A 55,486-nucleotide genomic window follows, 5' to 3' on the forward strand; every position below is an offset into this window, starting at 1 on the left:
CACACCACCGGCGAACGCGAGACCAGCAACAGACAACACACTCTTACGCATGATCGTGTTCATGGGGGTAGCTCCTTCGGGGGTAGGAACACCCAGCCACTGACCGGGGGGTCGGCGGCACGGGTGTGAGCACCTCGTCCGGCGCTGCACAAACAAGAAAGTCTTGGGGGTGGGCAACCGACAAGCCGCGGGGCTCGTGGTGCCGGGTCCAGATGTAACGACCGGGGGGCCGGGGTCATTCCGGGGGGCGGCCCATCCATCGGCACCTCGTGGAGTACCGGGCGGTCGTTCGTGGGGACTGTAACGACCGGACCGCGGCCCGCATTCCAACCCGGTAGGGCGGGGCGGCGAGCCGGTGGTACTGCGATCGTCAGGGTATGTAACGACCCCGGCCCGACCATCATTCCGGGCCACGAGTGCACCCGGTCACAGGCCCAGACCGCCCATCAGCGGACATTCACCCCAGGTGCGCTGGCCGTACCGGCTCCGAACCGCCCAGCGACCCGTGATCGACTCGGGATCAGCGAAACCGGGCTATCGGGGCAACGATCGCGGACCCGTGTCAGCACGTTGCCCCGGCCGCCGGGCGGGGGGCATCAGCTGCCCAGGTAGCGCAGCACCGCGAGGATCCGACGGCTGTAACCGGTGGTCTCTCCGAGATCGAGCTTGTCGAAGATGGCGTTGACGTGCTTCTCCACCGCGCTCTGCGACACGTGCAGCCGATGCGCGACGGCGCTGTTCGTGTGACCTTGGGCCATCTCATGCAGGACGTCCCGTTCGCGCGGTGTGAGCCGCCCGAACGGGTCAGGCCGTTCCGAGCCGGCCAGGACCTGACGAACCACCTCCGGGTCGAGCGCGGTGCCCCCGGCGGCCACCCGGTCCAGTGCGTCGAGGAAGTCGTCGACCTGGGCGACCCGGTCCTTGAGCAGATAGCCGACCCCCTCGGGACGGTCCGCGAGCAAACGGCCAGCGAAGCGCCGCTCCACGTACTGGGAGAGCACCAGGACACCGGTGGTGGGCCAACGTCGACGGATCTCCAGGGCGGCACGCAGCCCGTCGTCGGTGTGGGTGGGCGGCATCCGGACGTCGGTGACGACCACCTCCGGACGGGTTCGTCCGACCGCCTCGACCAGTTCGTCGGCGGTGCCGACCGCGGCGACCACCTCGTGCTCCTCCTCGGCGAGCAGGCGCGTCAGGCCCTCCCGGAGCAGGGTCGAGTCTTCGGCGAGGACTAGCCGCACGGCAGTTCCGCCAGCACTGTGGTCGGGCCGCCGGCCGGGCTGGTCACCCGCAGCCGGCCGTCCAGTGCGGCGATCCGTCGGGCCAGGCCGGCCAAGCCTCGCCCGGTGGGGTCCGCGCCGCCGACGCCATCATCGTGTACGCGCATCCGGACCCACCCTTCCCGTACCCCGATCTCGACCGCGACCAGCGTAGCGGCGGCGTGCTTCGCGGCGTTGGTGAGCGCTTCGCAGGCCACGAAGTACAGCACCGTCTCGATCTGCCGATCGGGGCGGATCGGCAGATCGCAGCGGATCCGCACCGGCACCTCGGAACGACGGGCGACCATGGTGAGCACCGCACCGAGGTCGCTGCCGTCCAGCGCCGACGGGTAGACCCGCCACGCAACCTCGCGCAGTTCCTCGACGGCCCGCTGCACGTCCTCGTGTGCCTGGGCGAGCAGCGCGGCGGTGCGGTCGGCGTCGCGGGCACGCCGAGCCCGGCCGAGCAGCATGCCGAGGGCGACCAGGCGCTGCTGGAGGCCGTCGTGCAGGTCGCGTTCGATGCGCTGCCGTTCGGCGTCGACCGCCGCGATGACCCCGGCCCGGCTGCTTGTCAACTCGTCGACCCGCCGCGCCAGCTCGGCCCGACTCCCCGGGCCGAGCAGCCGCCGCGCCAACCGGACGTCCAGCGCGGCGACGCTGGCGAGAGCTTGGACGTTGAGCAGCAGGAGCACCACCCCAACGGCGGCCTGTGCCAGGGTGTCGAGGAGGGACAGCTCGCCGCGTACCGCCGCGCGGAGCACGATCCCGGCCAACACCAGGCCGATGCCGAGCATCGCGTACGCCAGAAGGCCGAGCGCTCCGGGCAGCAGCCGGGCCGCCAGGTAGCCGACCTGCCGCCGGGTCGCCACCGCGTGGACCGGGAGTAGGTCGCCCTCGGGGAGCAGCAGCCGACGGAGTCGGTCACGTTCCAGGCGGACGAGCCATCCGGCGTACCGCTGGGTGAGCCTGGCGACCCCGCGAGCGGCCGGCGGCACGGGCGCGGACAGGGCGAACGCGACGGCCGCGACGACCAGGACGGCAAGCTCGACAACGCTTGTCGCGCTGCCGGCGCCGACGCCGACCGGCAGCCGGAGACGAGCCCACCACCTGTCGATCCGACGCTCCCCGCTCACCTGACCTCCCCCGTCCGCGGCTCGTCGGTCGTCATCGGCCCTGCTGGCGACAGGTGGAGCAGAGCCAGCGAGCGCACGCCGGGCTAGCGCTCGTCGGAGGTCCACGAACCACTTCGGTAGAGAGTGCCGCGCCCACCCGGATCGGGCACACCGAGCGCCGGTTCGCCGCGCCCGGGGTCACCGGGATCGGCCAGCTCGGGGTTGCGGGCGGCACGACGGGCGCGCAGCACGCGGGACCCGACGAACCAGGCGACCGCCGCCGCGCAGACCACGATCACGACTTTCTGGAGCGTGCTCGCGTACCCCTCGACGAGGTGCCAGTTGTCGCCGAGCAGGTAGCCGGCGAGGACGAAGGTGGTGTTCCAGATCAGGCTGCCCAGCGTGGTGTAGAGCAGGAACGTGCCCACCGGCATGCGCTCCACCCCGGCCGGGATGGAGATCAGGCTCCGGAAGATCGGGATCATCCGGCCGAAGAAGACGGCCTTCACACCGTGCCGGAGGAACCACGCCTCGGTCCGGTCCACGTCGCTGAGCTTCACCAGCGGCAGCCGGGCCACGATGGCCCGCATCCGGTCCCGACCCAGCGACGCGCCGACCAGGTAGAGCGCCAGCGCGCCCACCGCCGAGCCCAGCGTGGTCCAGAAGATCGCACCGACCAGACTCATCCGGCCCTGCGCCGCGACGAACCCGGCCAGCGGCAGGATCACCTCGCTGGGGATCGGCGGGAACAGGTTCTCCAGCGCCACGGCCAGACCGGCGCCCGGCCCGCCGAGTCGTTCCACCAGGTCACTGACGTAACCGACGAGGCCACCCTGCGGTGGTTCCGCCGCGGCGGTGGGGGTTCCGGTGGCGAGCACGGCGTGGGACGTTCGAATCATGCACCCACCGTACGAAGTGATCCTGGGAGTCGACCATGCGGTTGACCGCCCGGCCGCGCGACTCGACCACACCGCTGGGGGTGTGGAAAACCGCACCCCACTGCGGCTCGCGGTCGCGCAGCCGCGGTGCGTACCCCGGGATGTCGCGGAGAACGCGCGGGCGCACGCCGCCGCGGTCCACGCGGCGGGTGCCCGGGTGGTGGTCTTTCCCGAACTGTCCCTGACGGGGTACGAGTTGGACGCGCCGGTCGTGTCGGTCGACGACCCGCGGTTGGTGCCGCTGATCGAGGCGTGCGCCGAGACCGGCACGTTGGCCCTTGCCGGCGCACCGGTCGCCGGCGACCACATCGGGGTGCTGGCGGTGACCGGCTCCGGGGTGACGCTGGCGTACCGCAAGATGTGGCTGGGTGCCGCCGAGGCCCGCCGGTTCCGGCCGGGTGACGCGCCGGTCGTGCTCGCTGTGGACGGCTGGCGGGTGGGGTTGGCGGTCTGCAAGGACACCGGCGTCGCCGCGCACGCGGAGCGGACCGCGGCGCTCGGGATCGACGTCTACGCGGCGGGTGTCGTGGAGTCCGCGCGCGACGCCGCCGTGACGGACCAGCGGGCGCACCGGATCGCGACCGCCCAGCGGGTCTGGGTGGCGGTGGCGAGTTTCGCCGGCTCGACCGGCGGCGGCTTCACCGAGACGGCAGGGCGGTCGGGAGTCTGGACGCCGGCGGGCGAGGTGGTCGCGCGTGCGGGCACCGAGCCGGGTGAGTCGGTCGGCGTCACCCTCGGTTGAGCGGGCTCAACCTGTCGTACGCCTCGGGCAGGATCGGCTCATGAGCACTGTCCCCTCCCGCCTGTCCGTGGTCACGCTGGGAGCACGTGACATCGGCGCGCTGCGGTCCTTCTACCGGCCGCTGGGGTGGCCCGAGCTGCCGGCCAGCGACGACGGCTGGTCGGCCTTCCTGCTCGGTGGCGTCCTGTTCGCGCTCTTCCCGCTGCCGGAGCTGGCCGCCGAGGCGGCCCCGGGCGTGCCCGATCCGGCCGGAGGCTGGTCCGGCGTCACCCTGGCGTGCAATGTCGACGGTCGCGAGGAGGTCGACAGGGCTTTCGCCGCAGCGGTCGCTGCGGGCGCGACGGTGGTGGCGGAGCCGACCGACCGGCCCTGGGGTGGGCGCTCCGGCTACATCGCCGACCCGGAGGGCAACCGGTGGGAGATCGCCTGGGCCGGCACGGCTGTCTTCGACGAGCGGGGTGCTCTCGTCTCGTTCGGCTGAGTGGTTGGTGTTTGCGCCTCGACCATGACCTCGGAATGCTTCGCGGGTGACTTCTTTTCCGGGGACCTTCGCCGACGATGTCATCGGCCAGCCGCCTCAGGCGCAGTTCGAGACGTTCGTCGACGAGCATCGCCGAGCACTCAACGGCTGTCTGGACGGGCTGACCGAGGAGCAGGCGCGCCGTTCGTTGGTGCCGTCCCGGACCACGCTGCTGGGTCTGGTGAAGCACGCCGCGTTCGTGGAGAAGGTCTGGTTCGACGAGGCCGTCACCTGCCGGTCCCGCTCCGAGATCGGCATTCCCGCGACGCCGGACGAGTCGTTCGTCCTGGACGACGACGACACGATCGCCAGCGTCCAGCGAGCACACCGCGAGGCCTGCGAAGCCTCCCGCCGCGCGACATCCTCGCTGGGCCTGGACGACATCCTGCGCGGCAACCGGCGGGGCCCCCTGCCGCTGCGCTGGGTGTACCTGCACGTGCTGCGCGAGCTGGCCCAGCACTGCGGGCACGCCGAAATCCTGCGTGAGCAACTCCTGGCCGAGTAGCGGGGGCGGTCAGCCGGCGTCCAACACCTCCCGCAACCGTGCCGCGAACTCCTCGGGCTTGCCCGCGTAGCCGAACTCGCCACCGAGGAAGCCGCCGTGGTGACTCGGGAACACCACGGTCTCCTGGCCGAGCAGGGCCGCCAGGCCGAGGGCCGTGCGCGCGGTGTACGTCCCGGCCGACTCCTCGCCGACGGCCACCACGATCCGGGTCGGCGCCGCGGTGAGCCGGCTCGCGTCGGGACGGTAGTCGCTGATCGCCCACGAAAGGTCCGACAGCAGCGGGTCGTCGCGACTGCCATCGTCCTCGGTGGACAGTCCGAACGTCGCCGGGTCGGGCGTGGGCTGGGCGAAGTAGGCGTCGGTGAACTCGCCCTGCCACGAGGTCATCGCGATGAACGCGGCCATGCCCGCGCCGGCGCCCTTCGTCTGGTACGCCTGGTAGAAGTCGGCACGGGCGCGTTCGGCAGCCCCGGCGTCGGGAAGCACCGCGTTGATCGGCGGCTCGTGCGCCACCAACGTGACGACGTCGCCCGGGTAGGCGGCGACAAGTTCGAGCGCCGTGACCGCACCGCCGCTGCTGGCGAACAGGTCGACCGGCCCCGTGCCGAGCGCCTCGATCAGGTGGTGCAGGTCGGCCGCCTGCTGCTGCGGCGTGTGGTCGCTGCGGCCGTCCGTGCGGACGCTTCGGCCGAGACCGCGCGGGTCGTAGGTGACCACGGTGCGGTCCGTGAAGTGCGGGGCGAGCGCGGTGAAGCCCTCCGCCGTCATCGGTTGACCGATCATGAGCAGGACGGGGCGCCCGCCGGACGGGGGCAGCGGACCGCGGACGTCGTAGACCAGGTCGACGCCGGGCACGGCGAGGGTGTGCGTCTGCGTTGTCGTCATGTCGGTGAGACTACGGCCGGCGGAAACCGATGGACGGCTACGCCGTGCCGGCGACATCCGTCGCTGCCGCCCGGCGGTACTGGATCACGCTCCGGCCCCGCCGCCGGTGTCGGCGAAGCGCCGGAGCGTCCACCGGGCCGGCGGCCAACCGCCGGGGTCGTGGTCGGTGGTCCATTCGGTGATCGACGCCGGAGCGACGTCCAGGTCGAACGCTCGGAATATCGGCTGCGCGGCGAGCGCGTGGAACGCGCCCTCGACGGTCTCGCTGTGGCCGACCAGGACCACTGTGGCGCCCCGATGTCGATGCGCGATCTCCATGATCGCGCGGCTGACCCGGACCACCAGCTCGGCCCAGCTCTCGTTGCCATCCTCGAACGGCCGGAACACACCCCCGCCGGCCACCGCGTGTTCGGTGCGGAAGCGGGCGGTTGGCAGGCCGTCGGCGTACGGGGGTGTGTGCCAGGTGCACAGACCGCAGTCGGCCACCGGTCGGACGCCGAGCGCCGCGCCGATCGGTTGCGCGGTCTCGACGGCTCGGCGCAGGACGGACGAGTAGACCGCCACCGGTCCGTCGGCAGCAACGTCACGGGTGAGCCGGTTGGCCAGATCGTGTGCCTGCTCGTGGCCGAGGGAGGTGAGGCCTCGACAACCACGTGGCCCGCCCACGATTCCTTCGACCTGATGAAGCGACTCGCCGTGCCGCACGAAGATCAGACGTGTCCGCATCGGGACATCATGCCAGCGGAATCGGCAGCGGTATCAGTCGTCCGTCCGGCCCGTGGAGAAGCTGCCGGCCTGGGTCAGCAGAGCGTCCAGTTGGGCACCCGTCTGCGCTGGCAGCCTGTCGCGTTCCACCAACTCGGCGATGTGTTCGCGCAGGTCGGCGGCGCGCTTGGCCCGGTCCCTGGTGTGTCGGTTCAGGTCGGCGAGGTCGTCGCGCAGATCTTCGGCGGTCTTGCGGTCGACGTCCCCGTGGGCGACCGCCCCGGCGAGGACGGCGGCGAACTCGCTTGTCACCTCCCGGAGGCTGACCGGCACCTGCTGCCCGGCGGTCGGGGGCGCGGTGCTGGCGCTGGGTCGGGGCGAGGAGGGTGCCGCCGGCGTCGGCGAGTGCGTCGTGGGCGCGGGGTTCGGGGCGGAGGTCGACGACGGGGCGGCCACCTGCGGCGAGGTGGGCGCGCTCGGTGTGCCGAAGGGACCCTCGGCGAGCAGGGCGCCGATGCCGACCAGCACGGCGAGGCCGGCCGCGACCAGCACGGCGAGGGGCCGGCGCGACCGGCGGCGGGTCGGCTCGGCGGCGGCCGGGGCGGGACGGGCCGCCGAACGGTCGATCAGGGTGGGCGGGTGCGCCGCCGGCAGGATCCGCAGCAGCTCGGTGGACTGGTGCGCCGCCGGCGGGATCCGCAGCAGCTCGGTGGGCGGCTCGACCGGCTGGCCGGCGCCGAAGCGGCGGGCCAGATGGGCGGCGCTCGGCCGGTCGGCCGGGTTGGCGGCCAGGCAGGCGAGGGTCAGCTCGGCGATGTCGGCGGGGAGGCCGGACACCCGTAGCGGCGGCACCGGAGTGCCGCGCCGATGCACGTCGAGGGCGTCCTCCCAGCTCTGCACCGGCAGCGGCGCCTGCCCGGTGAGGGTGCGGTAGAGCAGCGCGCCGAGGGCGTACACGTCGCTGGCCGGATCGGGCGGGCCGGCGGTCAGCCGCTCCGGGGCGAAGTAGGCGGGGGTGCCCATCAGCGGCTCGCCGGACTGGCCGTCGAGCCCACCGAGCGCGGCGATGCCGAAGTCGAGCACTTTGGCCCCGGTGTCGGTGAGCATGACGTTGCCCGGCTTGACGTCGCGGTGCACCACGCCGATGCGGTGCGCGGCGGCGAGCGCGGCGGCGATCTGTCCGGCCACCCGGACCGCTTCCGGCCAGGGCAGCGGCCCGGTCCGCAGGCGGTCGGCCAGGTTGTGGCCATCGACGAGCTCCATCACCAGGTACGGGACCACGACGCCGCCGGCCAGGGTCGCCTCGGCGTAGTCGTACACCTGGGTCACGTGTGGGTGGGTCAGCCGGGCGGCCGCGCGGGCCTCGCGTTGGATGGTGGCCCGCAGTTGCGGGTCGGCGGCGAGCTGCCCGGCGAGGACCTTGATCGCGACCGGTCGGCCGAGCACGTCGTCGTCGGCCCGCCACACCTCGGACATGCCACCGAGGCCGATCCGCTCGTGCAGTACGTAGCGGTCGTGGAGACGGAGGGTGGGCGTGAAGGGCGACATGGCCTCACCAGTCTGCCTGGCCGCGCCCTACTCGACCACCCTCCGTGCCCGGACCCACACTGTTCGTCCCGTGCGTACCGGAATGAGTTTCGATCGGGTCAGGAGCAGCGCGGCGAGGCGGGCATCGGTCGCGGCTGGATGCGGTCGGCGAGCCGGCGCAGGGCGACGGCGGCGGCCTGCCGGGTCGGGGCGAGCAGGGCCGGGCGGACGCGTTCGACCTGGACCGGGGCGTCCGGTCGGGCCGAGTTGACGTGCCGGTTCATGGCGTCGAGCGCGGTGACGTAGCCGGTGGGAAGTTCCATGGTCAACTCCTCGGGACAGGTCCGGTGGAGTCCCGGACGACGAGTGCGGTGGGCAACAACACATGGCCGGCCGCGGCGTCCGCGGGCGGGTCGAGCAGGAGTTCGGCGGCGATCCGGCCCTTTTCTTCGGCTGGTTGCCGGACCGTGGTGAGGCCGGCCGCGGCGGCCTCGGGGACATCGTCGAAACCGGTCACCGAGACCGGCGGGCGGGTGCCGCCCGGCCGCTGCGCCAGCGCGTCCAGCACACCGAGGGCAAGCACGTCGGAGGCGGCCAGCACGGCGGTCGGCGCCGTCGGCCCGTCGAACAGGCCGGCGACTGCGGCGGCGGCCGCCGGACGGCTGTTACCCGGGGCGTTGAGCACTGTCAGCTCCGCCCACTCGACGCCGACCTCGGCGAACGCGTCGGCGAATCCGGCGAGCCGGCCCCGGGTCGTGGGGTGCCCCGCCTCGTGTACGCCGGACAGCCGGAGCGGGCCGGCGGGGGCGCCGGGGACCACGGAATCGGCGAGCAGGGCCACCCGGCGATGACCGAGGCCGGCCACATGCGCGGCGACGCCACGCGCCGCGGCGCGCTCGTCGATGCCGACGAACCGCTCGTCGGGGCCGGCATCGTCGCGGGCGGCGGTGCTGACGAACGGCAGCCCGCGGGCGCGGATCACGTCCAACGCCCATTCCTCGTCGGCGACGCAGTAGACGCAGAACCCGTCGACTGCGGCGTTCTCCACCGCCCGCCGGGCGTCGGTCACGGCCGGCGGCAGCGGCACCAGCAGCATGCTGGTGCCGTGCCGCTCGGCGGCCCCGCCGACCCCGGCGAGGAAGCGGACCGCGAACGGGTCGGTGAAGGCGTACGACAGGTGCGAGGTGAACAGCACCCCGATCGACCCGACGAAGCCCCGGCGCAGGGAACGTGCGGTGGGGTTGGGGCCGGGGTAGCCGAGTTGCCGGGCGGCGTCCAGGATCTGCTCGCGCAGGGTGGCGGAGAGCTGGTCAGGGCGGCTGTAGGCGTTGGACACGGTGCTGCGCGAGACGCCGACGGCGTCGGCCACGGCTTGCAGTGTTGGCTTCACCGGCACCTCTCTGTATCGATCCAGTCTGTATCGATACAGAGACTAGCTCGACCAGTCGGCGTCGGTCAATACGTGGATCCGATCGGGGCAACGGCGACGCCTCGGGGCTCCAGCACCAGACGCCCCCGCAACCCCCGGCGGCCAGCCACGACGGCACGGCGGAGTGGCCCGGGCACGTCAGAAGACCCCGGCGAGCTGAACGCTCCCAGTCGGGACCGTCGCGCGGCCGGGTCAGGGCAGGCGGCCGACCCCGCCGTACATGCCCACCTCGGCGGTCGAGGGACGCGGCTGCGCCTCACTCTCCGCCCGCCACTCGGCGACCGAGGTGATGCCCGGCTCGACCAGGTCGAGATCGACGAAGAAGCGGGCGAACTCGGCACGGGCACGCAGGTTGATCAACCCGTGCGGGCCGCCGCCTCGGGCCTTCGCCCTGAAGTCAGCGGCGACCGCCGGTGGAAGGTGGTCGTCGGTGCCGTGCGAGGCGACCAGGTAGCTGCCGGCCGGCAGCGCGTCGAGCAACTGCCGCACCAGCGCGTACGGGTTGTCGTCGTCGTGCAGGAAGTGCAGGACCGCGACCAGCATGAGCGCGACCGGCTGCGACAGGTCGATGGCGCGACTCAACTCCGGGTGCGCGAGGATCCGCTGCGGGTCGCGCAGGTCGGCGTCGATGTAGGCGGTGGCACCCGCCGCCGAACTGGTCAGCAGCGCACGGGCGTGGGCCAGCACGATCGGGTCGTTGTCCACGTAGACCACCCGGGTTTCCGGCGCGATGGCCTGGGCGACCTCGTGGGTGTTGTTGGCGGTCGGGATGCCGGTGCCGATGTCGAGGAACTGCCGGATGCCGGCCTCGCGGGCCAGGTATCCCACCGTCCGCTGCAGGAAGCGGCGGTTTTCCAGGGCGGCGGTGCGGACGCTCGGGAAGGCGGCCGTTATCGCGTCGCCGGACTCCCGATCGGCCTGGAAGTTGTCCTTGCCGCCCAGCCAGTAGTTGTAGCGGCGGGCGGGGTGCGCCACCGAGGTGTCGATCCGGTCGCTCGGTGAGCTGGCCGTCGCGCCCGCAGCATCGGTGGTCAAGGCAGCCCCCGCAATGACATCTGTCCACTGTCGCCGTTCGCTGACCATGCTAGTGCCAGGGCGGGTGGGGCCGTGGCCCCACCCGACGATCACGCGGGATAGAGGTCGTCCAGCAGCCGGCCGAGAATCTCCGCCGTACGCTCGGGTGGCTCGGCCTCGACACAGAGCCGTTCCATGGCCACCGCGTAGTAGTCCAGGTCGTCGCGCTTGTCGAGGTAGATCGCACTGGTGAGTTGTTCGATGTAGACGATGTCGGGCAACTCCTGGTCACCGAAACGCAGGATGGTGAAGGCGCCCCCGGCGGCGGCGTGACCCCCGGCGGCGAACGGAATGACCTGGAGCCGGATGTTCGGTGACTTGGTCGCCTCGATGAGTGCGGTGAGCTGGCCACGCATGACCTCGCGGCCACCGATCGGTCGACACAACGCCGCCTCGTCCACCACCGCCCAGAGCTGCGGCGGGCTCTCCCGGTGCAGCAACTGCTGACGCTGCATCCGCAGGGCGACCCGTCGATCGATCTCGCCGGGATCGGCCGTGCCGTGCCCGAGCAGCACGACCGCCCTGGCGTACTCCCGGGTCTGCAGCAGGCCGGGCACGAACTGCACCTCGTAGCTGCGGATCAGCGCGGCCGCGGCCTCCAGGCCGAGGTACGACTGGAACCAGGTCGGCAACACGTCACCGTAGCGGTGCCACCAGCCGGGACTGTTGGCGTCCCGCGCGAGCTTGAGCAGCGCGTCACGCTCGTGTTCCTCCGTGACGCCGTAGAGGGTCAGCAGGTCGGAAACGTCGCGCTCCTTGAAACCGACCCGGCCCAGCTCCATCCGGCTGATCTTGGATTCGGAGGAGCGGATCTCCCAGCCGGCGCCCTCCCGGGTCACCCCGCTGGACTCCCGCAGACGGCGCAACTGGGCACCGAGCAGCATCCGCAGCACTGTCGGCCCGGTTGTCGGGCCACCCTCGGCAGGAACCATCGTCACGTGCGGACCTCCGGACACCGACCCGTGATGGCCGGGCACCCCAGCCCGACCGACGTGTAAGCATGCCATGGACCGACAGTGAGGTGAACTCCTCCGGACCGGCCGATTCGGTCCCGTCGCCGGGACGATCCCGCTGACGAACGGTCAGTTGATGAGGTGGTCGAAGTCGCCGTCGCGTGCGCCGAGCACGAAGGCGGTGATCTCGTCCACCGTGTAGATCAGGGCCGGCCCCTCCGGATGTCGCGAGTTGCGGACCGCGATGCCGGCTCCTTCGGGCAGTTCGGCGAGTTCGACACAGTTGCCGCTGGGGTTGCTTCGGCGGCTCTTCTGCCAGCTCAACGGAGGCAACTGGTGGATCGGTACGCCATTGGGTGGCTGCTGCATGGAGGCGTCTTTCTGCTCACGAGCCCGCCGGTGGCCGTGGGAGGAGCGGTGACGGCGAGGGGGGTGCCATATCGACATTGGACGGTCATGCACGTGCATCTGCTATTGCATCTGCACCGGACGGCGAGCATGATAACGCACGTGATCGGTGGCCATCCGTTCACTTTGAGTTACCCCTACAGGGGCAACCATCAGGTAAAACGTGGCCCCGACGCGGCACGCCGCGTCGACCGAGGCTGGAGGCGGTCGAGGCGATGGGAGGGTTCGTGCCCGATCCGATGAGTGTCGCCTCCGGCATCTGCGCCGCCGGCGCCGTGCTCTCCTCCTGGCAACTGCGCCGACGGGCGCTGCGCGCCGAGGCCGAGATCGGGCACCTGCACGCCGAGTTGGCCGCCGAACGGCACGCCGCGAGTCACGACCCACTCACCGGGCTGCCCAATCGCCGCGCCTTCTACCGCCTCGCGGCCACCCTGCTCACCGACGCGGCCGGCGAGCCGTTGATCGCCGTCGTGCTCGACCTGGACGACTTCAAACAGATCAACGACCAGTACGGGCACGCCGCCGGAGACCAGGTGTTGATCAGTGTGGCCGAGCGGCTCGCCGGCTTCGCCGGGGACAACCTCGTCGCCCGCCTCGGCGGGGACGAGTTCGCCGGGCTGCTCTCCACCCCCACCGTCGACCGGCGCTGGATCGAGCACGCCACCCGCCGTCTCAGTGAGACCGTCGCCGCGCCGATCCGGCTGAGCGGATGCAGCGTCCGGGTCACCGCGTCCGTCGGGCTCGCCCCGGTAAGCGGTCCGGCCCAGCTCACCGACGCGCTCAGCCGCGCCGACGCGGCGATGTACCAGGCGAAGAGCCTCGGCGGCGCACGGTCGCCCCGGCAACTGGTCGACAGCGCCCGCCTGGCCGAGCGCTGACCACGCACCCACCTGGCCGATGACACGGGGTCACCCCGACATCGATCAAGAGTTACCCTCATCTTCGGTTGAGACATGTCACGGGGGTGATATGGAATTCCGTGTGTTGGGTCCGGTGGAGGCGTTACGGGACGGCCGGCCCGTACCGCTCGGCGGGCAGAAACCGCGCACCCTGCTCGCGGCGTTGTTGATCGACCACGGCCGGGTCGTGCCGGTCGACCGCCTCATCGACGTCGTCTGGGACACCAGGCCACCGGGCAGCGCCCGTGCCGTGCTTCAGACCTACGTCTCGGCCCTGCGGCAGGTCATCATGCGGGTGGACCCCACAGCGGAGATCGTCACCCGACCACCGGGTTACCTGCTCCGGATCGGCCCCGACTCGCTGGACCGCGACGTGTTCGAGCGGTTGCTCGACGAGGGGCGCGCCGCCGCCCAGGAGGACCGGTCCGAGGACGTGGTCGAGCTGCTCCGACTCGCCGCAGGTCTCTGGCAGGGGACCGCGTTGGACGGGGTCCCCAGCGAACTGCTCTCCGGTGAACGGCTCCGACTCGACGAACTGCGCCTGGTCGCCGCCGAGGAACGGGTGGCCGCCGAACTCACCCTCGGCCGGGCCGCCGCCGTGAGTGCCGAGCTGACCGACCTCGTCCGGCGACACCCGTTCCGGGAACAACTTCGCGGCCAACTCATGGTCGCCCTCACCGCGCTGGGCCGCCGCTCGGAAGCGCTCGCCGTGTACCGCGACGGACGCGCCGCGCTCGTGGCGGAAATGGGTATCGAGCCCGGTCCGGCGCTGCGCGCGCTCCACGATCGGCTGCTGCGCGAGGACGAACGGAGCGACACGTCGAGCGACGCGGCGCAACGCCGACCGCGCGCCGGGGCGTCCGATCCGGACGAACGAGCGACGACCGACGCCGGCGAGCCGGCCGGCCACGACGCCACCGGTGGCTCGGCGCCGGGCCGCGCCCGCCCCGCCCAACTTCCACCCGCGCCCGCCGACTTCACCGGGCGTCGCGACGAGATCCGACAGCTGGTCGACGCGCTGTCCGCGGCGCCAGTGGTCGGCTCCGCACGGGTACACGCCATTGTCGGCAAGGGTGGCATCGGCAAGTCGACAATCGCGCTGCGCGTGGCGCACGAGGTGGCCGGCCGATATCCGGACGGTCAGCTCTACGCCGACCTGCGCGGCGTCAACGACTCCCCCCGGGGCCCGGACGAGGTGCTCAGTCGTTTCCTCCAGGCGTTGGGGATGGCCGCCGTCGCCCTGCCCAGCACGCTGGAGGAACGCACGCAGCAGTTCCGGACGCTGACCGCCGGCATGCGGCTGCTGCTGATCCTCGACGACGCGTGCTCTGAGGGGCAGGTCCGTCCGCTGCTCCCGGCCGCCCCCGGGTGCGCCGTGCTGATCACCTCGCGGATGCGGCTGGGTGGCATCGCGGGCGTCGGCCTGACCGAGCTCGACATGATGGACCCGCAGGACTCGGTGGACCTGCTGGACCGGGTGGTGGGTGGCGGTCGTACCGCGGAGGAGCTGAGCGCGGCACGGCAGATCGTGCAGCACTGCGGCGGGCTGCCGCTGGCGATCCGGGTCGCCGGCGCCCGCCTCGCCGGCCGGCAGCGGTGGCCGTTGCACCTGCTCGCGGCACGGCTCGCGGACGAGCGGCGACGCCTGGACGAGCTGACCGTCGGTGACCAGGAGGTGCGGGCCAGCATCGCGCTGAGCTACCGCACCCTTGATCCCGAGGCGCAGAAGGTGCTACGCATCCTCGGCGTGCTCGGCCTACCCGACTTCCCGTCCTGGGTGGTGTCCGCGGCGCTCGGCGTCACCGAGTCCGTCGGTGAGCACCTGATCGAGCGGTTGGTCGACGCGCAGCTGGTCGACGTCGTGCGGGTCAGCGACATCCAGCAGCTCCGCTACCGGCTGCACGACCTGGTCCGACTCTTCGCCCGCGAGCTGGCCGAGGCCGACGACCCGATCGAGACCCGCCGCCGCCGGGTCAGTGACCTGGGCGCCGCGCTGATCTGGCTGGTGGACGCCGCGGCTGCGGTCAGCCCGTCCGGCGAGTTCGTCGCCCAGCAGCGCCCGGTCATCGCCCAACCGGCCCTTCCCCTGGCGATCGAGCAGGCACTGGCCGAACCGGCGGCGTGGTTCTCCGGCGAGCACGAGGTGCTCGCCGCGATGGTGGCCGTCGCCGCCGGCCTCGACCTCGACCAACTCGCGTGCGACCTCGCGGCGCTGCTGATGGTGCCCGCCTTCCCCACCGAGAAGCGCTTCGCCGTCTGGACGGCGGCGCACGACGTCGCGCTCCGCGCCGCGCAACGCGCCGACAACCGCTACGGAGAGGCAATCCTTCTCTATGGACTCGGCGCGCTGCGCAACCTTCAGGACCGCCACGACGAGGCCACCGAGTACCTGTGCCGCGCGCTGGAGTCATTCCGGCGCAGCAAGGACCGCCGGGGCGAGGCTGCCAGTCTGACCGCGCTGGGGTTGACCTGTCGCGAGCGGGGGCGCTTCGACGAGTCGCTGCACTTCCTGGACGCCGCCGCCGTCCTGCTGCCGGAGATCGCCGACGACATCGCAGTCGGGTACGTTCACCGCCACATCGGCTCCGTCCGCCTGAAGCAGGGTGACCATGCGCGTGCGTCGGATCATTTCCGGCAGGCGCTGGAGGCGTACGGTCGGGCCGGCAGTCGCCGAGGCCTGTCGCTTGTGCAACGCAACCTGTCGATGTGGCACCTGGCTCGGGGTGAGGCCGACGAGGCGCTGGAGACGGCCCGACAGGCGGCGGCCGGGGCGCAGGAGGTCGGCGACCAGTTGCTCACCGGATACTGCCTGCGCACGGTGGCCAAGGCGCTGGTCCGGTTGGGGCGCGGCGCGGCGGCGGAGGAGCCCCTGCGATCGGCACTGGGTGCCAGCATTCGCGCCGGGGACCGCTGGGGTAGGGCAGCGACCCTGGGTGCGCTCGGCGAACTGCACCGCTGCGAGGGCGACCTGGACGAGGCGGAGCGGCGGATCCGCGAGGCTGTGCGAATCTGGGAGGCGCTGAGCCTGCCGCTGGACCGGGCCCACGCCCTGCGCGACCTGGCGCTGGTCGAGCGCGCCCGGGGCCGGCACGAGGCCGCCGCCGCCCTGCGTACCGAGGTGCTGGCCGTCTTCCGCCAGTACGGGGCCTGGCAGCACGCCGAGCTGCTCGCCGAACACGGCGACGGCGCTCCAGAGATCCTCCAGGATTTACCGACGACCCCCTGAAGGGCGACTGCAGCCGTTCTGTAGCCGGTCACGGGACCTTCCTTGTGCGCAACCCGCGCTCCACGGAAGGACGATGAAATGACCAGGACGACACGGGGGAGACGGTCCGTCCGCCTCGTCGCCGGCGACTCCACCACCGACGCCGTCCTCAGGACCCGCACCCGCGTCGGCACCGGCTGGCAGTTCATGACCGCCATCAGCTGACGATCTGTGCCGTCCGGTGGTCGGACCAAACGCTGCTGGGCGGCACCCGACGGTGCCCATCCACTCCAGAACCCCGCACTGGCCGACGTCGATCGCCGCTGCCCTCTTACGACTCTCACCACGACTCCCCATGGAGGATCCGATGAAGATTTCGAACGCCCCGATCCGGTACGTGACCGCCCTCGCCGTCGGTGCCACCTTCCTGGCCACCGGCGCGGTGCCCGCGTCCGCCGCCGCGGAGCCGATCCCGACGATCCCGCCGGCGTTCGCGCCAGCCGCGGTGGCGTACCCGACCGCACCCTGCGACCCGAACGGCACCACCAGCACCGACAGCACGTTGGCCACCCAACTCAACGCCCAGCTCCGATCCGACATGCGCGGAAACATGAACGCCTACCGCACGTCCTGCGCCCGGATGGTGGTGAACGCGGTCAAGGCCCGAGGGCTCACCTCGCGGGCGGCGGTCATCGCGATCGCCACGGTCATCGTGGAGACGCACCTGCAGAACGTCGACGAAGAGCTGGACCACGACAGCCTCGGGCTGTTCCAGCAGCGGGCGTCCTGGGGCACCGTGGCCCAGCGACTCAACCCGACCTGGGCCACCAACGCGTTCCTGGGAAAGATGCTGCGGGAGTATCCGAACAACTCGTGGAAGACCGCGCCGATCGGCGAGGTGTGCCAGGCGGTCCAGGTCTCCGCGTATCCCGACCGCTACCAGACCCAGGCGGCCGACGCGCAGATCATCGTGGACGCCCTCTGGGCGCCGCCCGCACCCGAGGTTCCGGACATGTTCGGGGTGTCGGGTGACTTCAGCGGCGACGGCAAGGCCGACATCATCGCCCGCAGCGGCAGCGGCGACCTCTGGCTCTACAAGGGCACCGGCAACGCCACCACCGACGCTGTCGTCACCCTCCCCCGCATCCGCGTCGGCGTCGACTGGGACAACATGACCACCCTCATCAGCGGCGACTTCACAAACGACGGCAAAGCCGACCTCGTCGCCCGCGACACCGACGGCGAACTCTGGCTCTACCCCGGCACCGGCACCGCCACCACCGATGCCGTCGTCAAGCCCCGCACCCGCATCGGCACCGGCTGGAACACCCTGGCCACCATCACCGCCGGCGACTTCACAAACGACGGCAAGGCCGACCTCATCGCGCGCGACGCCAACGGCGACCTCTGGCTCTACAAGGGCACCGGTACCGCCACCAGCGACGCCGTCGTCACCCTCCCGCGCATCCGCGTCGGTACCGCCTGGCAGAACATGAACGGCCTCACCACCGGCGACTTCACAAACGACGGCAAGACCGACCTCGTCGCCCGCCACGCCACCGGCGAACTCTGGCTCTACCCCGGCACCGGCACCGCCACCACCGACGCCGTCCTCAAGACCCGCACCCGCATCGGCACCGGCTGGACCACCCTCACCGCCCTCACCGCCGGCGACTTCACAAACGACGGCAAGGCCGACATCGCCGCCCGCGACACCGACGGCGAACTCTGGCTCTACCCCGGCACCGGCAACACCACCACCGACGCCGTCGTCAAGACCCGCACCCGCATCGGCACCGACTGGCAGTTCATGACCGCCATCAGCTGACCACGAACACCGACGAACCGCTCCGGTGGGGCCCTGGGTACGGACCGGGCTCCGCCGGAGCGCTGGCGTGATTGCGAGACACACGTGTACGACACGAGCCGGGAGACCGTGACGCCCCTGCTCCGGCACTGGATGGTTGGCGCGGTGGAGTGCGGTGAACCGCTCATCGACCTGACTGCCGTGCCGGCGCTGCGACTCCGCCCGACGCGGCGCGCAGACCTGCCCGTCCGACTCCGTCTCGGCGTGGTCGACCGTATCGTTGCCGCCCAGAGCCTGCTGCCGGTACATCTCCGACTGCTGGTCGTGGACGGCTACCGGCCGGCAAGGGCGCAGGCCGGGCACCCCGAGAGCGCGATGCCCGGCAATCTGGGGCACCACACTGGCGGCGAGGCCGACCTGACGCTCTGCGATCCGCTCGGCCAGGAACTATGGCTGGGCTCCGCGGTGTACGACATCGACCCGCCGGGGACACCGCCGGAGCTGACCGTCGGGGTCCAGTGTCGACGCCTCCTGCTGCGCCGTGCGCTGTCGACAGTGGGGATGGTGGGCTCGCCGCGCACATGGTGGCACTGGTGCTACGGCAATCGGCAGTGGGCCGGCGTCGCCGGCGCCCGCACGGCGCCGTACCACGACGTCGGCACCGCCGAGCCGTGACGACGGCTCCCGGCTCGTCGCGGGCTCGACGACCGCCGGCGCGCCGGGGTGGACCGATCAGCGCAGCGTGGTCAGGTGCCGGTCCAGCGCGGCGTACGACTCGGCGGCGCCCTGCGTCATACCGGAGTCGACCACGCCGTCGCGCTCCTCCGTGGTGTCGTAGTGGGCGGTGACGGTGACGGTGGTGCGTCCCTCGCGCTCGGTGAAGACCAGCGTCTCCACCGCCACGTGGCCGGGCATGCCCTCGAACTCGAAGGTCTGCACGATTCGCTCCGGCACGACGATCTCCCGGAACTCACCGCGGAAGGCGTAGTCGTTGCCGTCCTTGGCGTGCTCGACGTAGCGGTAGTGGCCGCCCTTGCGGAAGTCGATCTCGACATCCAGCGGGTTACCCCGTCCCCACCAGTGCTTCAGGTGCTCAGCCTGGGTGTGCGCGGCGTAGACCACCTCGCGCGGGGCGTCGAAGGACCGGGTGAGGGTGATCTCCCGGTCGGACGGCAGGTCGACAGTCAGGTCAGGGAGTTTGCTCATTGTGGGTCTCCTCCAGGTCGCGTAGGTAGTTGTCCAGGGCGTCGTAACGGTCGTCCCAGAGCCGGCGGTACTTGTCGACCCACTCGGCGAGCGTCCGCAGCGGCGCCGGGTCCAGCCGGCAGCGACGCCACTGCGCCTCGCGGGTCCGCACGATCAGGCCCGCACGCTCCAACACGGCGAGGTGCTTGGAGACCGCCTGGACGCTGATCGGGAACGGTGCCGCCAGTTCGTTGACCGTCGCCGTACCGGTCGCCAGCCGGGCCAGGATGGCCCGGCGGGTCGGATCGGCGAGCGCTGTGAACACGGCGTCGAGAGGCTCTGCTATCATCTGTCGCTTTCAACCGTTGGGTTAATCAACCTTCGGGTTGAATATACAGCTCAACGCCATCCCGTCAACGGCTTCGCCGCACCGGATGGGCGAGGGTGTTCGGAGGTCACTGTCCGGGTATGGGACAACCGCAGCCCAGCCGACCACCGGGAGGAACCACAGTGGCGAGCATTCGCGCCCTCGTACTCAGCTGCACCCTCAAGCCGTCACCGGCCCCGTCCAGCTCCGAGCAACTCGGCCGGGAGGTGCTGGCCGAGCTGGCCGCACAGGGCGTCGAGGGCGAGTTGGTCCGGGTGGTCGACCACGACGTGCGCTTCGGCGTGTCGACGGACGAGGGCCACGGCGACGGCTGGCCGGCGATCCGCGCCAAGCTGCTGGCGGCCCAGGTGCTCATCATCGCCACGCCGATCTGGCTCGGTCAGCCGGCCAGCGTCTGCAAGATGGTCCTCGAACGACTGGACGCCGAGCTGTCCGAGACCGACGCCGCCGGTCGGTTGCGCACCTACGGCAAGGTGGCCGGCGTCGCCGTCGTCGGCAACGAGGACGGCGCGCACCACACCATCGGCGAGGTGCAGCAGGCACTCAACGAGGTCGGGTTCACCGTCCCCGCCGCCGCCGCGACCTACTGGGTCGGCGAGGCTCTGCACACTGTCGACTACCGCGACGCCGGTCCCAAGCCCGACACCACCGGCCGCACCACGAAGGCCCTGGCCCTCAACACCGCGCACCTGGCACGGCTGCTCGCCGACCAGCCGTACCCACCGCCCGACACGCAGGGCGCCGCAGTCGGCCCGAGCCACACATCGGCCTGATCATCACGGCCCTGCCGTCCGGCCAGGCCGACGGCCTGCTGCCACGCCCGGTCGGCCTACCGCCGCACTGTCAACGCCAGCCGTAGCCCGCGCGCAGCGCCTGCCCGACCCGGTCGAACCGGGGTCGATCCAACACGGCGCCCTCGCGGCGGATGCTGTCCTCCCGCATGGTGAGCACCCGGTCCAGCCGGACCCAGCTCGGCCGGTTGTCCCGGTCCCACTCACCCGGCCCGAGCGCGAACCAGTGCCGCTGCCCGTCCCGCTCGCTCTGACTGGACAGCATCAGCCCGAACAGCGTCCGGCTGTGCCGCCCGACCACCAGCACCGGCCGGTCCTTGCCCTGCCGGGGGTCGTCCTCGTACGGCACCCACGTCCAGACGATCTCGCCGGGGTCGGCCTGACCGTCGCGCTCCGGGGCGTAGGTCAGCTCCCGTCGTTGCAGGGCGCTCACCTGACGGCGGCGGGCCACCTGCGCGGGTGCCGGCCCGGTACGTCGGGGCGACGGGATCACCGCGCCCACCCGGGAGATACGAGCCGCGACATTCCTCAACAGACCAGCCACGGCGGGCAGCCTACCCGCCGCCCCGCCGGCCGGCGGCGTGGGAGTTGCTGCGGCAGACTGGGCCGATGACTGACCTACCCGACGACCTGCCGATCCTCGAACGGCGTGCGGTACGGGTGGTGGTCGTCGACCACAGCGATCGGGTGTTGCTGTTCCACACCCACGACCCGGACCATCCTCGGCTGGGCACCTGGTGGGAGCTGCCGGGCGGCGGCATGGACCCCGGAGAGACCTACCGCGACACCGCGGTGCGCGAGCTACGCGAGGAGACCGGCATCGTGGTCGCCGCCGACCAGGTGGGCGCGCCGACCTGGCGACGGCGGGCAAGCTTCCTGCACCGTCAGTTGCGGCACGTCCAGGACGAGGTCGTCGTCACCGTACGACTGGCGGGCCCCGGTCCGGACGTGGACGAGGCGCACCGCCTCGACTACGAACGGGAGGACTACTTCGGCTTCCGCTGGTGGCCGCTGCCGGAGGTGGTGGCCAGCCCGGACCGGTTCTACCCCGGGCAACTCCCCCAGCTGATCACGCCTTTCCTGGCTGGCGAGGAGATCGACGAACCGTTCGAGTTGTGGTCGTGAGCCGGCCCGGCGGGCAGAGTGGGGGCATGACGACCGATCTGCACGGGCCGCTCGCCGCGTACGCCGCGCGGTTGCACGCCACGATCGGCGACCGGCACCACGTCGCCTCCCCGCTCGGCGCCTGGCTGCTGCTCGCGGTCTGCGCCACCGCCGCCGACTCCGACCCGGCCGCCGAGGATCTGGCTCGCGCTCTGGGCACCGACCTGGCCAGCGCGGCAGAGGTCGCCCGAGCGCTACTGGACGCGCCGCATCCGCTCGTCGCGTCCGCCACCGCGCTGTGGCACCGGGCGGGCCAGGGCGGCGACGGGTCGACCGGTTGGCGGGCCGCGCTGCCCGCGACGACCGAGGTCGGCGCGCTGCCCGACCAGGCCGGGTTGGACGCCTGGGCGCGCCAGCACACCGACGGCCTGATCGACACGTTCCCGCTGAAGGTCAGCCCGGAGGTGGTCTTCGCCCTGGCCAGTGCGCTGGCCACCCGAATCTCCTGGGCCACCCCGTTCGACCCCGCCGACGCCCGCGCGCTCGGTGCCGGCAGCGCCTGGGCGCGCCGGCTACGCCAGGTGTTGCGCAGCCCGAGCCAGGGCCACCGGTGCGCCATCGTGTCCAGCACACGGATCGGTGACGTGATCGTGCACGCCGCGCCGGCCCAGAGCAGCGACGGCGCGGGGCTGGTCGTCCTCTCGGTGGCCGCCGCACCGCAGGTGTCGCCCGCCGAGGTGCTGGCCGTCGCGTACGACCTCAGCGCCGGCGCGGCCGACGGCACGCCACCGGCCGGCAGTCGATCACTGTTCGACCTGCCGCTCGGCGAGACTCCGCTGTGGACGCTGAGCGAGGAGCGGGTCCGGACCCGGGCCCGCGACGGCCGCGAGGAGCGGCACACCGCGGTGCTGCCCTGCTGGTCGGCCCGGAGCGAGCACGACCTGAGCGCTCCGGCGCTGGGCTTTCCGGCGGCCACTGCGGCGCTGGCGAGGGCGCTGGCCCAACCTGTGCGGGGCTTCGAGGCACGACAGACGGCGCTGGCCCGGTACGACAGGTACGGCTTCGAGGCAGCCGCGGTGACCGGGATGTTCGGGGTGGTCAGCCTGCCGCCGGAGGGCGTGGCACGCACCGCGGAACTGCGCTTTGGCCACCCGTACGCCGTGGTGGCCCTCGCCACCGACACCCGGCCGGACGGGGCCACCGGGCCGTGGCACGGGGTGCCGGTGTTCTCCGCCTGGATCACCGACCCGGAGGACCTGCCCGACTCCGCGACGTGATCCCCGTGCTCAGACGCGCGGTCCGAGGAACAGGCCGCCACTCGCGTCGATGACCTGGCCGGTGATCCAGCGCGCTCCGTCGGAGGCGAGGAACGCGACCACCTCGGCGACGTCGTCGGGCTCGCCCAGCCGGTCGAGTGCGGTCGTCGCACTGATCAGTTCGGTCAGGCCCGGCGCCTCGAAGACCGACCCGTTGGTCGCCGTTCGGGTGGCGCCGGGAGCAACCGCGTTCACCGTGATGCCTCGGACACCGACCTGGTTGGCCAGCGTCATACTCATCGTCTCGACCGCGCCCTTCGTCATGGCGAAGGACGTCTGGGTGGGGTTGGCCATCCGGGTCGCCACGGACGAGATCGTGATGATGCGACCACCGTCGCGCAGCAGTGACAGTGCCCGCTGGGTGATGAAGTACGGCGCGCGCACGTTCACCGCGAAGAGGTGGTCGAACTCCGCCCGCGTGGTGGCACCGAGCGGACCCGCCGGCGCGGTCGCCGCGTTGTTGACGAGGATGTCGAGTGGCCGCCCGGCCAGAGCGGCCTCGACCCCCGCGAAGAGCGTCTCGACGTCGTCGTCCACGCCCAACTCCGCGCGGACGGCGAGCGCGGTTCCGCCGGCACGTCCGATCGCGTCGACCGTCGCCGTCGCCCCGTCCTGGTCGGTGCCGAAGTGCACGAAGACCATCGCCCCCTGGGCCGCCAGCCGGGCCGCGATCGCTTGGCCGATGCCGCGCGATGCCCCGGTCACGAGAGCCGTCCGGCCGGTCAGATCACCCATGCCACCCACCTCATATCTGTTAGTCACCACCAACCTGGTAGTAACTATCACTGAGGTAGTGTCTATCACATGCCCGACCAGCGATCAACACTGCGAGCCCAACGACGAGCCGACACGCAGCGCACGATCCAGGCGCAGGCGGTACGGCTGTTCAGCGAACGTGGCTACGACGCCACGACCGTGCACCACGTCGCCGAGGCCGCAGGGGTGTCCCCGATGACCGTGTACCGGCACTTCCCCACCAAGGAGGACCTCGTCCTCCTCGATGAGCGCGGCCAACTCGTCGCCGAGCGGATCGCGGCGGCACCGGCCGCGCAGCCTCTGGTCCGGCGCATCGGCGGCGCGCTCATCGAATCGGCCGCCACGTTGACCGGTGGGAACCACCGGGAGTTCCTGCTGGCCCGCCTTCGCCTCATGATCTCGACCCCGGCCCTGCGGGCGAAACACCTGGACAACCAGTACGCCCTACAGCAGGTCATCGTCGCCGCCGTCGGGGACGACGCCACCGACCCCGACACGGCGTTCCGCGTCCAGGCGGCGGCGAGCGCCTGCCTCGCCGCCCTGCACACAGCGGTCGTGCGCTGGGCCGAGGACGACGGACGAGGCGAGCTGCCCGAGCTGATCGCGACGGCATTCAACGCCGCCTTCGGCGACGACTTCGGCAGTGCCCACCCGAAGGCGCGATGATCCATCGGATGGATCTCGCCCGGACCGGACGGCGCGGGGCGGGGTCAGGGCAGGTATCGCGGGGCTCCGCCGTCGCCGTCGCGCGGCAGTCGCGCCACCAGTTGCCGGAACTCCCGAACGGTCATCGCCGAACGCAACGTGCCGAAGACCGCGCCGGTTCCCGCTCGGGCGGTAGCCGGGTCCACTCCGGCGCGCTCGCCCACCCGGCGCAGGAACTCCGCCGGACCGGCGTCCGGCGGCGGAGGAACCGCGGCGGCGCCACCGATGTCCAGCCGCACCCCGGTGTCCAGCCCGTCCAGGCCGCCATCCGGTCCGCCGACCCCGGCCGGATCGGGGGCAGAACCGACCGCCCCGGCTCGGTCCGGGGCTGGGCCGGTCAGGTCCAGGGCTGGGCCGGTCAGGTCCGGGGCTGGGCCGGTCAGGTCCAGGGCTGGGCCGGTCAGGTCCGGGGCTGGGCCGGTCAGGTAGCCGTCGACCTCGTTCGGCAGGTGCCCGACGAGGTCGTCGGCCGCGCCGCCGGTCACCCGCTCGGCCAACGTCTGGAGTACGGCGCGGGCGAGCGCGGCGGCCTGCTCGGGCGGCAGGCCGGACCGGCGGGACACCGCGTCGATGAAGTACGGGAACCCGTCGCGGTCGGTCACGTCCGGGCGGTTACCCCCCGCCGGCCGGGACAAACTGGGCCGTCAGCGCAGGAGGTCCTCGGCCAGCAGGTGGTCGAAGATGAGGTGGTCGACCGGTGAGGTGCGGTGCCGGTCGGCATAGCCGAGCCAGGCCATCTCGGCGATCTCGCTGGCCGGCCGCAGCAGTCCCTGGTAACCGGCCCGGTAGCAGGTCATCCGCACTGTGACACCACCCGCGTGCCCGTGCGCCTGCGCGGTGAAGGTGCCCAGGTGCACCGCGTGGCGCACGTCCACCTCGACGCTCAACTCCTCGTCGATCTCCCGGCGCAGGGTCTCCAGGTCGGTTTCTCCGGGCTCGCGCTTGCCGCCCGGCAGGTACCAGACATCCTTGCCCGCCGACCGGGTGCTCAGCACCCGCCCGTCCTCGATGAGGATCCAGGCCACCTTGTCGATCTCGCGCACGCCGCCCCTTCCGGTCGAAGATCGGGCACGCTACCAGCCGGTGGCCGCCGCACGATCACTCGGCCAGCAGGTCGAGCAGCAGCGCGGCGGTCCAGCTGAACGCCGGCGAGCCCAACCCGGCGCCGGTGTCCGGGTGGAAGTACTCGTGGCAGCCGGCCCCGCCGACCAGGTCGATCATCGAGCGACGCAGCCCGGCAGCCAGCTCCGGGTGCCCGTGTGCGAGCAGCCCGCGCCGGACCAACCAGCCGATGTTCAGCCAACTCGGCCCACGCCAGTAGCGCAGGGGCTCGAAGTCGCGCGCGGTGCGGTCGTAGGTGGGCAACGGCCGGTCCATTCGCCGGGCCACCCCGAACCGCGCCGACCGGGCCTCGACGGCCAGCGCGTCGGCCTGCCGCGCGGGCAGGTCGGGCAGGATCAGCGGCGTCAACCCGAGCACGGTACGGGCGCTGACCAGCCGGCCGGTGCGCAGGTCACGGGGCTGGAACGTCCCGGTGCCGTTGTCGTAGAGCCGTCGTAGCAGCGCCTCGGTGATCTGGGCCCCGCGGGCCCGGTGCGGCCCCGGGTCGGCGCCGACCAGCACGGCGATCTCGGCGAGGGCGTGTTCGGCGGACCCGAACGCCGCGTTGAACAGCGGGCACTCCACCAGGAAGGGGTGACCGTCGGCCAGCCGACGGTCGGAGTAGCCGTGGTCCCGGTAGGCCGCGACGATCGCCAGGTAGCGCGCGTAGTCCAGGTCGGTGGGGCGGTGCGCGGCGTCGGCGTGCGCGGTGTCGTGCCGACGGTACGCGCGCATGACTGTCGCCTCCGCCGCCACCGCGGCCATCGGCTCGTCCCAGGCCGGGCTGTTGTCCAACCCAGATTCCCACGGGTGCACGATGCAGACCAGCCCGTCACCGGCCACGTCCCGCCGCGTCGCCAGGTAACGCTGCTGGGCGACAAGCGCGGGATAGAGCCGGCGCAGCGCAGCCAGACCGGCGGGGTCCGGTGCCCGCCGGTACGCCAGCCACGCGGCGAGCGCGTGCACCGGTGGCTGGACCAGGCCGGAGGTGTCCACGGCGGGTGTGCCAGCGACGCTCGCCGAGCGCCACAGCTCCGGCCCCGGGAAGTACGTGCCGACCCGCATCGCCGGGTTGAACACGATGTGCGGCACCCGCCCGTCGGCCCACTGCGCCCGGAAGAGGCTCGCCAGCTCCCGCCAGGCGCGCTCGGGGCGGACCTGGGCCAGCCCGACCGCGATGAACGCGGAGTCCCAGCTCCACTGGTGCGGGTAGAGGGTGCGCGAGGGCACAGTGTGGTCGCGTTCCCAGTTGGCGTCGAGCGTGTCGACGGCGAGTTGGCGCAGCCCGGCACCCTCGGCCGGCCCACCGGTGCGGGCCGGGTCGGCGTCGGCTGTCACACCTCCGGCGGTCACGCGGCGGCCGCCCGGGGCAGCGCGTGTCGCAGGACCGTCGCGGCCTGTTGCAGGGCCCGGACCGGGTCGCCGCGCAGCCGGCACTCCAGGGCCAGCCAGCCCCGGTAGTCCAGCTCCAGCAGGGTACGCACCAGTGCCGGCCAGTCCAGGTGCCCGGCGCCGGGCTGGAACCTGTTCGAGTCGCTGACCTGCACGTGCCCGAGGTATGGCGCGGCGGCACGCAGCGCGCGGTGCATGTCGTCCTCCTCGATGTTCATGTGGAAGGTGTCGGCGACCACCCGGACCGACGGCATCCCGACGGCGGCGCAGAGCGCGACAGCCTCGTCGAGACGGTTGACCATGTGGTCCTCGTACCGGTTGAGGGGTTCGAGGAAGAGGGTGACCCCCTCGGCCCTGGCGTGCTCGCCCAGCTCGCCGAGGGCGTCGAGGAGGACCTGCCGGTCGCCGGCCGGCGGGCGCGGCGGCTCGAACGGTGGTAGCCGTCGGGAGAACATCCCCCAGGCCGCCGGGGTCAGCACGCCGACGCCGCCCAACTCGGCGATCACCGAGAGCTGTGAGCGCAGGTTACGGACGGCGTCGGCGGAGCGGGCCGGGTCGAAGTCGCCGATGAAGTGATCCATCTCGACGCAGACGGTGGGCAGCACGGCCCCGTCGGCGCGGGCCCGGCGCAGCTCCGGCAACCGGCGGGCGAACGCGAGGTCACCGCGCCCGCGTAACTCGATGCCCTGGTAGCCGAGGGCGGTCGCGAGCGCGTACTTCTGGGTCAGGTTGGTGCCCGGCAGGAGTTGTTCCTGGCAGGCCAGCGCGATGGTGGTCATTAGAACCTCAGCACCACTTGGAGGACGTCACCGGCGCCGCGGTCGAGCAGCGCGAGGGCGTCGGCGACGGCGCTGGCGTCGACGATGTGGCTGACCAGCGGCATCGGGTCGAGGCTGTGCTCAGCCACCAGATCCATGAAGGTCTGCGCCACCCGGTCTCCGGTCCACCGGCCGGCCATGCTCGGCGCGGGGGTGGGCCCGGAGACCTGGGCGGCCACCAACTGGATGCGGTTGTGGTGGAACTCCTCGCCGAGGCCGAGCGCATCGGCCTGGCCCTGGTAGAAGCCGGCGGCCACGACCCGGCCGGCGTGCGCGGTGGACCGGATCGCCTCGTGCAACGCCGGGTACGCGCCGGACAACTCCAGGCAGACGTCAGCGCCCCGGCCGTCGGTGGCCCGACGCAGCACGGCTGCCGAGGATTCCGCGCGGGCGTCCACTGTGAATCTCGCGCCGTAGCGGGCGGCGTGCGCCAACCGACCGGGCACCGGGTCGACGGCCACGACTCGGGCGCCGGAGAGCACGGCGAGCCGGGTGGCGAGCAACCCGATGACGCCCTGCCCGAAGACGCCGACCCAGTCACCGAGGTGCAGGTCACCGGCGAGCACGGCGGTCAGCGCGATGGCGCCGGGCCGGGCGAAGACGGCGGCGAGCGGATCCAGCCCGGTGGGGAGTGCACGGACCGCGTCGGCGGCGAGCACCGCCTCGGCCCGGTGACCCCAGATGCCCCAGACGAGCTGCCCGGGGTGCCGGTCGGTGACCTCCGGGGCCACCTCGACGATCTCGCCGACCTCTTCGTAGCCGAAACCGATAAGCGGGTAGGGAACCGGGGTCTGGCGGGGGACGAACATCCGGGCGGTGTCGTCCCAGTCCTTGCTGAGCCGCGGATTGCTGCCCCGGTAGAGGGTCAGCTCGGTGCCGGCGGAGATGCCCGAGTAGCAGGTGCGGACCCGGACCTGACCGGGGCCGAGCGGATCCGGTGGGCAGGGCTCGAGGCTGATCCGTCGAGGCCCGGCGAGAGAGACGACCCAGTTGCCCATGTGTCACATCCCGGTAGCACTGGGCTCCAGGATAGCAAAAAATCGCCATATGTCTTGCCATTGATCTATCGATGGTGTTGAATCCGGCATGTACCCTTCGAGAGGAGTGCCACCGATGTCAGCACCTCCGAGGCGGATACTCGCCACCACCCTGATCATGGCACTGGCAACGTCCACCCTGCTGGCCTGCGGAGATGACGAACCGGACAGCAACAGCAAAAAAATCACCGTCTGGAGCCTGGAAGACGTCGCCGACCGGGTGACCGCCACCAAGGCGATCATCGCCGACTTCACCGCCAGGACCGGGATCCAGGTCGACCTCGTGACCGTCAACGAGGACCAGTTCCCCTCCCTGATCGCCGCCAACGCCGCCGCCGGCGACCTGCCCGACGTGGTCGGCTCGGTCTCCCTGGCCGGCATCCGTACGCTCGCCGGCAACGAGCTGCTGCACGCCACGGCGAACGCCGAGATCGTCGACAAGCTGGGCAGGCAGACGTTCTCGCCCCGGGCGTTGGAGCTGACCTCCGACGACGGCAAACAGCTCTCCGTCCCCAGTGACGGATGGGGGCAACTGCTCGTCTACCGCAAGGACCTGTTCGCCGCCGCCGGCCTGCCCGCCCCGGACACGTACGAGCGGATCACCGACGCCGCGACGAGACTCAACACCGGCGGCGTCGCCGGGATCACCGCGGCGACCTCCGCCAGCGACGTGTTCACCCAGCAGACCTTCGAGCACCTGGCACTGGCCAACGGCTGCCAACTCACCGACGACTCCGGAAAGGTCACTCTCGACTCGCCCCAGTGCGTCGAGGCGATCCGCTTCTACGGCGACCTGATCCGCACCAGCTCGGTCAAGGGCGCCCAGGACGTGGACACCACCCGGGCGACCTACTTCGCCGGCAAGGCGGCCATGGTCATCTGGTCGCCATTCATCCTCGACGAGCTGGCCGGGCTGCGCAACGACGCCAAGCCGACCTGCCCGCAGTGTCAGACCGACCCGGCGTTTCTCGCGAAGAACAGCGGATTCGTCACCGCGATCAAGGGCCCGAACGGCACCGAGCCGGCGCAGTACGGCGAGATCAGCTCGTGGGCGGTGCTCGACGGCGCGGTGAGCGACCCGGCGAAGTCCTTCGTGGAGTACATGCTCGGCGACGGCTACTCCCGCTGGTTCGGCATGTCCCCCGAGGGCCGTTTCCCGGTGCGCAAGGGCACCACGACCGAGCCCGAGGCGTACCTCACCGCCTGGAACACCAGCCAGGCCGGGGTGGACGCGAAGAAGCCCCTCGCCGACGTGTTCGGCGAAGAGGTGCTCGCCACCCTGCGTCGCAGCCCGGACACCTTCCAGCGTTGGGGGCTCACCCAGGGGCAGGGCAAGCTGGTCGGCGCCATGCTCGGTGAGCTGCCGGTGCCCAAGGCGTTGACCGACGTCTACTCCGGCAAGTCCGACGCCGCAGCCGCCGCCAGCCGGGCCAAGAAGGACGTCGAGGCCATCAAGGCGGGCGTCAATTGACCACCACCGCGCCCGAGACCGGCCGCTCCCCCAACCGGGAGCGGCCGGGACGGGCCCGCCGCCGCCCACTGACCCTGCGCCGCCGCGAATCCCGTGCCGGGCTCGCGCTCGTCGCACCGACCCTGCTCGTCACCATCGCGGTCATCGGCATCCCGATCGTGTGGACCGTGGTGCTCGCCTTCCAGCGGGTCCGGCTCGCCACGTTGCGCAAGACCGGCCTGTTCGGCGAGTTCACTGTGGGCAACTTCGACCGGGTGCTGCACACCCCCGGCTTCGCCGAGACGCTGTGGGTCACGCTGATCTACAGCATCGGTGGCACCGTCGGGTCGATAGTGCTCGGTCTGGTGGCCGCCCTGGTGGTCCGCCGGCCGTTCCGGGGCCGCACGCTGGTCCGGGCGTCCATGCTGCTGCCGTACGTGGCACCGGTGGTCGCTGTGACGTTCGTGTGGCAGGTGATGCTCGACCCACAGCTCGGCATCGTCAACGCGTGGGGCCAACGCCTGCTGGGCTGGGACGCCCCGGTGCCGTTCCTGTCCCAGGAGTCGACAGCGCTGAGCACTGTCATCGCCTTCGAGGCGTGGCGGTACTTCCCGTTCGCGTTCCTGTTCCTGCTGGCCCGGCTCCAGGCGGTGCCCGGCGAGTTGGAGGAGGCCGCCCGGGTCGACGGCGCCACCCCCACCCAACGGTTCCGGCACATCCTGCTGCCCCAACTGCTGCCGGTGATCGCCCTGCTGGGCGTGCTGCGCTTCATCATGACGTTCAACAAGTTCGACGACGTCTACCTGCTCACCGGTGGCGCGGCCGGCACCGAGGTGGTCAGCGTGCGGGTGTACGAGTTTCTCACCGCTCGCACCGACATCGGCGCGGCCTCCGCGCAGGCGGTCGTGCTGGCCGTGGTGCTCATCGTGTTCGTGCTGATCTATCTGCGCTTCTTCGGACGGAGGGTCGGCTGATGGACCGCGACGTGGTCGAGACGGTGAGCCTGCGTTGGCTGCGCCGCCTGGTGATCGCCGTGTTCCTGGTGGTCACCGTCTTCCCCTTCTACTACATGCTGGTGCTCTCGGTACGCCCCATCGAGCAGCTGCTGCTCGACCCCGGCAAGCTGGTGGTCGGCTTCGGTGAGCTGACCGTGGCGACGTACGCCGAGGTCCTGAAGGCCACCGACGACGGCGGCCAGGGGTTCCTCACCTTCATCCGCAACAGCGGGGTGGTGGCGGTCGCGGCGACCGCGCTCACCCTGCTGGTGGCGATCCCGGGCGCGTACGCGGTGGCCCGGCTGCGGTTCTTCGGCCGACGGCAGGTCGACTTCCTGTTCCTGGCGGTCTACCTGTTCCCGTCGATCGTCATCGCGATCCCACTGTTCGTGGTGTTCAGCCTTGCCGAGCTGCGCGGCTCGCTGTTCGGCCTGGTGCTTGTCTACATCTCGCAGACGCTGCCGGTGTCGGTCTACATGCTGCGGAACTACTTCGAGACCATTCCGGTGAGTCTTGAGGAGTCCGCCGCCATCGACGGCGCCGGTCGGCTCGGCATCATCCGCCGCGTCAGCCTGCCCCTCGCCATGCCGTCGATCATGGCGGTCGCGCTCTACGACTTCATGATCGCCTGGAACGAGTTCCTCTTCGCCCTGCTGTTCCTGATCGACAAACCCGACCGGTGGACGGTGTCGCTGGGGCTGTCCCTGCTCGCCGACGGGGTGGAGGTGCCCAAGACGGTGCTGATGGCCGGGTCGGTCGTCCTCACCCTGCCCATCGTGATCCTCTTCTTCGCCAGCGAGCGACTGCTCACCGAGGGGCTGACCAGCGGCGCGGAGAAGGGATGATCGTCTCCTCCGGGTCCCCCGCCGCACCCTCACCGGCCCGGTTACGGTGGCCACATGGCCAACCCGACCCGCTGGGCGACCGACACCGGCCCCGAGCACTCACAGTGGTATATCGACCGGTTCCGCAAGCTCGCGTCCGAGGGCGAGGACCTGGCCGGCGAGGCCCGCCTGGTGGACACTCTGGTCGCGCCCGGCTCACGGATCCTCGACGCCGGCAGCGGCACCGGCCGGGTCGGTGCCGCGCTGGCCGAGCGTGGCCACGCCGTGGTGGGAGTGGATGCCGACCCGATGCTTGTCGACGCCGCCCGCGCCGACCATCCCGGCCCGACGTGGCTGGTCGCCGACCTGGCCGAGCTGGACCTACCGGCGCTGGGTGAGGCGGAGCCGTTCGACGCGGCGGTGCTGGCCGGCAACGTCCTCGCCTTCGTCGCCGTCGGCACCGAACCGGAGGTGCTGCGCCGGGTCGCCGCGCACCTGCGCCCCGACGGTGTGCTGACCGTGGGCTTCGGCACCGAGCGGGGTTACCCTCTGACCGCGTTCGACGCCGACGCGGTGGCCGCCGGGCTGCGCGTGGAGCATCGCTTCGCCACCTGGGACCTGCGCCCGTGGCGCGACGACGCGCCGTTCGCGGTCAGCATCCTGCGCCGCCCGGCCGACTGACACCCGACCCGGCCGGTAAGGCGTCACCGTCAGTCGGGGCTGGCGACGGCCCGAGCGGCGGCCGGGTCGAGGGTGGCGCCGGCGGGCACCAGGCTGACCAGCCCGGCGGGCAGCCGCATCGGGCGCACATCGCGGTAACCGAGCATCGGGAGCACGTCCCGGTCGGCCAACACGTACCGTCGGCCCAGGTCGGTGACCACCGAGACCGCCCCGCCGGCTGCGCCGGGCGCCGCGGTGGCCTCGACCACCGCGCCACGACCCGGCTCCACCACCACGTGGTCGGCCAGCACCGCGCCGCCGCCGGGCACGGTCCGCGGCGTGGCCGCCAGGTCCCGCAGCGGTACGCCCCAGCGCACCTCGGCAACCCCGCCGTCGTCGGCGACCCGGGTGCAGAGGGCGCCGTCGTCGCCGGCCGCGAGCCGGGGCGGGGTCGGCGGTGGGGCGTTCGCGCCGCTCGGCGCGAGGTCGGGCACCGTGGGCAGCGCGGCGAAACGGCCCAACGTCATCGGCACCGGCTCACCCTGACCGGTGCGCGCCAGCAACAGCCCGGCCTGCAACTCGGTGATGCCGGCCAGGCCGGCGTCGACGGCCACCGCGTACTGCCGGCCGCCACCGGAGTTGCTCACCAGGTAGACCGTGCCGATCGCGGCGCCCGCCACCCGGGTCGCGGGCTGACCCAGCCCGGGTAGGTCGAGCGGGGCGAGGTCGGTGCCGGCGGGCAGCGAGTTGAGCAGGGCGGGCGCCACCTCCACCGCCTGCGCCCGGGTGGTGGCGAGCGCCGCCAGCACCCGGCTGGGATCGCGGACGAGGTAGCGCCGCTGGTGCCAGACCAGGTGCAGCCCGCCGTCGGGGTGCCGCAGCAGCAACGCCTCGTCGCCCAGCGGCCGGCCACCCTCGGGCTCGGTGCCGATCAGCAGCGCGGAGCGGGGCGCCTCGCCGGCCGGGGCCGTTGAGCAGACGGTCCACGCCGCCGTGGCCAGCCGGCCGGGGGCGGGCAGCGAATCGGGCGCGTCGGCGATGCCCAGCGGCAGCCCGCGCGGCACGCCGTCGATCGTGCGTCGGGAGACCAGCACGGTCTTGGACTGGTCCGCGCCGACGATCAGCAGCGCGGAGGCGTAGTTGAGCACCGGGTGCAGCTTCTGCTCGCGATAGACGAACCGGGCGCCGGACTCCTTCTCCACGATCACCGCACCCGGGTCGCGCCAGCCTTTGCCGCCCCCGGCGAACAGGCCGTAGAGCGCGAAGCCGCCGAGCCCGATCGCCGCGACCAGGACGCTGGCCAGGCCGGCGCCGGCCAGCCGCCGAAACGGCGACTGCGCGGGGTCGGTCTCCCACATGACCAGAGCGGCGACCGCCCGCTGGACGCTGAACTGGTAGGAGTGCAGCTGGTCCTGCCGCGACGGCATGAGGTCCCTTCCGGTGGATCGGCCGGGGCACAGAATATGCGTTGCGTCGATGTCTCGGGACCCTGCGTGTCCGGCACGGGGCAACCGGTACCATCCGGGGACGAATCCGGCGGCGAGAGGGCACCCGTGGGCACGCGTTTCGAGGAGCTGGCCTGGCGGGAGACCCCGATCGGCGCGATCAGCCTGCGCCGACGCCGGGATCCGGCCCTCCAGGTCGAGGTGTACGAGGTCAAACTCGACGACGAGTACCTGATGTCCAGCCTGTTCCCGGTCGCGGAGATCGAGCTGGCCCGGCTGGGTCTCGCCGAGGTGGCCGGGGACTCGCTCGACGTGGTGGTCGGCGGTCTCGGGTTGGGCTACACCGCCTGCGCGGCGCTGGGCGACCCACGGGTGCGTTCGCTGCTGGTGGTGGAGGCCATCGAGGACGTGATCGACTGGCACCGTCGGGGTCTGCTGCCGTTCGCGGCAGGGCTCGCCGAGGACCCGCGGACCCAGTTCGTGCAGGCCGACTTCTTCGCGGCGGTGGCCGGTGACGTCGGCTTCGACGCCGAGGTGCCCGGGCGGCGGTTCGACGCCGTGCTGCTCGACGTCGACCATTCCCCGCGCAACGTCCTGCACCCCAGCCACGCCGCGTTCTACCCGCCGGCCGGGTTGCGCCGCCTGGCCGCGCTGCTGCGCCCGGAGGGGGTCTTCGCGCTCTGGTCGGACGACCCGCCGGACGCCGAGTTCACCGCGGCGCTCGGCGAGGTGTTCGTGGACGTGCGGGCGCACGTCGTGCCGTTCGCGAACCCGCTGACCGGCGGCGAGTCCGCGAACACGGTCTACGTGGCGCGCGCCAACGCCTGAACTCGGGGTGTTTCGCGGCCCGGACGCCCTTGGGCTCAAGGAACCCGAGTCGATCAATCGGCATGGTGTCGGCCGGACGGGGAACGTGTACCCGGGCCCGCCGCACCAGGCGCGGCCGGTTACGGGAGGTCGAGATGCGTGCACTGCTCTGGGTCGTCGGCGTGGTCGCCGGTGTGCTGATCCTGCTCGGGCTGATCCTGGAGGCGGTCCGCTGGCTGATCATCATCGGTCTGATCGCGCTGGTGATCGTGATCATCCTGGGTGTGGTCAAGGGGCGGCAGGCGATGCAGCACCAGAACCGTCGACGCTGACAGCCGGCCCGCTCAGAACCAGTCCGGGCGCATGTCGAGGGTCGTGCGGTCCCGGCTGTCCAGCAGGTCGAACTGCGGGCCGGTGCGGGGCAACTCGACAACGAAGAAGTAGCGAGCGGCCTGGCGCTTGCCGGCGTGGAACGCGTCGCCAGCCCCCTCCGGCGGCAGCGCCAGCACCTGCTCCAACCACATCCACGCGATCACGACGTGCCCGACCGCCTCCAGGTAGGCGGTGGCGTTGGCCAGCGCGAGCACCGGGTCACCGTCGGCCCACAGCTGACGGGTGACAGCGGTTGTCCGGTCCACCGCAGCGGCCAGCCGGTCCGCCAGACCGGCCGCCTCGCCGCCGGCCTTTCGGCCCCGCTCGACCGTGTCGCCCATCGTCGCGGTCAGCACCGCGAGACCGGCGCCGCCCCGCATGGTCATCTTGCGCCCCAGCAGATCAAGCGCCTGGATGCCGTGGGTGCCCTCGTGGATCGGGTTGAGCCGGTTGTCCCGGTAGTGCTGCTCCACGTCGTGATCGCGGGTGTACCCGGCACCTCCGAGCACCTGGATCGCCAGGTCGTTGGCGGCGAGGCACCACTGCGACGGCCAGCTCTTGGTGATCGGTGTGAGCACGTCCAACAGCAGGTGCGCGCGCTCGCGGTCCGCCTCAACCGGTGCGGTCTTCTGCTCGTCGAGCAGCCGCGCGCAGTAGAGCACCAGCGCCAGCGCCCCCTCCACGTAGCTCTTCTGCGCCAGCAGCATCCGTCGTACGTCGGGGTGGTCGATGATCGGCACCTGCGCCGTGGCCGGGTCCTTCGCACCGACCGGACGGCCCTGCGGTCGCTCCCTGGCGTACGCCAGGCTCTTGAGATAGCCGGCGTAACCCAACGCGGTGGCGCCGGCCCCGACCCCGATCCGGGCCTCGTTCATCAGGTGGAACATCTGGGCCAGGCCCTGGTGCGGCGCGCCGACCAGGTGGCCGACCGCACCGGCGCGACCGCCCGGGGTGTGCCCCCCGTCGCCGAAGTTGAGCAGGGTGTTTGTGGTGCCCCGGAAACCCATCTTGTGGTTGAGCCCGGCCAACACGACGTCGTTGCGGTCGCCGAGCGACCCGTCCGGGCCGACGAGCACCTTGGGCACGATGAACAGCGAGATGCCCTTCACGCCGGGCGGGCCGCCGGGGATCCGCGCCAGCACCAGGTGGACGATGTTCTCGGCCAGCTCGTGATCCCCACCGGAGATCCACATCTTGGTGCCGAAGAGCCGGTACGTGCCGTCCCCCTGGGGCTCCGCCCGGGTGGTGATGTCGGCCAGTGAGCTGCCGGCGTGCGGCTCGGACAGGCACATGGTGCCGAAGAACCGGCCGTCGAGCATCGGCCGGACGTAGGTGTCCACCTGCTCGGCGCTGCCGTGCGCCAGCAGCAGGTTGGCGTTGCCCAGGGTGAGGAACGGGTACGCCGAGGTGGCCACGTTGGCCGCCTGGAACCAGGTGAAGCAGGCCGCCGCGACGGCGTGTGGCAGTTGCAGGCCGCCGACCGAGGCGTCCAGCCCGGCGGTGAGCAGACCCGTCTCGGCGAAACTGTCCAGCGCCGCGCGGACCTGCGGGATGAGCCGCACCCGCTGCCCGTCGAAGGTGGGCTCGGCGAGGTCGGCGGCGCGGTTGTGCGGGGCGAACTGCTCGGTGGCCACCCGCTCGGCGAGGTCCAGGGCGTCGTCGAAGGTCTCCCGGGAGTGCTCGGCGTAGCGGGGGCGCTCGACGAGTTGGCACACCCCCAACCAGTCGTGCAGCAGGAAGTCGAGGTCGCGGCGGGAGAGCAGGGTGGACGGCACGGCACTCCTCAACGGGCACGGGGGTGGGTCGAGCCTGGACGACGCCCAGGCTCGCCATGGCCCATCCTGGCGGATCGACGGGGCGCGCACCACCGGGCCGGGCGGCGGTCGACGAGCGGAACCTGTCACACCGGCCGACTAGGGTCGCTGCCCGTGACCGAACCCGGAGACGTCCCGCCCGAGGTCCTCGGCCGGCTGCGGCCGATCTGCCTCGGGCTGCCGGAGACCTACGAGGAGCCCGCCTGGGTGGGCACCCGCTGGCGGATCCGCAAGCGAACGTTCGCCCACGTGCTCACCGTCGACCCGGAACGTCAGGCGGCCCACGCCCGCGCCGCCGAGATCGACGAGCCCGCCTGCCTGCTGATCTTCCGGTCGCCACTCGACGAGATCGCCGGTCTCCTCGCCACTGGGCACCCCTTCTACAAACCGGACTGGAGTGCGAACGTGATGGGCATGGTCCTGGACGGGAGGACCGACTGGGAGGAGGTGGGTGAGTTGCTCACCGAGAGCTACCGCATCATGGCCCCGAAGCGGCTCGCCGCCCAGGTCGGCCCCCCGCACGCCTGAGTGCCCGGTCCGGCAGCCGCAGGTTCGCACCGGGTCTCCCCCGGCCTGGGTACGAAACCCGGTGGAGAGGGTGCGGTCCGACGGGTGAAGATCGTACCGAGCGCATTGCCGTACCGGTCGTTGCAGGTCGGACTGTCCGGCGAGGCTGTCGCCCGGTACGTCGACGACTTCACGGTCAGCGTCACGGACATCACCCCCACCGTCCACCGCGTACGGGACCTGGTGCGGGCCCATGACGTGCGAGCGGCGACAGAGCACCTGCCCGTCGAACGGAGCTATCCACTGCCGACGCAGATCGCACCCACCTCGATGCCAGCGGGTGATCGTCTTGTGGTCGCCGGCCGTCGGGTGCCACGCGCCGCACCGAGCAGCACGTGGGCATCCTCGATATCCTGTCCGGCATGCATCGAAGCCGCGTGTACGCGCTGCTGATTGACGCCCCCGAGGCGGAGGCCGCCCAGGCGGCGGAGTTCTGGTCGGCGGCGCTCGGCGTCAGCACCCGGTCCGATCCGACGGAGCCGCAGTTCGTCGGCCTGCATGAGGCGCTGCCGGGGCTGATCACGGCCGTGCAGGCGGTGGGAGACGCGCCGCGCTATCACCTCGACCTCGAGACCGACGATGTGGCGGCCGAGACCGCCCGCCTGATCGACCTGGGCGCCACCGAGGTATCGCGGTGGTTGGAGTGTCGGATCCTGCGGGCCCCCGGTGGGCATCTCCTGTGCGTGCTGCCGGTGGCGAGCCCACCGGAGGTCTTCGCGGCGCAGGCTCGCGCGTGGCCCTGAGCCGCGGGGCTGTCACAGGGCGGCGCTAGGGTCCCGGCCATGGCTGATTTCGTGTTGGTGGCAGGGGCGTGGCTGGGGTCGTGGGCCTGGGACGAGGTGGTGCCGCCGCTGCGTGCGGCCGGGCACAACGCCTACCCGTTGACCCTTTCGGGCCTCGCCGAGCGGCGGGGCGTCGCCGCCGGCCAGCAGACCCACGTGCAGGACATCGTCGACGAGATCGAGCGCCGTGACCTGCGCGACGTGGTGCTGGTCGGGCACAGCTACTCGGGCATCCCGGTGGGTCAGGCCGCCGAGCGGATCGGCGACCGGTTGACCCGGGTGGTCTTCGTCGACTCCGAGGTGCCGGTCGACGGCGGGTCGTTCGCGTCCGGTTGGTGGCAGGGGCAGGCGGCGTTCGAGGCACTGATCGCCGACAACGGCGGCTACTGGCCGCCGCTCGGTGCGGCCGATCTCGACGGTCAGGGGCTCACCGACGAGCAGGCCACCCGCCTGATCGACGGCTCCACGCCGCACCCGGGCGCCACGCTGAGCGAGCCGGCCGTGCTGACCCGGCCGCTGGGCGAGCTGCCGTCGACGTACACCAAGTGCCTGCTCGACGGGCCCGAGCCCAACGACACGGTGGCCAAGCTGCTCACCAGCGACCAGTGGCGACTGGTCACCATGTCCACCGGTCACTGGCCGATGATCTCCCAGCCCACCGAGCTGGCCCAGATCCTGCTGGCGGAGGCCGCCTGACCCGCCCGCCGTGGGCGTGGGCCCGCTCCGGCAGGCGCTGCCGGAGCGGGCCAGCCCGAAGCGCGGCCCGTCAGTCAGGTCGGGCCGTGGGGTCGTCGAGGGTCCTGATGTGGCGCACCGGCGACGCGAGCAGCCAGAGCACGGCGAGCACGCCACCCAGGCCGGCGACGACCAGGGTTGGTCGCAGCCCGATGGTGGTGCCCAGCGCACCACCGACCAGCGCGCCGAGCGGTCGGATGCCGTAGTTGACCGCGCCGTACGCACCGGCGCGGCGTCCTCGCGCGTCGTCGGGTGTCACGGCGGTGAGGAGGGCGTTGAGGTTGACGTCCATCAGCATCACCCCGACGCTGGAGACCAGCTCGATGGCCGCCAGCACTGCCACCTTCGTCCAGGTCGGTCCGGACACGAGGGCGGTCAGCGCCAGCGGCGCGGGAAAGAGCACCGCGCCGATCATCGCGGTACGCCCCAGTCCGATGGCGCGCGAGATCCGTGGCGCGAGCGCCGCCCCCGCGAGCCCGCCGACCGCCCCGAATCCGAAGGCGAGGCCGATCGCGCCGGCCGACAGGTCGAGTTCGCGGCTGGCGTAGAGCACCAACAGGGCGCTCGCGATGAAGGTGAAGAAGTTGACAGTGCTGGTGCAGCCGAGGGCGGCCCGCAGCACCGGCTGCCGCAGCACCAGCACGAGCCCCTCCCGGACCAGGCCGAGGGTGGACGTCTGGCGCGGCGGCGGAGGCGGCTCGGTCACCGGGATGCGGCTGAGCAGCAGCGCGGAGCCGAGGAAGGAGACCGCGTCGACGACGATCGCGACCGGCGCGCTCAGCGCCTGGACCAGCCCGCCGCCGACGGCCGGACCGGCGATGAACGAGAGTGAACGGCTCATGCTCAGCTTGCTGGTCGCGTCCACGTACGCCGATCGCGGCACCAGGGCCACGAAGAACGCCTGGCGCGCCATCGCGAACAGCACCGCCCCGGCACCGGTGAGCAGTGCCACCAGGTAGAGCTGGGTGAGGGTGATCGCGTCGAACAGGTAGACCACCGGCAGGCTGAGCAGCACCGCGGCACGGATCAGGTCCGCGATGATCAGGAGTCGCCGCTTGTGGGTGCGCTGGTCCACCCAGGCGCCGAGGAACAGGCCCAGCAGGTTGGGCAGCCAGATCAACGCGGTGAGGATGCTGACCTGCACGGGCGTCGCCGTGAGCAGGGTGACGGCGATCAGGGGCAGGGCCAGTTCGCTGATCCGGTCACCGAAATCGGAGATCGTCTGACCGATCCAGAAGGTGCGGAACCGCCGATCGCGATGCAGGACCGGCGCGGTCTCGGCGCCGGTGGCGCGCACGGTCTCGGCGCCGGTGGCGCTCACGACGCGGCCGGGTCGTCGCCGGCCTCGGCGGGGGCGTCCTCGCCGGCCTCGGGCAGGAGGTAGCGCAGCATCCGGATCCGCGCGCCGTCCGGAGACGACTCCTCCTTGCGCCGCACGTACGGGGCGATGAGTTCTTCGATCGACTCCTCAAGCTGCCGAAGCTCGTCGGCGGTGGCCACGAACCAGGTGTCGGCCATGCCGGCCAGAGCGCGCCACTCGGGGTCCAGCCGGGGCTCCTCGCGCAGCAGCCACTGCTGGGGCGCGTCGGCGTTGCGGGCGAACATCTCGCCGCGCAGCAGTTGGCTGGCGGACTGCCCTTCCGCGCTGTCGGTCGCTGTGAAACGGAAGCCCCGGGCAGCGGCCTGCCACCAGCGTTCCCGCTTGCTGGTGGCCCCATCCCAGTCGGTGACCAGACCGAACGTCGCGAGGTGCCGCAGGTGCCAGCTGACCACCGACGGTGTGGCGCCGACGTGCGGCGACAGCCCGGTCGCCGTGGCCGGGCCGTGCCGCTGAAGGTGTTCGAGGATCGCCAGCCGCACCGGATGGGCCAGTGCCCGCAACGCCTGCGGCTCGGTGATCTCGAAATCCCCGTACGGATTCTTGAGAGACATGTTTCGAAAGTAGTCTCTCACGTTGGATCCGGCAACCCCGAGCCGGGCGGGACCACGTGACGATCAGGCGATGCCCAACCGCGCCAACGGCTCGACCAGCTCCCGCTCCTCGTAGCTCAGGTGCGACAGCAGGGCGTCGGTCAGCAGGTCCACCGCCGCCCGCAACTCGGCGAGACCGTCCGGCGACCCGACGTACGCGACCAGGGCCCGGTCGACGCCCTCCAACACGTCGTGGATGACGTGGTGCTCCTGCTCCAGCCGGTCGACGACCGGACCGAGCCGGGGGTCACGCGCCCGCAACCGAGGAAAGAACGACTGGTCCTCGATGGTGTGGTGGGTGGTGACGATCCGGCAGTACGACTCGCAGTAGACGCCGAGCGTCCAGCGGTTCTGTCGCATGGTCATGGTGTTGATGTGGGACCGGGCCGCACCGGCGTCGATCTCTCCGGCCGCCACCTGCTCGATCAGATCGTGAATCTGGGCCAGCTCGGCACGCAGGCCGTCGTGGATCTGCACCAGGTGCGCCCCGGTGGCCTGCTCGTGCGGGGTGTAGGTGCGGTCCGGGTCGGGCACGGGCCCGCTCGGCCGGGTCGACTCGTCCCAGACCTGCTGGTCGCTGCGCCGCACGCCGTCGTCAGGGGTCGGCACCACGGCGAACGCACCGCCGGTCACGGTGGCGCGGCTCGGACGCACCGCCCGCTCCGGCTCCGGTGCACGCCTTCCCTCCGGCTCCGGCGCACGCTCCGGCTCCGGCGCACGCTCCGACCCTGACGCACGCTCCGGCTCCGGCTCTGGCGCACGCTCCGGCTCCGGCTCTGGCGCACGCCCCGACTCCGGCGCCGCACCGCCAGCACGCTCGGCCGCGACCAGTTCGCGAACCGCCGGAGCCACCTCGCCGGCGAACCGGCGCAGGTCGTCGGGATCGTCGCTGCCGAGGATGAAGGTGCTGACGCCCTCCCCCAGCGCCAGCTCGGCCAGTTCCCGCGCCCACTGCTCGGCGGGCCCGTTCAGTGGTCCGCGCCCGACTGCCGAGAACTGGCCGGAGATGTTGAGCAGCCGGCGCACGTCCCGCGGTGACCGGCCGGCCTCCCGCGCGGCGTCGTCGATTGTCGCGTTGCCCTTTGTCAGGTCGCCCGGCTGGAGATAGCCAAGCGACGGCAGCCAACCGTCGGCCCGACGACCGGTGAGCTGGAGCATCCGGGGCTTGTACGCGCCCAGCCAGATCGGCACCGCGTGTGCCGGCGCCGGCCCGCGCTTGGCGCCTCGCACCCGGTAGAACTCGCCGTCGACACGCACGCCGCCCCGCGCCTCGGCGTCCCAGAGCTGGCGGATGACCTCGATGGCCTCCTCCAACGCGCGTACGCCCTGGCCGGGGGTCAGGCGTCGGCCGCCCATCGCCTCGATGGCATCCCAGAACGCTCCCGCGCCGAGGCCGAGACCGACCCGGCCGCCGCTGAGCAGGTCCAGGCTGGCCACGCTGCGGGCGAGCACCGCCGGTGGGCGCAGTGGCAGGTTCGTCACGTTCGCCGCCAGGTGCACGCGGCTGGTCCGGGCCGCGACGAAGCTCAGCAGGGTCCAGGTGTCGAGGAACGCGGGCTGGTACGGGTGGTCCTGGAAGGTGACCAGGTCCAGCCCGACCTGCTCGGCCAGGACGGCGAGGCCGACAGTGCCAGCCGGGTTGTCACCGCTGGGGGTGACGAACGATCCGAAGACCAGGTCATGGCCGTAGTCGCTCATCTGCGAGCCTCCCGATTCACGCGACGCCCCGATCGATGCGTCATGACCACGACCTTATGCCATACAGAACATCTTCTGCCAACAAGGTCTTCGTCACTGCGCTATTGTCGGGGGATGACGGGTGCCCCACACCGGCCGGACCGGCCCGATCCGCTCGACGACGACCTGGGCTGGATGCTCGGGATCGTGTTCCGTGGCTACGTCCGGGCGGCGGAGCACGCGCTCACCGACTTCCCCGGCGGCCCGCGCGGCTACCAGGTGCTCACCGCAGCGATCAACGGGCCGGCCCGAAACCAGGGTGCGATCGCGGAGGAGCTCGGCATCGACCGCACCGTCCTCACGTACCTGATCGACGACCTGGAACGGCCCGGGTTCGTCGCCCGTCGGGCGGACCCGGCAGACCGGCGGAACCGGCTCGTCGACGTCACCGACGTCGGCCGCGCCGCCTGGGAGCAACGGCGTCTGGCGCTGCGAACCGTCGAGTCGCACCTGTTGGGGGCGCTCACGCCGACCGAGTCGGCGACGCTGCGGGCACTGCTGCAACGGGTCGCCTGCTCCGCCCAGGCGATGGACCCACTGCGTGACCTCTGCGAGGTGGTGTCGCAGGTGCAACCCACGCCGGCACCCAACCAGACCGGCGCCCCGGCCGGGCGCGCCGGGCGGACCGCCGCGCCCCGAGGCCGTCGCCGCACCACCGACTGATCCCGACGACAGCCGCCGCCGGACAGGAACGCGACGCGGGCCCGTCCGGCTCCCCCGACGTGGTACGTCGAGCGGAGCCGGACGGACCCGCTGTGCCGTTGGCGCGTGGGATCAGCGCACGTGCACGAACACCGGGTTCGAGTAGAACCACAGGTCGTCCCACGGGCTCTCCAGCCCGTCGGCGAGCGGCTCGGCCTCGTCGGTGCTGGTGCCCCGCACCCGCGCGTAGGTGTCGGACTCGACGTTGCGCAGCGTGTGCCGGATGACGTAGTCCTCGCCCTGCCGACGCCAGTCCCGCGGGCCGAACCGGGCCACCACAGTGGTGGTGGGGTTGGTGTCGGCGTCCAGGCTGGCGCTCGGGCCGGTGATCTGGCCGACGATTAGATCGACCCGACGGACCTCGGGACGGTCCCCGTTCGCGTTCACGCCGCCCAGCGGACGGAACGTGATCTCGATCTCGACATCGGTACGGCTACGACGGCTGACCGTGATGGTCTCGCCCACCTCGGCGGTCCTGCCCTGGGACCTGGCGGTGACGTCGAGACTGCGGATCAGGTCGCCGGTGGTGACCCAGATCCGGCCGTTGCGCAGACCGTCCATGATGTCGCCGTAGTCCTGGCGGGCGTGTACGTAGGTCTTGCTGTACTCGCCCGGCCAGAAGTCGGAGCCGCCGCGGGTCCAGTGCACGTGTGAGTCCGACGTCGCGGTGATCCACCAGCGCCGCCCCTCACCGAGCAGCGAGTCCCACAATCCGCCGACCCGGGCGGTCATCTGGTCGAAGCCGCCGTAGGTGGGGTGGTTGCCGTATCCGCCGCGCTTGCCACCGTTGAGCGGGCCGGCCTGGTGCCCGGGCGCGCCTTCGAAGCCGATGTAGACGTCCGGAGCGGCGTTGTTGCCGTTACGGAACTCCCGCGGGGTGTCCTGGCCGTAGACGCCGAGCCCGGTCGCCGAGCGGGACGCGTGGTGGGCGATCACCAGCGGCTTGTGCGGCATGCCCCGGGCGACCTTGAGGAACTCCACCATCTTGGCCTCGGTGTCCCGGGCCGGATCGGTGGGGAACGCGTCGTACTTGGCGAACCGGCTCTCCAGCTCGAAGAGCTGCTTCGCCTCGTCGTCGTGGCGCGGGATCATCAGCGTGTGGTGGTCCAGCGAGGGCGCGTCGAACTCCATACCCCAGAACTGGAGCACCTCGGGGACCAGCTTGCGCGACCGCAGCAGGTCGGGGTACGCCTGCTCGATGTTCACCTTCGAGTGGGTCGGTCCACCGTGGTCGGTGCACATCGCCCAGGTCAGACCGAAGTTCTTCGCCATGATGGCGTTGGTGACGATCGGGTAGACCGCGTCCGCGCCCTTGTGGAAGACGATCGGGCTCTTCGCGGTGTCGAACTCGCCGCTGTACTCGGAGTGGATGTGGTGGTCACCGGCACGCCACACGCGGTTCTTGGAGTTGCCCCGGTCGCCCGTGTCGTCACCCGGCCGACGGTCCTCGTCTGCCCACGCCGCGCTGGCACCGACCAGCGGGCTGGCCGCGGCCAGCGTCGCGCCGACGCCCGCGTACTTGACCAGCTTGCGCCGGGACAGCTGCGCGTGTTCGGTCTCTTCGGGTTGCTTGTCTCGCACTGAGGGCCTCTCCTCGATCAAGCGAATGCTCTTTCGATCAAGAAGCCTCGGAGAGGGTGGTGAACACCCGCCGTACGGGACGCGTGTCCACCGTGAACACCTCACCCTGACCTGCCAAAAGACCGACCACGCACCGCAGCGGGTCACCCCTCGACCGCGCGCGGTGCCCGATCGGGGTGCCTCCCGGTCGGGACCGGTCAGGGCACCTGCCGGGTGTCGCGGGGCATCCGCGCGGCCGACGGGTCGGTCGGCGCGGTGACCACCGGCGGTGCGACATCGACGGCGGGCAACCCGGCAGGACCGGTGACCGGAAGGACCAGCGTGCTGCGGCCGAGGTCGACCCGGACGGTGGCGTCCCGGTCGGCGGTATCGGTGAACTCCGGGTCGCTCTGGCCGAGCACCAGCCCGAGCACGTGCCCGGCGGGCACCACCGCGTCGTACGCGTTCAGCGGGACCGTCACCTCGTACCAGCGGTCCGGTCGCAGCGGCGTGGTGAACCGCAGCGAGCGGTGGTGCGCGGCGTCGAGCCACCCCCGGGTCAGCACGGCGTGGTCGGAGACCGCGGTGACCTCCTCGGTGTCCCGGTAACAGGCGTCGTCGACGTCCGTGGAGGCACCCCAGCAGGATTCGGTGTCCACCGTCCGCACTCCCCCCGCGCCGGTGAGCAGAAGTCGCTCGGCGGTCCCGTAGTCGACGAGCCGGGCGGTCAGCTGGGTGGTGGGTCGATCCACCCGGACCCGCAGCCGCACCGACGGGCTGCCGGCGATCCGCAGCGCGGTGGGCAGCGCGCCGGAGAGGAAGACCAACCGGCCGGGGGTCGCGGTGTTCGGTGCGGCAACCACCGTGTCCTCGGACAGTGACTCGTCGACGTACGCCTGCTCCTGACCCGGCCGCGCGCCGCGCCCGCCGAGGGTGCCGGTCACGCCGTCACCGGCACCGAGGGCCACCCGCACGTCCCGGGTGCCGGGGGCGGGCCAGTCGCGCTGCGTCGTCCACGTACCCGGCGCGGTCTCCAGGTCGACCCGCGGCTCGTCCATCACCCCGTTGTGCAGCCCCTGCAACCAGTAGTCGAACCAGCGGTGCAGGGCGGCCACCCACTCGGCGCGTCGAACGTCGAACGGGTCCTGGTGGCCGGCCTGGTGCAGCCAGAGCTTGCGGGGCACACCCTGCTCGGCCAACTCCTGCCACCAGCGGGCGAACTGGTTGGTCGTGACGTTCAGGTCGTTGAGGCCGTGCGCCAGGAAGACACTGGCCCGGACCCGGTCGGCCGAGGGCCGGTAGTCGCGCTGCGCCCAGAACCCGTTGTAGTCACCGGTCTCGTCGGCGCTGTCCGCCCGCAGTCGCGCCAACACCTGCGCGCAGGCTCCGTCGGGGCGGCCGTTGACGTCCGAGTGCAGGTAGCCGGGATAGTCGGTGGCGACCGGCGACCCCTGGTAGCGCATGTAGTCGTACCAGCTGGAGATCGCCGAGATCGGCACGATGGTGGCCAGCCCCGACACGCCGGTGGCGGCGACCCCGTTGGCGACCGAGCCGTCCCAGGACTTGCCGATCATGCCGACCTGCCCGCTGCTCCAGGCAGCGCTGACCGGCCGACCGGCGCCGTCGTACGCGCGAGCCCGCCCGTTGAGCCAGTCGATCACCGCGGTGGCGCTGCCCACCTCGGCGGGACCGCCGACGTCCTCGCAGCCGGTCGACCGCGCGGTGCCCGCCAGGTCCACGGCGGCGAAGGCGTACCCGCGCGGGACGAAGTAGTTGTCGTAGAAGAGCGGGGCCTTGGCGATCACACCGGCCGCGTCGTACGTCTTGCGCTCACCCTCGTTGCCCCGACCACAGCAGAGGTAGTAGGGCGAGGCGTCCATGATGACCGGTACGCGGACCCCTGCGACGGCGGCCTCCCGGGGCCGGACGAGGTCCACTGCCACCCGGTCTCGCGCTCCGTCGCCATCGCTGTCGGCGCGGGTCTCGACCCAGACGCTCTCCCGGATCGCGTCGGCGTAGGAGTAGGCGGGGACGGTCTGGTCGCCCACCACGTGCGGCGGGAGGGGGCGGTGCCGCGTCGCCGCGTCGACCGCCGTCGGAGAGGTTGTCCGGGCAGCGGCGACCACCGGCGCGGCGGGCAGCGCCGCCACCAGCAGGCCGACCAGGACGCTGGCGACCCGTGCGCGGGCGCCGGCAGACGACGGTGCGAACCTCATCGATGTCCTCCCGGGAGCGGCGCGTGGACCACCTTCGATCGATTGGATCGATGGCCGTCAGCCTAGCCCTCTGCGGAACCCGGGTGCGGACGAACGGCCGCCAGGCGACCGGTCGGGGGCAGGGCTGGTCAGATCCGGGCGCGGGGCAGCCAACCGAGGAATCGGAGCCGGACCCGGGGCAGCGGCACCGTGGGCAGATCCTGGGCGGCGGCGACGAGGCAGGAGCCCAGATAGACCGCGAGGGCGGTACGCGCTCCGCCGAACTCGGCAAGCAGTTGGCTCTGCTTCGTGGCGCAGGGCCACTCGCGACCACATCCGGTGCAGGTCCAGCTCGGTGGGTTGGGCAGGTGCTCCGGCAGCTTCGCGCGGCGGTACCGGCCGACGACGCTGTTGTCCGCGCGTACGTCACGTCGGCGCGGCATCGGGCGTCCGTTGCGGGGTGCGATCGGGCGGGAACCCGGCAGGTAGCGCCCGACGGTGCCGAGCAGCACCCCGACGCGGATCAGGGCGTCCGGCCCGACGTGGTGGGCCAGCAGCGCGGTCATCAGATAGTGCCCCAGCAGGTCGAACGCCTCGCGGCTCAGACCAAGGTCACGGCAGAGGTCGACGAAGTCCGGCGTGGTCAGCGGCACGCGGTTGTCGAGTGCGCGGCGCAGCACCTCGCGCAGATCGGTCCCGAGTCGCTGCACCGCGTCGCTCTCGCCCAGCCCCAGGCTGTCCTCGTCCGCCACCCGGGCCAGCGCCTCCGCCACGGCCAGTCGAACGACGCGGTCCGGATCAGTACCGCCCAAGGCGCACCCCTTTCGTAGGCCGATCACCAGGCGGCGGCCCGATCGCCCTGCAACGCCCGGGGAATCATGAACAAGATTTCGCTGTCGCCCGCGACGATGGCTAGGACAGCAGACGCAGAACCCGCCGACGGGTTAGCCGGAAAGCGAAGTCGACCTGCCGACACACTGCGGTGATTGGTAGGACGACCGACGGTGATTGTCGTATGGTGACATTCCCATCTACGGGTATTGCGCACCGGAGCCTCTTCACCGACCAGCCCCGTCACGACGCCACCTCGACCGGTCGCTGCCGTCCCGCTCGCGACGTTCCACCTCACTGCACCGACGGCCACCGCCATGCCGAGTCACCGCCGAGCGCCTCGGTACGTTCCGACCTGGCCGCCGGCACCAGTTCACCACCCGGCGGCACCTCCACCGGACGGAGACAGCGGATGACGTCAGCACCACTGCAGGCCCGACAGTTCGACAGCCGTGACCCGGTGGCCATCCACGAGTTCCTGTCCGCGACGTACGACCCGAAACTGCGCCTGGACAGCAGGAACAAATTCCGGCTCACTCATCACCGCGTTGACGCCGGCCCCTTCGCCATCGCGACCACCCGGCAGACCGGGCACCTCGACATCGGCGTCAGCACCCTCGGCGGGCTGGTCCTCGGGCGCACCCGCACCGCCCGCGTCGATCGCGTCTGTGCCGGATCCGCCGACCGGTTCGACCCCGGCAACGTCTTCCTCGTCACCAAGCCCGACGAGCCGTGCACCGTACGCTGGCATCCCGGCGAGGTGGAGCTCTGCGTGCTGGATCTGGCGGTGCTGGAGCAGGTGGCCACCGCCGCGCCGGCCCGGCGGCCCGGCCGGATCCGATTCACCGACCTGGGTCCCGTCGACGAGGCCCTCGCCCGGCAGTGGCGCACCACCACCAGCTTCGTCAGCGACGTCGTGTTGAACAACCCGACCGCCAGCGCGCAACCGCTGGTGATCGGCAACGCCGCGCGGATGCTCGCCGCAGCGGCGCTCGCGGTCTTTCCGAACACCGCGTTCACCGAACCGACCGCCGCCGACCGACACGACGCCAGCACCGCCACGTTGCGGCGGGCGATCAACTTCATGGAGGACTACGCCGACCGCGACATCAGCGCGGCCGACATCGCCGCCGCCGCCAGCGTCTCGCTGCGGGCGGTGCAACTGGCCTTCCGCCGTCATCGCGGCACCACCCCGATGGCGTACCTGCGTCGGATCCGGCTCGCTCGGGCACACCACGACCTGCTGCGCGCCGACCCCCGCCAGGAGACCGTCTCGGCGATCGCCAGTCGATGGGGGTTCGCCAGCCACAGCAGGTTCACCGCCCGGTACCACGCCAGCTACGGCGTGCCGCCTCGCGAGACGCTGCATGCCTGAGGCGACCAGGGCGAGCCAGCAGTGGGTGCTGGACCTCGCCGAGCGGAACATCGCCACCGCACTCGCCCCGCTCTGACGGGCTGAGCCCGCACGCCAGCGGCGCTAGGCCCGGTCGCGCTCGTGGGCGTCGCGGGCCGTGCGCACCTCGGGCACCGAGGCCTCCAGCAGGTTGGCGAGGCCGCGCAACTGCTCGGCGACCCGGGCGCCGAGAGGCGTCAGCGAGTATTCGACGCGGGGCGGAATCGCGGTGAGCACCTCGCGGGTGAGCATGCCGTCGCGTTCGAGGGTCTGCAGGGTCTGCGACAGCATGCGCTCGCTGACCCCGTCGATGCGCCGGCGGAGCGCGTTGAACCGGTAGCGGCCCTCACCCAGCGCGAGCAGGGCGAGCGAAGCCCACTTCGAGGTGACGTCCTCGAAGGCGGCGCGGGAGGTGCACCCACGCGCGAAGACGTCGCTGACGAATTCCTGGGTAGGCCCCGCCGGGTCCTGGGCCGGCATGTCGTTCACCTCACCAGCCTACCCGATGGTTACTATTCAGCTTGTACTATAGATTAGTAAGTGCTTTTGATTTGTCACCGTCCGACTGGAGGTTCCCATGCCCACCTATGCCGTCACCGGCGCCACCGGCCGGCTGGGCCGCCTGGTGATCGAGCAGTTGCTCGACTCCGGCGTGCCCGCCGCCGAGATCGCCGCCGTCGTCCGCAGTCCACAGAAGGCCGCCGACCTGGCCGCGCGCGGGATCGAGATCCGCGAGGCCACCTACGACGACCCGTCGACGCTGCCCGGCGCCGTCGCCGGCGTGCGCCGTCTGCTGCTCATCTCCGGCAACACTCCGGGTCAGCGTGTCGCGCAGCACACCGCGGTCATCGACGCGGCCAAGCTCGCCGGGGTCGAGCGGCTGGTCTACACCAGCATCCTGGAGGCCGACACGACCACCAACCCGCTCGCCCCGGAGCACAAGGCCACCGAGGAGGTCCTCGCCGCGTCGGGTCTGACCTACAGCGTGTTGCGCAACAGCTGGTACACCGAGAACTACACCGACCAGCTGCCGCAGTACCTGAAGACCGGCACGATCCTCGGCGCCAGCGGTGGCAGCAGGATCTCCGCCGCGACCCGGGCGGACTACGCGGGGGCCGCCGTGGCCGCGCTGACCCGCGAGCAGGACGGCAACGCCGTCTACGAACTGGGCGGCACCGCGTTCACCTTCGACGAGTTGGCCGAGGCCGTCACGCAGGTCACCGGCACCACCGTCGTCCACCGGGATGTGTCCGCCGCCGAGCTGGCCTCGACCCTGGAGAGCGTCGGGCTCGACGCCGGCACCGCCGGGTTCGTCGCCGCGCTCGACCACTCGATCGCCCTCGGTGAGCTGGCGACCGACAGCGACGACCTCAGCCGGCTACTCGGTCGGCCGAGCACCCCGCTGCGGGACGCCATCCGAGCCGCGCAGGCCTGACCCTCCGGGCGGGTGGCGGGGCAGCCGTCCCGTCGCCCGCCGGATCACGGCGGCCAACCGCGCCGCGCCGACTACTCGCCCTCGTCCTGCTCCTCGGTGAGCTCGGCCAACACATCGGCCGCGTCCCGGTTACCCCCATCGGCGAGACGCCGCAGCTCGCCGACGTCCGCCCGCTCTGCCGCCAACTCGACGAGCTGGTCGGCGGCGTCCCGGTCGCCCTGGTCGGCGAGACGCCGCAGTTCGGCCGTGTCGCCACGCTCAGTGGCGAGTTCGACCAGCTGGGCCGCCGCGTCGGTGTTGCCGTTCTCGGCGAGCTGACGCAGCTCGACCAGGTCACCCCGTTCGGTAGCGAGTTCGACGAGCTGGTCGACAGCGTCCCGGTCACCGTTCCCGGCCCGTTCGCGCAGGTCGACCAGATCAGGATCTGACATCGCGCACCTCTCCACAGCTGACGCGGGACCACGTCGACCAGTCTCGACCACCACCGCGAACCTAGACCAGCCGTCCTCGTCGTGGGTCGACTGACACCACCGGTACGCCGATCAGGTCAGCCCGCCTCGGTCGACTCCGCGAGCAGCAAACCGCTCAGCAGACCCCGCAGGGTCCGCTCGACGAGGTCCCCCCGGGGCGTCGGCCCGGCGGGCTGACCGAACGCCGCGACCAGATGGGGGTACGCCGTCAGGTCGACCCCGGCGAGGCTGAGCGCCCCGGCGGCGGCCTCGCGACGGGCGAAGAGGCTCACCACGCCGGTCATCATCGCGATGGCCTCGAACTTGGCCGCGACGGGACTGCGCACGGGTTCCAGGATCCGGATGCAGTTGTCGAACCAGGCGAGGCTCTCGGGGCCGACCCCGGACGGCCGGTGAATCACGTCGAGTAGCCACGGGTGGGTGCCGAACAGCGCCAACTGCCGGCGTCCCAACAGCACCATCGTGTCCAACCAGTCGCCGTCCGCCTGCGGGTACGGCCGCAACTCCCCCACCGCCCGGTCGGTCATCAGGTCGAGCAGGTCGTCGCGGGACGACAGGTACCGGTAGAGGGATCCGGCCCCGGTGCCGAGTGCGCCGGCCACGGCACGCATCGATACCGCAGCCAGCCCTTCGGCGTCGGCCAGTGCGATGGCGGCCATGACGATGGCGTCCCGAGTGTGCGCCGGAGTGGGGCCACGGGTGCCGCGTTCGGGCCTGCTCCAGATGGGCCGCCGGTCGGGGCCGCCGTCGCCGGTACTCGCGGGTGCGTCACTCACCGATCTACTGTAAACTGCAAACGTCGTTCGCAGTTTATGTCGGCGTTGGAGGGGTGGGCCAGTCATGGAGCAGGTCAGAGCACAAGACGGCGCGACGATCGTGCTGCACTCGACCGGATCGGGGCCTGGGATCGTCGTGGTGCACGGCGGCGGCGTGACCATCGACGTCTACCGGCGGCTGGCCAGGGCGCTCGCCGACCGGTTCACCGTGCACCTCTACAACCGACGGGGGCGGGCGGACGCACCACCGAGGTCATCTCCCTACACGGTCGACCAGGAGATCGACGACCTCGCCGCGGTGCTGGAGCACACCGGCTCCGACAACGTCATCGGCCACAGCGGCGGAGGTTTCCTGGCGCTCGAAGCCGCGCTCCGACTGCCGATCGAACGGCTCGCCCTCTACGACGCCGCGGTCTCGATCGACGGCAGCTTCCCGTCGGCGTGGCTCGCGCCCGCCCAGGCGGCAGCACAGGCCGGTGACACCGCCCGGAGCCTCGCCATCACGACCGCGGGGATCAATTCGCACCTGGCGGCGGGGAGACTCCCGCTCGGCGTCCGGACCGCGATCATCCGCGCGTTCCTGCGTACGCCGATCGGCCGGACCATGGGCGAACTGCTGCCGACGACGCTGGACGAGGCGGCTCTGATCCTGGCGCACGACGGCCCGGCCACCCGGTGGGCCGGGGTGAGCGCCGAGGCGCTGCTGGCCTGCGGCGCCGACGGCCCGCTCTACTACGTCGACCAGAACGCCGCGCTGGCCCGCGCGCTGCCGCGCGCCCGGACGCTCACGGTTCCGCGCAGTGGTCACGACGCCATCAACCGGGCGCACCCGAGGGTCGTCGACCCGCTCGCCGACTTCTTCCGAGCACCTGTGACACCGGAGCGGACGCGTCACTCCTGACCGGTCGCGCGGCCTGCCCACCTCCATTGATCTTGGCTAGGGTGGTGGGCATGCCCGCACACCATCCGCACCGCCACGACGACGGCCGGAGGTGGGCCCCCGCCACGGATTCGGCGCACCCGATCGAACCGGCCGACTGGTGAGCGCGGCACCCCTGCCCGCCCAGCGAGGCAAGCCGGCCACACCCCCGCCCCACCGATCCGGCTGGGCCGAGCACTGCGCCCGACTCTCCCGGTCGCGCCCCTTCGAGATCGCCATCGTCGTGGCGATCCTCGCCAACGGGATCGTGCTCGGCCTGGAGACGTACGACGACCTGACTCCGGCGGGCACGGCACTGCACTGGCTGGAGTTGCTCTTCCGCGCCGTTTTCGTCGTCGAGATCGGCGTCCGACTGGCGGCCTACGGCAGGCGTCCACAGGACTTCTTCCGGCACGGCTGGAACGTCTTCGACTTCGTGGTGATCGCGGCGATCTTCATACCGGGCCTGCACGGCGATCCCGCGCTGCTGCGCGTCGTGCGGGTCGCCCGCATGGTCCGGCTGGTGCGGTTCTCGCCGGGCCTGCGGACCATCGTCTCCGCGCTGTGGCGCAGCCTGCCGGGCGTCACCGGTTTCCTCGCCCTGGCCGTGGTGACGCTCTACGTGTACGGCATGGCCGGCTGGCTGATCTTCGGCAACAGGTATCCGGAGGAGTACGGCGACATCGGCCGCTCACTGCTGACGTTGTTCGTGCTGCTGTCCCTGGAGACGCTGCCGGACCTCATCGAGCAGGGCATGGCCATCTCGCCGTGGACGCTGCTCTACTACGTCAGCTACGTGGTCATCACCGTCAACCTGCTGCTCAACATCCTCATCGCCGTCATCGTCAACTCGATGGAGGAGGCACGCCGGTTGGAGATGACCGAGCGGCTGGCCCCCGACTACGACGAGGACGGCGACGGCGTACCGGACGAGGTGGACCGCATCGCGCTCACCCAGCGGCTGGACGACCTGCGGGCGGTCATCGCCGAACTGGAACGCGAGTTGCGGATCGACCGGGAGGACGGGCACGGCCGGCCGCACCGGGACGGCACCCGTACCAGACGGTGATCCGACGCTCGCGCTGCGTCCTCCAGTTCGGATAGTGTCGACGGCGGTCCCACCGCTTCGGCCGAAGGGCACCACCATGACGGCCAGTGTCGACAATGCGCACCTCACCACCGATCTCCCGGACACCCTCGGCACCGTCATCGACGAGGTGATCCGCCCGCAGGCGACGATTGTCGACCGGAAGGGGACCTTCCCCCGCCAGGGTGTCGACGCTCTCGCCGCTGCCGGCCTGCTCGGTCTGGCCTCCTCGACCGAGGTCGGTGGCGGCGGCCACGGCATGCGCGTGGTCGCCGGGGTCATCGAGCGGCTGGCCGCCGAGTGTGGGTCCACCGCGATGGTGGTGCTCATGCACTACGCGGCGACCGCCGTCATCGAGGCGCACGGCCCGCGCGAGGTCCGCGCGGCCATCGCCACCGGCGGTCATCTCGCCACTTTGGCCTTCTCCGAGTACGGCTCGCGCAGCCACTTCTGGTCGCCGACCGGCACCGCGAGCACCACCGACGACGGCACGGTCCGCCTCGACGCCCGCAAGAGCTGGGTCACCTCGGCCGGTGCGGCCAACAGCTACGTCTGGTCCAGCCTCCCGGTGTCCCGCGACGCCGGTCCGATGACGCTCTGGCTCGTGCCGGCCGACAGCCCCGGCCTGACCGTGACAGGCGATTTCGACGGGCTCGGCCTGCGCGGCAACGGCTCCCGGCCGATGACCGCCGACGGGCTCCGGGTCCCGTCGACGGCGATGCTGGCAGCCGACGGCGCCGGGCTCGACACCGCGCTCGCGGCGGTCCTCCCCTGGTTCCTGGTGCTCAATGCCGCCTTCTGCCTGGGGCTGGCCGGCAGCGCGGTCGCGGAGGCTGGTCGGCATCTCACCGGGACGACGCTCACGCACACCGGCGCAGCCCTTCGCGACGCGCCCGTCACCCGGCGCGACCTGGCCCGGCTGATGATCCGCACCGACGCCCTGCGTGCTTTCCTGGGCGACACCCTCACCGCGCTGGAGACCGGCCGCGACGACGCGATGCTGCGAGTCTTGCAGGTCAAGGCGCTCGCCGGCGAGACCGTCGCCGACGTGACCGATGGCGCGATGCAGCTCTGTGGCGGCAGCGCGTTCCGCAGGGAGTTGGGCCTTGAGCGCCGTTTCCGCGACGCGCGCGCGGCCCGGGTGATGGCGCCGACCACCGACGCCCTGCTCGACTTCGTCGGTCGGGTCGCCACCGGGCTGCCCCTCTTCGACGGGGCCAACCGCTGATGCCGGCGCCAACCGTCCTGATGGGCGCGGTCGCGTACGACCCCAAGGTGGTGACCATCTGGGCGGGTTTCCGGGCCTGGCTGCGCGGTCGGGGCCTGGACTTCGACTTCGTCCTCTACTCGCACTACGAGCGACAGGTCGAGGATCTCGTCGCCGGCCGGATCGAC

General features: G+C 71.9%; 59 protein-coding genes and 1 pseudogene (1 of these 60 cut by a window edge). 29 read left to right on the top strand and 31 right to left on the bottom strand.

The window, feature by feature from the left end:
• Positions 1-596 precede the first annotated feature (596 nt).
• The 3 genes from ABZU25_RS23320 to ABZU25_RS23330 all read right to left on the bottom strand — a co-directional run bounded on the left by ABZU25_RS23320 (position 597) and on the right by ABZU25_RS23330 (position 3,273).
• Positions 597-1,241: a response regulator transcription factor gene (locus tag ABZU25_RS23320; RefSeq protein WP_355031483.1), complete on the bottom strand. Its 645-nt coding sequence runs from the start codon at positions 1,239-1,241 to the stop codon at positions 597-599.
• Positions 1,232-2,395: a histidine kinase gene (locus ABZU25_RS23325; protein WP_355031484.1), complete on the bottom strand. Its 1,164-nt coding sequence runs from the start codon at positions 2,393-2,395 to the stop codon at positions 1,232-1,234. Before ABZU25_RS23325 ends, ABZU25_RS23320 begins: the two co-directional genes overlap by 10 nt.
• Positions 2,396-2,478: 83 nt before the next feature.
• Complete coding sequence (locus ABZU25_RS23330) at positions 2,479-3,273, bottom strand: DedA family protein (protein ID WP_355031485.1); 795 nt, start codon at positions 3,271-3,273, stop codon at positions 2,479-2,481.
• Positions 3,274-3,355: 82 nt separating this feature from the next.
• Here ABZU25_RS23330 and ABZU25_RS23335 point away from each other — a divergent pair, with 82 nt between their 5' ends.
• From ABZU25_RS23335 to ABZU25_RS23345, 3 genes are read left to right on the top strand one after another with little or no spacing between them, the layout of a single operon-like run.
• On the top strand, positions 3,356-4,054 hold the full coding sequence (locus ABZU25_RS23335) for a carbon-nitrogen hydrolase family protein (RefSeq protein WP_355031559.1): 699 nt from the start codon (positions 3,356-3,358) through the stop codon (positions 4,052-4,054).
• Between the two features lie 40 nt (positions 4,055-4,094).
• On the top strand, positions 4,095-4,535 hold the full coding sequence (locus ABZU25_RS23340; protein ID WP_355031486.1) for a VOC family protein: 441 nt from the start codon (positions 4,095-4,097) through the stop codon (positions 4,533-4,535).
• A gap of 46 nt (positions 4,536-4,581) precedes the next feature.
• Positions 4,582-5,079: a DinB family protein gene (locus ABZU25_RS23345; RefSeq protein ID WP_355031487.1), complete on the top strand. Its 498-nt coding sequence runs from the start codon at positions 4,582-4,584 to the stop codon at positions 5,077-5,079.
• A 9-nt stretch (positions 5,080-5,088) separates the two neighbouring features.
• Here the strand turns inward: ABZU25_RS23345 and ABZU25_RS23350 are convergent, their stop codons facing one another.
• The 8 genes from ABZU25_RS23350 to ABZU25_RS23385 all read right to left on the bottom strand — a co-directional run bounded on the left by ABZU25_RS23350 (position 5,089) and on the right by ABZU25_RS23385 (position 12,021).
• Positions 5,089-5,964 (bottom strand): alpha/beta hydrolase, encoded by an 876-nt coding sequence (locus ABZU25_RS23350; RefSeq protein ID WP_355031488.1) that lies wholly within the window; start codon positions 5,962-5,964, stop codon positions 5,089-5,091.
• A gap of 84 nt (positions 5,965-6,048) precedes the next feature.
• The gene (locus ABZU25_RS23355) at positions 6,049-6,690 is read right to left on the bottom strand and encodes a histidine phosphatase family protein (protein ID WP_355031489.1); all 642 of its coding nucleotides are present in this window, start codon (positions 6,688-6,690) and stop codon (positions 6,049-6,051) included.
• Positions 6,691-6,723: 33 nt separating this feature from the next.
• Complete coding sequence (locus tag ABZU25_RS23360) at positions 6,724-8,217, bottom strand: protein kinase (protein WP_355031490.1); 1,494 nt, start codon at positions 8,215-8,217, stop codon at positions 6,724-6,726.
• Between the two features lie 98 nt (positions 8,218-8,315).
• Positions 8,316-8,519 carry a hypothetical protein gene (locus ABZU25_RS23365; RefSeq protein WP_355031491.1) on the bottom strand — a complete coding sequence of 68 codons (204 nt, stop codon included), beginning with the start codon at positions 8,517-8,519 and terminating at the stop codon, positions 8,316-8,318.
• A 2-nt stretch (positions 8,520-8,521) separates the two neighbouring features.
• Entirely contained in the window at positions 8,522-9,565 is a 1,044-nt protein-coding gene (locus ABZU25_RS23370; RefSeq protein ID WP_355031492.1) for a LacI family DNA-binding transcriptional regulator, read from the bottom strand.
• Between the two features lie 252 nt (positions 9,566-9,817).
• Complete coding sequence (locus ABZU25_RS23375; RefSeq protein WP_355031493.1) at positions 9,818-10,660, bottom strand: SAM-dependent methyltransferase; 843 nt, start codon at positions 10,658-10,660, stop codon at positions 9,818-9,820.
• Between the two features lie 89 nt (positions 10,661-10,749).
• Positions 10,750-11,637, bottom strand: coding sequence for a helix-turn-helix transcriptional regulator (locus tag ABZU25_RS23380; protein WP_355031494.1), 888 nt, complete (start codon positions 11,635-11,637; stop codon positions 10,750-10,752).
• 144 nt (positions 11,638-11,781) lie between these two features.
• Positions 11,782-12,021 (bottom strand): DUF397 domain-containing protein, encoded by a 240-nt coding sequence (locus tag ABZU25_RS23385; RefSeq protein WP_355031495.1) that lies wholly within the window; start codon positions 12,019-12,021, stop codon positions 11,782-11,784.
• A gap of 266 nt (positions 12,022-12,287) precedes the next feature.
• Between ABZU25_RS23385 and ABZU25_RS23390 the strand changes: the two genes are divergently transcribed.
• The 5 genes from ABZU25_RS23390 (at position 12,288) to ABZU25_RS23410 (ending at position 18,646) form a co-directional block, all read left to right on the top strand.
• A complete protein-coding gene (locus tag ABZU25_RS23390) occupies positions 12,288-12,938 on the top strand; it encodes a GGDEF domain-containing protein (protein WP_355031496.1) in 651 nt (216 codons plus the stop codon).
• 91 nt (positions 12,939-13,029) lie between these two features.
• Positions 13,030-16,185: a BTAD domain-containing putative transcriptional regulator gene (locus ABZU25_RS23395; RefSeq protein ID WP_355031497.1), complete on the top strand. Its 3,156-nt coding sequence runs from the start codon at positions 13,030-13,032 to the stop codon at positions 16,183-16,185.
• A 78-nt stretch (positions 16,186-16,263) separates the two neighbouring features.
• A complete protein-coding gene (locus ABZU25_RS23400) occupies positions 16,264-16,389 on the top strand; it encodes a hypothetical protein (protein WP_355031498.1) in 126 nt (41 codons plus the stop codon).
• A gap of 142 nt (positions 16,390-16,531) precedes the next feature.
• On the top strand, positions 16,532-17,992 hold the full coding sequence (locus ABZU25_RS23405) for a VCBS repeat-containing protein (protein ID WP_355031499.1): 1,461 nt from the start codon (positions 16,532-16,534) through the stop codon (positions 17,990-17,992).
• 84 nt (positions 17,993-18,076) lie between these two features.
• Complete coding sequence (locus ABZU25_RS23410; RefSeq protein WP_355031500.1) at positions 18,077-18,646, top strand: hypothetical protein; 570 nt, start codon at positions 18,077-18,079, stop codon at positions 18,644-18,646.
• Between the two features lie 57 nt (positions 18,647-18,703).
• Here ABZU25_RS23410 and ABZU25_RS23415 read toward each other — a convergent pair whose 3' ends face one another.
• Both ABZU25_RS23415 and ABZU25_RS23420 read right to left on the bottom strand, forming a co-directional pair.
• Positions 18,704-19,177: an SRPBCC family protein gene (locus ABZU25_RS23415; protein ID WP_355031501.1), complete on the bottom strand. Its 474-nt coding sequence runs from the start codon at positions 19,175-19,177 to the stop codon at positions 18,704-18,706.
• Entirely contained in the window at positions 19,161-19,505 is a 345-nt protein-coding gene (locus ABZU25_RS23420) for a metalloregulator ArsR/SmtB family transcription factor (protein ID WP_355031502.1), read from the bottom strand. The genes ABZU25_RS23415 and ABZU25_RS23420 overlap by 17 nt, the downstream gene beginning before the upstream one ends.
• Before the next feature lie 161 nt (positions 19,506-19,666).
• Here ABZU25_RS23420 and ABZU25_RS23425 point away from each other — a divergent pair, with 161 nt between their 5' ends.
• Positions 19,667-20,317, top strand: a complete 651-nt coding sequence (locus tag ABZU25_RS23425) for an NAD(P)H-dependent oxidoreductase (RefSeq protein ID WP_355031503.1) — start codon at positions 19,667-19,669, stop codon at positions 20,315-20,317.
• Positions 20,318-20,387: 70 nt separating this feature from the next.
• On the opposite strand, the gene ABZU25_RS23430 is transcribed toward ABZU25_RS23425, so the two are convergent.
• Entirely contained in the window at positions 20,388-20,879 is a 492-nt protein-coding gene (locus ABZU25_RS23430; RefSeq protein WP_030336385.1) for a type II toxin-antitoxin system PemK/MazF family toxin, read from the bottom strand.
• 65 nt (positions 20,880-20,944) lie between these two features.
• Here ABZU25_RS23430 and ABZU25_RS23435 point away from each other — a divergent pair, with 65 nt between their 5' ends.
• The gene (locus ABZU25_RS23435) at positions 20,945-21,460 is read left to right on the top strand and encodes an NUDIX domain-containing protein (protein WP_355031504.1); all 516 of its coding nucleotides are present in this window, start codon (positions 20,945-20,947) and stop codon (positions 21,458-21,460) included.
• 26 nt (positions 21,461-21,486) lie between these two features.
• On the top strand, positions 21,487-22,716 hold the full coding sequence (locus tag ABZU25_RS23440; protein WP_355031505.1) for a hypothetical protein: 1,230 nt from the start codon (positions 21,487-21,489) through the stop codon (positions 22,714-22,716).
• Between the two features lie 9 nt (positions 22,717-22,725).
• On the opposite strand, the gene ABZU25_RS23445 is transcribed toward ABZU25_RS23440, so the two are convergent.
• A complete protein-coding gene (locus tag ABZU25_RS23445) occupies positions 22,726-23,490 on the bottom strand; it encodes an SDR family oxidoreductase (RefSeq protein ID WP_355031506.1) in 765 nt (254 codons plus the stop codon).
• A 69-nt stretch (positions 23,491-23,559) separates the two neighbouring features.
• Between ABZU25_RS23445 and ABZU25_RS23450 the strand changes: the two genes are divergently transcribed.
• Positions 23,560-24,177, top strand: coding sequence for a helix-turn-helix domain-containing protein (locus tag ABZU25_RS23450; protein WP_355031507.1), 618 nt, complete (start codon positions 23,560-23,562; stop codon positions 24,175-24,177).
• Between the two features lie 44 nt (positions 24,178-24,221).
• Here the strand turns inward: ABZU25_RS23450 and ABZU25_RS23455 are convergent, their stop codons facing one another.
• The 5 genes from ABZU25_RS23455 to ABZU25_RS23475 are packed head-to-tail and all read right to left on the bottom strand — an operon-like array spanning position 24,222 to position 28,525.
• Positions 24,222-24,818, bottom strand: coding sequence for a DUF2267 domain-containing protein (locus ABZU25_RS23455; RefSeq protein WP_355031508.1), 597 nt, complete (start codon positions 24,816-24,818; stop codon positions 24,222-24,224).
• A gap of 42 nt (positions 24,819-24,860) precedes the next feature.
• Positions 24,861-25,259: an NUDIX domain-containing protein gene (locus tag ABZU25_RS23460; RefSeq protein WP_355031509.1), complete on the bottom strand. Its 399-nt coding sequence runs from the start codon at positions 25,257-25,259 to the stop codon at positions 24,861-24,863.
• A 55-nt stretch (positions 25,260-25,314) separates the two neighbouring features.
• Entirely contained in the window at positions 25,315-26,655 is a 1,341-nt protein-coding gene (locus ABZU25_RS23465; RefSeq protein ID WP_355031510.1) for a hypothetical protein, read from the bottom strand.
• An 11-nt stretch (positions 26,656-26,666) separates the two neighbouring features.
• Positions 26,667-27,488 carry a sugar phosphate isomerase/epimerase family protein gene (locus tag ABZU25_RS23470; protein WP_355031511.1) on the bottom strand — a complete coding sequence of 274 codons (822 nt, stop codon included), beginning with the start codon at positions 27,486-27,488 and terminating at the stop codon, positions 26,667-26,669.
• Positions 27,488-28,525: a zinc-binding dehydrogenase gene (locus ABZU25_RS23475; RefSeq protein WP_355031512.1), complete on the bottom strand. Its 1,038-nt coding sequence runs from the start codon at positions 28,523-28,525 to the stop codon at positions 27,488-27,490. Before ABZU25_RS23475 ends, ABZU25_RS23470 begins: the two co-directional genes overlap by 1 nt.
• A 115-nt stretch (positions 28,526-28,640) precedes the next feature.
• Between ABZU25_RS23475 and ABZU25_RS23480 the strand changes: the two genes are divergently transcribed.
• From ABZU25_RS23480 to ABZU25_RS23495, 4 genes are read left to right on the top strand one after another with little or no spacing between them, the layout of a single operon-like run.
• On the top strand, positions 28,641-30,035 hold the full coding sequence (locus ABZU25_RS23480; protein ID WP_355031513.1) for an extracellular solute-binding protein: 1,395 nt from the start codon (positions 28,641-28,643) through the stop codon (positions 30,033-30,035).
• The gene (locus tag ABZU25_RS23485; RefSeq protein WP_355031514.1) at positions 30,032-30,988 is read left to right on the top strand and encodes a sugar ABC transporter permease; all 957 of its coding nucleotides are present in this window, start codon (positions 30,032-30,034) and stop codon (positions 30,986-30,988) included. The genes ABZU25_RS23480 and ABZU25_RS23485 overlap by 4 nt, the downstream gene beginning before the upstream one ends.
• On the top strand, positions 30,988-31,854 hold the full coding sequence (locus ABZU25_RS23490) for a carbohydrate ABC transporter permease (RefSeq protein WP_355031515.1): 867 nt from the start codon (positions 30,988-30,990) through the stop codon (positions 31,852-31,854). The genes ABZU25_RS23485 and ABZU25_RS23490 overlap by 1 nt, the downstream gene beginning before the upstream one ends.
• Before the next feature lie 54 nt (positions 31,855-31,908).
• The gene (locus tag ABZU25_RS23495; RefSeq protein ID WP_355031516.1) at positions 31,909-32,514 is read left to right on the top strand and encodes a class I SAM-dependent methyltransferase; all 606 of its coding nucleotides are present in this window, start codon (positions 31,909-31,911) and stop codon (positions 32,512-32,514) included.
• Positions 32,515-32,543: 29 nt separating this feature from the next.
• On the opposite strand, the gene eccB is transcribed toward ABZU25_RS23495, so the two are convergent.
• Positions 32,544-33,920: a type VII secretion protein EccB gene (gene eccB / locus ABZU25_RS23500; RefSeq protein ID WP_355031517.1), complete on the bottom strand. Its 1,377-nt coding sequence runs from the start codon at positions 33,918-33,920 to the stop codon at positions 32,544-32,546.
• Positions 33,921-34,046: 126 nt separating this feature from the next.
• Here eccB and ABZU25_RS23505 point away from each other — a divergent pair, with 126 nt between their 5' ends.
• On the top strand, positions 34,047-34,766 hold the full coding sequence (locus tag ABZU25_RS23505; RefSeq protein ID WP_355031518.1) for a spermidine synthase: 720 nt from the start codon (positions 34,047-34,049) through the stop codon (positions 34,764-34,766).
• A 134-nt stretch (positions 34,767-34,900) separates the two neighbouring features.
• Positions 34,901-35,077: a hypothetical protein gene (locus tag ABZU25_RS23510; RefSeq protein ID WP_238644885.1), complete on the top strand. Its 177-nt coding sequence runs from the start codon at positions 34,901-34,903 to the stop codon at positions 35,075-35,077.
• A gap of 12 nt (positions 35,078-35,089) precedes the next feature.
• On the opposite strand, the gene ABZU25_RS23515 is transcribed toward ABZU25_RS23510, so the two are convergent.
• On the bottom strand, positions 35,090-36,892 hold the full coding sequence (locus ABZU25_RS23515; RefSeq protein WP_355031519.1) for an acyl-CoA dehydrogenase: 1,803 nt from the start codon (positions 36,890-36,892) through the stop codon (positions 35,090-35,092).
• A 153-nt stretch (positions 36,893-37,045) separates the two neighbouring features.
• Between ABZU25_RS23515 and ABZU25_RS23520 the strand changes: the two genes are divergently transcribed.
• The 4 genes and pseudogenes from ABZU25_RS23520 to ABZU25_RS23535 all read left to right on the top strand — a co-directional run bounded on the left by ABZU25_RS23520 (position 37,046) and on the right by ABZU25_RS23535 (position 38,976).
• A complete protein-coding gene (locus tag ABZU25_RS23520) occupies positions 37,046-37,459 on the top strand; it encodes an MmcQ/YjbR family DNA-binding protein (protein WP_355031520.1) in 414 nt (137 codons plus the stop codon).
• A gap of 102 nt (positions 37,460-37,561) precedes the next feature.
• A pseudogene (locus ABZU25_RS23525) lies at positions 37,562-37,759 on the top strand (DUF4291 family protein); the annotation flags it as partial.
• Between the two features lie 101 nt (positions 37,760-37,860).
• A complete protein-coding gene (locus ABZU25_RS23530; protein ID WP_355031521.1) occupies positions 37,861-38,241 on the top strand; it encodes a VOC family protein in 381 nt (126 codons plus the stop codon).
• Positions 38,242-38,280: 39 nt separating this feature from the next.
• Positions 38,281-38,976: an alpha/beta hydrolase gene (locus ABZU25_RS23535; RefSeq protein ID WP_355031522.1), complete on the top strand. Its 696-nt coding sequence runs from the start codon at positions 38,281-38,283 to the stop codon at positions 38,974-38,976.
• Between the two features lie 70 nt (positions 38,977-39,046).
• Here the strand turns inward: ABZU25_RS23535 and ABZU25_RS23540 are convergent, their stop codons facing one another.
• The 3 genes from ABZU25_RS23540 to ABZU25_RS23550 all read right to left on the bottom strand — a co-directional run bounded on the left by ABZU25_RS23540 (position 39,047) and on the right by ABZU25_RS23550 (position 42,684).
• On the bottom strand, positions 39,047-40,336 hold the full coding sequence (locus ABZU25_RS23540; protein ID WP_355031523.1) for an MFS transporter: 1,290 nt from the start codon (positions 40,334-40,336) through the stop codon (positions 39,047-39,049).
• Positions 40,333-40,947, bottom strand: a complete 615-nt coding sequence (locus ABZU25_RS23545; RefSeq protein ID WP_355031524.1) for a helix-turn-helix domain-containing protein — start codon at positions 40,945-40,947, stop codon at positions 40,333-40,335. Before ABZU25_RS23545 ends, ABZU25_RS23540 begins: the two co-directional genes overlap by 4 nt.
• A gap of 63 nt (positions 40,948-41,010) precedes the next feature.
• Entirely contained in the window at positions 41,011-42,684 is a 1,674-nt protein-coding gene (locus tag ABZU25_RS23550) for an LLM class flavin-dependent oxidoreductase (protein WP_355031525.1), read from the bottom strand.
• Positions 42,685-42,798: 114 nt separating this feature from the next.
• Between ABZU25_RS23550 and ABZU25_RS23555 the strand changes: the two genes are divergently transcribed.
• Entirely contained in the window at positions 42,799-43,386 is a 588-nt protein-coding gene (locus ABZU25_RS23555; RefSeq protein ID WP_355031526.1) for a MarR family winged helix-turn-helix transcriptional regulator, read from the top strand.
• A 111-nt stretch (positions 43,387-43,497) separates the two neighbouring features.
• Here ABZU25_RS23555 and ABZU25_RS23560 read toward each other — a convergent pair whose 3' ends face one another.
• From ABZU25_RS23560 to ABZU25_RS23570, 3 genes are all read right to left on the bottom strand, one after another.
• Complete coding sequence (locus ABZU25_RS23560; RefSeq protein ID WP_355031527.1) at positions 43,498-45,006, bottom strand: phosphoesterase; 1,509 nt, start codon at positions 45,004-45,006, stop codon at positions 43,498-43,500.
• A 197-nt stretch (positions 45,007-45,203) separates the two neighbouring features.
• On the bottom strand, positions 45,204-47,201 hold the full coding sequence (locus ABZU25_RS23565) for a Xaa-Pro dipeptidyl-peptidase (RefSeq protein WP_355031528.1): 1,998 nt from the start codon (positions 47,199-47,201) through the stop codon (positions 45,204-45,206).
• Positions 47,202-47,329: 128 nt separating this feature from the next.
• Positions 47,330-47,992 (bottom strand): hypothetical protein, encoded by a 663-nt coding sequence (locus tag ABZU25_RS23570; protein ID WP_355031529.1) that lies wholly within the window; start codon positions 47,990-47,992, stop codon positions 47,330-47,332.
• Between the two features lie 431 nt (positions 47,993-48,423).
• On the opposite strand from ABZU25_RS23570, the gene ABZU25_RS23575 reads away from it, so the two are divergent.
• Complete coding sequence (locus tag ABZU25_RS23575) at positions 48,424-49,386, top strand: helix-turn-helix transcriptional regulator (RefSeq protein WP_355031530.1); 963 nt, start codon at positions 48,424-48,426, stop codon at positions 49,384-49,386.
• Between the two features lie 102 nt (positions 49,387-49,488).
• Here the strand turns inward: ABZU25_RS23575 and ABZU25_RS23580 are convergent, their stop codons facing one another.
• Complete coding sequence (locus ABZU25_RS23580) at positions 49,489-49,884, bottom strand: helix-turn-helix domain-containing protein (protein WP_355031560.1); 396 nt, start codon at positions 49,882-49,884, stop codon at positions 49,489-49,491.
• A 97-nt stretch (positions 49,885-49,981) separates the two neighbouring features.
• On the opposite strand from ABZU25_RS23580, the gene ABZU25_RS23585 reads away from it, so the two are divergent.
• Positions 49,982-50,839, top strand: coding sequence for an SDR family oxidoreductase (locus tag ABZU25_RS23585; RefSeq protein ID WP_355031531.1), 858 nt, complete (start codon positions 49,982-49,984; stop codon positions 50,837-50,839).
• A gap of 71 nt (positions 50,840-50,910) precedes the next feature.
• Here ABZU25_RS23585 and ABZU25_RS23590 read toward each other — a convergent pair whose 3' ends face one another.
• Both ABZU25_RS23590 and ABZU25_RS23595 read right to left on the bottom strand, forming a co-directional pair.
• Positions 50,911-51,270, bottom strand: coding sequence for a hypothetical protein (locus tag ABZU25_RS23590; protein ID WP_355031532.1), 360 nt, complete (start codon positions 51,268-51,270; stop codon positions 50,911-50,913).
• A 116-nt stretch (positions 51,271-51,386) separates the two neighbouring features.
• The gene (locus ABZU25_RS23595; protein ID WP_355031533.1) at positions 51,387-52,085 is read right to left on the bottom strand and encodes a helix-turn-helix domain-containing protein; all 699 of its coding nucleotides are present in this window, start codon (positions 52,083-52,085) and stop codon (positions 51,387-51,389) included.
• A gap of 64 nt (positions 52,086-52,149) precedes the next feature.
• Here ABZU25_RS23595 and ABZU25_RS23600 point away from each other — a divergent pair, with 64 nt between their 5' ends.
• From ABZU25_RS23600 to ABZU25_RS23615, 4 genes are all read left to right on the top strand, one after another.
• Positions 52,150-52,986 (top strand): alpha/beta hydrolase, encoded by an 837-nt coding sequence (locus tag ABZU25_RS23600; RefSeq protein ID WP_355031534.1) that lies wholly within the window; start codon positions 52,150-52,152, stop codon positions 52,984-52,986.
• 139 nt (positions 52,987-53,125) lie between these two features.
• Positions 53,126-54,073: an ion transporter gene (locus ABZU25_RS23605; RefSeq protein ID WP_355031535.1), complete on the top strand. Its 948-nt coding sequence runs from the start codon at positions 53,126-53,128 to the stop codon at positions 54,071-54,073.
• Between the two features lie 76 nt (positions 54,074-54,149).
• On the top strand, positions 54,150-55,319 hold the full coding sequence (locus tag ABZU25_RS23610; RefSeq protein WP_355031536.1) for an acyl-CoA dehydrogenase family protein: 1,170 nt from the start codon (positions 54,150-54,152) through the stop codon (positions 55,317-55,319).
• Positions 55,319-55,486, top strand: the 5' end (the start) of a protein-coding gene (locus tag ABZU25_RS23615; protein ID WP_355031537.1) for a PhnD/SsuA/transferrin family substrate-binding protein. Its footprint extends 678 nt past the window's final position; 168 of the gene's 846 nt are visible here — the first part of the coding sequence; its start codon is at positions 55,319-55,321; its stop codon lies off the right edge, out of view. Before ABZU25_RS23610 ends, ABZU25_RS23615 begins: the two co-directional genes overlap by 1 nt.

Source organism: Micromonospora sp. NPDC005215 (assembly GCF_040607915.1).
Lineage (GTDB): Bacteria > Actinomycetota > Actinomycetes > Mycobacteriales > Micromonosporaceae > Micromonospora.

Bases quoted from the DNA above. Each gene is read 5' to 3' on its own strand.
- ABZU25_RS23330 (WP_355031485.1), bottom strand. From the start codon at position 3,273: ATGATTCGAACGTCCCACGCCGTGCTCGCCACCGGAACCCCCACCGCC.
- ABZU25_RS23340 (WP_355031486.1), top strand. From the start codon at position 4,095: ATGAGCACTGTCCCCTCCCGCCTGTCCGTGGTCACGCTGGGAGCACGT.
- ABZU25_RS23350 (WP_355031488.1), bottom strand. From the start codon at position 5,964: ATGACGACAACGCAGACGCACACCCTCGCCGTGCCCGGCGTCGACCTG.
- ABZU25_RS23355 (WP_355031489.1), bottom strand. From the start codon at position 6,690: ATGCGGACACGTCTGATCTTCGTGCGGCACGGCGAGTCGCTTCATCAG.
- ABZU25_RS23360 (WP_355031490.1), bottom strand. From the start codon at position 8,217: ATGTCGCCCTTCACGCCCACCCTCCGTCTCCACGACCGCTACGTACTG.
- ABZU25_RS23365 (WP_355031491.1), bottom strand. From the start codon at position 8,519: ATGGAACTTCCCACCGGCTACGTCACCGCGCTCGACGCCATGAACCGG.
- ABZU25_RS23385 (WP_355031495.1), bottom strand. From the start codon at position 12,021: ATGCAGCAGCCACCCAATGGCGTACCGATCCACCAGTTGCCTCCGTTG.
- ABZU25_RS23395 (WP_355031497.1), top strand. From the start codon at position 13,030: ATGGAATTCCGTGTGTTGGGTCCGGTGGAGGCGTTACGGGACGGCCGG.
- ABZU25_RS23400 (WP_355031498.1), top strand. From the start codon at position 16,264: ATGACCAGGACGACACGGGGGAGACGGTCCGTCCGCCTCGTCGCCGGC.
- ABZU25_RS23405 (WP_355031499.1), top strand. From the start codon at position 16,532: ATGAAGATTTCGAACGCCCCGATCCGGTACGTGACCGCCCTCGCCGTC.
- ABZU25_RS23415 (WP_355031501.1), bottom strand. From the start codon at position 19,177: ATGAGCAAACTCCCTGACCTGACTGTCGACCTGCCGTCCGACCGGGAG.
- ABZU25_RS23420 (WP_355031502.1), bottom strand. From the start codon at position 19,505: ATGATAGCAGAGCCTCTCGACGCCGTGTTCACAGCGCTCGCCGATCCG.
- ABZU25_RS23435 (WP_355031504.1), top strand. From the start codon at position 20,945: ATGACTGACCTACCCGACGACCTGCCGATCCTCGAACGGCGTGCGGTA.
- ABZU25_RS23440 (WP_355031505.1), top strand. From the start codon at position 21,487: ATGACGACCGATCTGCACGGGCCGCTCGCCGCGTACGCCGCGCGGTTG.
- ABZU25_RS23445 (WP_355031506.1), bottom strand. From the start codon at position 23,490: ATGGGTGATCTGACCGGCCGGACGGCTCTCGTGACCGGGGCATCGCGC.
- ABZU25_RS23450 (WP_355031507.1), top strand. From the start codon at position 23,560: ATGCCCGACCAGCGATCAACACTGCGAGCCCAACGACGAGCCGACACG.
- ABZU25_RS23470 (WP_355031511.1), bottom strand. From the start codon at position 27,488: ATGACCACCATCGCGCTGGCCTGCCAGGAACAACTCCTGCCGGGCACC.
- ABZU25_RS23475 (WP_355031512.1), bottom strand. From the start codon at position 28,525: ATGGGCAACTGGGTCGTCTCTCTCGCCGGGCCTCGACGGATCAGCCTC.
- ABZU25_RS23480 (WP_355031513.1), top strand. From the start codon at position 28,641: ATGTCAGCACCTCCGAGGCGGATACTCGCCACCACCCTGATCATGGCA.
- ABZU25_RS23490 (WP_355031515.1), top strand. From the start codon at position 30,988: ATGGACCGCGACGTGGTCGAGACGGTGAGCCTGCGTTGGCTGCGCCGC.
- ABZU25_RS23495 (WP_355031516.1), top strand. From the start codon at position 31,909: ATGGCCAACCCGACCCGCTGGGCGACCGACACCGGCCCCGAGCACTCA.
- eccB (WP_355031517.1), bottom strand. From the start codon at position 33,920: ATGCCGTCGCGGCAGGACCAGCTGCACTCCTACCAGTTCAGCGTCCAG.
- ABZU25_RS23510 (WP_238644885.1), top strand. From the start codon at position 34,901: ATGCGTGCACTGCTCTGGGTCGTCGGCGTGGTCGCCGGTGTGCTGATC.
- ABZU25_RS23530 (WP_355031521.1), top strand. From the start codon at position 37,861: ATGCATCGAAGCCGCGTGTACGCGCTGCTGATTGACGCCCCCGAGGCG.
- ABZU25_RS23535 (WP_355031522.1), top strand. From the start codon at position 38,281: ATGGCTGATTTCGTGTTGGTGGCAGGGGCGTGGCTGGGGTCGTGGGCC.
- ABZU25_RS23545 (WP_355031524.1), bottom strand. From the start codon at position 40,947: ATGTCTCTCAAGAATCCGTACGGGGATTTCGAGATCACCGAGCCGCAG.
- ABZU25_RS23550 (WP_355031525.1), bottom strand. From the start codon at position 42,684: ATGAGCGACTACGGCCATGACCTGGTCTTCGGATCGTTCGTCACCCCC.
- ABZU25_RS23555 (WP_355031526.1), top strand. From the start codon at position 42,799: ATGACGGGTGCCCCACACCGGCCGGACCGGCCCGATCCGCTCGACGAC.
- ABZU25_RS23565 (WP_355031528.1), bottom strand. From the start codon at position 47,201: ATGAGGTTCGCACCGTCGTCTGCCGGCGCCCGCGCACGGGTCGCCAGC.
- ABZU25_RS23575 (WP_355031530.1), top strand. From the start codon at position 48,424: ATGACGTCAGCACCACTGCAGGCCCGACAGTTCGACAGCCGTGACCCG.
- ABZU25_RS23580 (WP_355031560.1), bottom strand. From the start codon at position 49,884: ATGCCGGCCCAGGACCCGGCGGGGCCTACCCAGGAATTCGTCAGCGAC.
- ABZU25_RS23585 (WP_355031531.1), top strand. From the start codon at position 49,982: ATGCCCACCTATGCCGTCACCGGCGCCACCGGCCGGCTGGGCCGCCTG.
- ABZU25_RS23590 (WP_355031532.1), bottom strand. From the start codon at position 51,270: ATGTCAGATCCTGATCTGGTCGACCTGCGCGAACGGGCCGGGAACGGT.
- ABZU25_RS23600 (WP_355031534.1), top strand. From the start codon at position 52,150: ATGGAGCAGGTCAGAGCACAAGACGGCGCGACGATCGTGCTGCACTCG.
- ABZU25_RS23610 (WP_355031536.1), top strand. From the start codon at position 54,150: ATGACGGCCAGTGTCGACAATGCGCACCTCACCACCGATCTCCCGGAC.